Origin of the sequence: Pantoea sp. MBLJ3 (assembly GCF_000816655.1) — a bacterium.
GTDB lineage: Bacteria > Pseudomonadota > Gammaproteobacteria > Enterobacterales > Enterobacteriaceae > Pantoea > Pantoea eucalypti.
Genome location: NZ_JSUT01000030.1, coordinates 57,672 through 115,342, shown reverse-complemented (window position 1 = coordinate 115,342; position 57,671 = coordinate 57,672). Strand labels below are relative to the sequence as shown.

Annotated in this window: 52 protein-coding genes and 1 pseudogene (2 of these 53 cut by a window edge); 24 read left to right on the top strand and 29 right to left on the bottom strand. The window is 52.4% G+C overall.

Annotation, left to right across the window (positions count from 1 at the left end):
- The 5 genes in view from arnT to arnB are tightly spaced (at most 1 nt apart) and all read right to left on the bottom strand, a layout consistent with a single transcriptional unit that may run on beyond the window.
- Positions 1-1,210: the 5' portion of a lipid IV(A) 4-amino-4-deoxy-L-arabinosyltransferase gene (gene arnT / locus NP77_RS22495; RefSeq protein ID WP_003850558.1), read on the bottom strand. The gene continues 458 nt to the left of window position 1, outside the view; only the first 1,210 of its 1,668 coding nucleotides appear in the window; it begins with the start codon at positions 1,208-1,210; its stop codon lies beyond the left edge, outside the window.
- On the bottom strand, positions 1,210-2,112 hold the full coding sequence (arnD, locus tag NP77_RS22490; protein WP_003850559.1) for a 4-deoxy-4-formamido-L-arabinose-phosphoundecaprenol deformylase: 903 nt from the start codon (positions 2,110-2,112) through the stop codon (positions 1,210-1,212). Before arnD ends, arnT begins: the two co-directional genes overlap by 1 nt.
- On the bottom strand, positions 2,112-4,091 hold the full coding sequence (gene arnA, locus NP77_RS22485) for a bifunctional UDP-4-amino-4-deoxy-L-arabinose formyltransferase/UDP-glucuronic acid oxidase ArnA (RefSeq protein WP_003850560.1): 1,980 nt from the start codon (positions 4,089-4,091) through the stop codon (positions 2,112-2,114). The genes arnD and arnA overlap by 1 nt, the downstream gene beginning before the upstream one ends.
- Entirely contained in the window at positions 4,088-5,071 is a 984-nt protein-coding gene (gene arnC, locus NP77_RS22480; protein ID WP_003850561.1) for an undecaprenyl-phosphate 4-deoxy-4-formamido-L-arabinose transferase, read from the bottom strand. Before arnC ends, arnA begins: the two co-directional genes overlap by 4 nt.
- A 1-nt stretch (position 5,072) precedes the next feature.
- On the bottom strand, positions 5,073-6,209 hold the full coding sequence (arnB, locus tag NP77_RS22475) for a UDP-4-amino-4-deoxy-L-arabinose aminotransferase (protein ID WP_003850562.1): 1,137 nt from the start codon (positions 6,207-6,209) through the stop codon (positions 5,073-5,075).
- A gap of 687 nt (positions 6,210-6,896) precedes the next feature.
- Here arnB and NP77_RS22470 point away from each other — a divergent pair.
- Complete coding sequence (locus NP77_RS22470) at positions 6,897-7,466, top strand: YceI family protein (protein WP_003850563.1); 570 nt, start codon at positions 6,897-6,899, stop codon at positions 7,464-7,466.
- 35 nt (positions 7,467-7,501) lie between these two features.
- Here the strand turns inward: NP77_RS22470 and NP77_RS22465 are convergent, their stop codons facing one another.
- The 4 genes from NP77_RS22465 to NP77_RS22450 all read right to left on the bottom strand — a co-directional run bounded on the left by NP77_RS22465 (position 7,502) and on the right by NP77_RS22450 (position 10,508).
- Positions 7,502-8,281, bottom strand: coding sequence for an anti-sigma factor (locus NP77_RS22465; RefSeq protein ID WP_003850564.1), 780 nt, complete (start codon positions 8,279-8,281; stop codon positions 7,502-7,504).
- Positions 8,278-8,727 (bottom strand): sigma-70 family RNA polymerase sigma factor, encoded by a 450-nt coding sequence (locus NP77_RS22460; protein ID WP_003850565.1) that lies wholly within the window; start codon positions 8,725-8,727, stop codon positions 8,278-8,280. The genes NP77_RS22465 and NP77_RS22460 overlap by 4 nt, the downstream gene beginning before the upstream one ends.
- A gap of 87 nt (positions 8,728-8,814) precedes the next feature.
- Positions 8,815-9,351, bottom strand: coding sequence for a tetratricopeptide repeat protein (locus tag NP77_RS22455; RefSeq protein ID WP_003850566.1), 537 nt, complete (start codon positions 9,349-9,351; stop codon positions 8,815-8,817).
- A 143-nt stretch (positions 9,352-9,494) separates the two neighbouring features.
- On the bottom strand, positions 9,495-10,508 hold the full coding sequence (locus NP77_RS22450) for a Gfo/Idh/MocA family oxidoreductase (protein ID WP_008926818.1): 1,014 nt from the start codon (positions 10,506-10,508) through the stop codon (positions 9,495-9,497).
- Positions 10,509-10,612: 104 nt separating this feature from the next.
- Here NP77_RS22450 and NP77_RS24110 point away from each other — a divergent pair, with 104 nt between their 5' ends.
- Positions 10,613-10,738, top strand: a complete 126-nt coding sequence (locus tag NP77_RS24110; RefSeq protein WP_072040397.1) for a LacI family DNA-binding transcriptional regulator — start codon at positions 10,613-10,615, stop codon at positions 10,736-10,738.
- A gap of 248 nt (positions 10,739-10,986) precedes the next feature.
- On the top strand, positions 10,987-11,424 hold the full coding sequence (locus NP77_RS22445) for a PACE efflux transporter (RefSeq protein ID WP_039661998.1): 438 nt from the start codon (positions 10,987-10,989) through the stop codon (positions 11,422-11,424).
- A 386-nt stretch (positions 11,425-11,810) separates the two neighbouring features.
- On the opposite strand, the gene NP77_RS22440 is transcribed toward NP77_RS22445, so the two are convergent.
- The 6 genes from NP77_RS22440 to NP77_RS23925 form a co-directional block, all read right to left on the bottom strand.
- The gene (locus NP77_RS22440; protein ID WP_039661996.1) at positions 11,811-12,059 is read right to left on the bottom strand and encodes a DUF333 domain-containing protein; all 249 of its coding nucleotides are present in this window, start codon (positions 12,057-12,059) and stop codon (positions 11,811-11,813) included.
- Positions 12,060-12,298: 239 nt separating this feature from the next.
- A complete protein-coding gene (locus NP77_RS22435; protein ID WP_039661995.1) occupies positions 12,299-12,934 on the bottom strand; it encodes a LuxR family transcriptional regulator in 636 nt (211 codons plus the stop codon).
- Between the two features lie 32 nt (positions 12,935-12,966).
- Positions 12,967-13,557, bottom strand: a complete 591-nt coding sequence (locus NP77_RS22430; RefSeq protein WP_008926814.1) for a helix-turn-helix domain-containing protein — start codon at positions 13,555-13,557, stop codon at positions 12,967-12,969.
- Positions 13,558-14,270: 713 nt separating this feature from the next.
- Positions 14,271-14,762: a FidL-like protein gene (locus NP77_RS22425; protein ID WP_039661993.1), complete on the bottom strand. Its 492-nt coding sequence runs from the start codon at positions 14,760-14,762 to the stop codon at positions 14,271-14,273.
- Positions 14,759-15,031 (bottom strand): hypothetical protein, encoded by a 273-nt coding sequence (locus NP77_RS23930; protein WP_231572364.1) that lies wholly within the window; start codon positions 15,029-15,031, stop codon positions 14,759-14,761. Before NP77_RS23930 ends, NP77_RS22425 begins: the two co-directional genes overlap by 4 nt.
- Before the next feature lie 143 nt (positions 15,032-15,174).
- Entirely contained in the window at positions 15,175-15,591 is a 417-nt protein-coding gene (locus tag NP77_RS23925) for a winged helix-turn-helix domain-containing protein (RefSeq protein WP_231572363.1), read from the bottom strand.
- Between the two features lie 305 nt (positions 15,592-15,896).
- Between NP77_RS23925 and NP77_RS22410 the strand changes: the two genes are divergently transcribed.
- The 3 genes and pseudogenes from NP77_RS22410 to NP77_RS23230 all read left to right on the top strand — a co-directional run.
- Positions 15,897-16,511 (top strand): TetR/AcrR family transcriptional regulator, encoded by a 615-nt coding sequence (locus tag NP77_RS22410; RefSeq protein WP_039661988.1) that lies wholly within the window; start codon positions 15,897-15,899, stop codon positions 16,509-16,511.
- A gap of 237 nt (positions 16,512-16,748) precedes the next feature.
- Positions 16,749-18,032: a beta-ketoacyl-ACP synthase II gene (gene fabF / locus NP77_RS22405; protein WP_039661986.1), complete on the top strand. Its 1,284-nt coding sequence runs from the start codon at positions 16,749-16,751 to the stop codon at positions 18,030-18,032.
- Between the two features lie 165 nt (positions 18,033-18,197).
- Positions 18,198-18,365, top strand: a pseudogene (locus tag NP77_RS23230) (family 1 glycosylhydrolase); the annotation flags it as partial.
- Between the two features lie 70 nt (positions 18,366-18,435).
- Here NP77_RS23230 and NP77_RS24000 read toward each other — a convergent pair.
- Positions 18,436-18,558, bottom strand: coding sequence for a hypothetical protein (locus NP77_RS24000; RefSeq protein WP_255348852.1), 123 nt, complete (start codon positions 18,556-18,558; stop codon positions 18,436-18,438).
- 8 nt (positions 18,559-18,566) lie between these two features.
- Positions 18,567-19,355, bottom strand: coding sequence for a MipA/OmpV family protein (locus tag NP77_RS22395; RefSeq protein ID WP_003850580.1), 789 nt, complete (start codon positions 19,353-19,355; stop codon positions 18,567-18,569).
- A 128-nt stretch (positions 19,356-19,483) separates the two neighbouring features.
- Here NP77_RS22395 and NP77_RS22390 point away from each other — a divergent pair, with 128 nt between their 5' ends.
- The 4 genes from NP77_RS22390 to NP77_RS22375 all read left to right on the top strand — a co-directional run bounded on the left by NP77_RS22390 (position 19,484) and on the right by NP77_RS22375 (position 25,613).
- Complete coding sequence (locus NP77_RS22390) at positions 19,484-20,179, top strand: response regulator (RefSeq protein WP_008926808.1); 696 nt, start codon at positions 19,484-19,486, stop codon at positions 20,177-20,179.
- Positions 20,176-21,345 carry a cell wall metabolism sensor histidine kinase WalK gene (locus NP77_RS22385; RefSeq protein WP_039661981.1) on the top strand — a complete coding sequence of 390 codons (1,170 nt, stop codon included), beginning with the start codon at positions 20,176-20,178 and terminating at the stop codon, positions 21,343-21,345. Before NP77_RS22390 ends, NP77_RS22385 begins: the two co-directional genes overlap by 4 nt.
- Positions 21,346-21,438: 93 nt before the next feature.
- Positions 21,439-22,572, top strand: a complete 1,134-nt coding sequence (locus NP77_RS22380; RefSeq protein ID WP_039661979.1) for an efflux RND transporter periplasmic adaptor subunit — start codon at positions 21,439-21,441, stop codon at positions 22,570-22,572.
- On the top strand, positions 22,569-25,613 hold the full coding sequence (locus tag NP77_RS22375; protein WP_003850585.1) for an efflux RND transporter permease subunit: 3,045 nt from the start codon (positions 22,569-22,571) through the stop codon (positions 25,611-25,613). Before NP77_RS22380 ends, NP77_RS22375 begins: the two co-directional genes overlap by 4 nt.
- A gap of 59 nt (positions 25,614-25,672) precedes the next feature.
- On the opposite strand, the gene NP77_RS22370 is transcribed toward NP77_RS22375, so the two are convergent.
- Positions 25,673-25,918, bottom strand: a complete 246-nt coding sequence (locus NP77_RS22370) for a hypothetical protein (protein WP_003850587.1) — start codon at positions 25,916-25,918, stop codon at positions 25,673-25,675.
- An 83-nt stretch (positions 25,919-26,001) separates the two neighbouring features.
- Positions 26,002-26,895 (bottom strand): LysR family transcriptional regulator, encoded by an 894-nt coding sequence (locus NP77_RS22365; protein WP_003850589.1) that lies wholly within the window; start codon positions 26,893-26,895, stop codon positions 26,002-26,004.
- A gap of 104 nt (positions 26,896-26,999) precedes the next feature.
- On the opposite strand from NP77_RS22365, the gene budA reads away from it, so the two are divergent.
- From budA to NP77_RS22325, 7 genes are all read left to right on the top strand, one after another.
- Positions 27,000-27,782, top strand: coding sequence for an acetolactate decarboxylase (gene budA / locus NP77_RS22360; protein ID WP_008926804.1), 783 nt, complete (start codon positions 27,000-27,002; stop codon positions 27,780-27,782).
- Between the two features lie 14 nt (positions 27,783-27,796).
- Positions 27,797-29,476: an acetolactate synthase AlsS gene (gene alsS, locus NP77_RS22355; protein WP_039661976.1), complete on the top strand. Its 1,680-nt coding sequence runs from the start codon at positions 27,797-27,799 to the stop codon at positions 29,474-29,476.
- Between the two features lie 23 nt (positions 29,477-29,499).
- A complete protein-coding gene (locus tag NP77_RS22350; RefSeq protein WP_039661974.1) occupies positions 29,500-30,273 on the top strand; it encodes a (S)-acetoin forming diacetyl reductase in 774 nt (257 codons plus the stop codon).
- A gap of 205 nt (positions 30,274-30,478) precedes the next feature.
- Positions 30,479-31,930: a flagellin gene (locus NP77_RS22340; protein WP_072040396.1), complete on the top strand. Its 1,452-nt coding sequence runs from the start codon at positions 30,479-30,481 to the stop codon at positions 31,928-31,930.
- A 339-nt stretch (positions 31,931-32,269) separates the two neighbouring features.
- Positions 32,270-33,583, top strand: coding sequence for a CitMHS family transporter (locus NP77_RS22335; protein ID WP_033762133.1), 1,314 nt, complete (start codon positions 32,270-32,272; stop codon positions 33,581-33,583).
- 103 nt (positions 33,584-33,686) lie between these two features.
- Positions 33,687-33,938: a YoeB-YefM toxin-antitoxin system antitoxin YefM gene (gene yefM, locus NP77_RS22330; protein WP_003850602.1), complete on the top strand. Its 252-nt coding sequence runs from the start codon at positions 33,687-33,689 to the stop codon at positions 33,936-33,938.
- Positions 33,935-34,189, top strand: a complete 255-nt coding sequence (locus NP77_RS22325) for a Txe/YoeB family addiction module toxin (RefSeq protein ID WP_003850603.1) — start codon at positions 33,935-33,937, stop codon at positions 34,187-34,189. Before yefM ends, NP77_RS22325 begins: the two co-directional genes overlap by 4 nt.
- A 117-nt stretch (positions 34,190-34,306) precedes the next feature.
- Here NP77_RS22325 and NP77_RS22320 read toward each other — a convergent pair whose 3' ends face one another.
- Positions 34,307-36,841 (bottom strand): excinuclease ABC subunit UvrA, encoded by a 2,535-nt coding sequence (locus tag NP77_RS22320; RefSeq protein ID WP_039661969.1) that lies wholly within the window; start codon positions 36,839-36,841, stop codon positions 34,307-34,309.
- A gap of 743 nt (positions 36,842-37,584) precedes the next feature.
- On the opposite strand from NP77_RS22320, the gene NP77_RS22315 reads away from it, so the two are divergent.
- Both NP77_RS22315 and NP77_RS22310 read left to right on the top strand, forming a co-directional pair.
- On the top strand, positions 37,585-37,788 hold the full coding sequence (locus NP77_RS22315) for a hypothetical protein (RefSeq protein ID WP_039661967.1): 204 nt from the start codon (positions 37,585-37,587) through the stop codon (positions 37,786-37,788).
- Positions 37,789-38,473: 685 nt separating this feature from the next.
- Positions 38,474-38,920: an SgcJ/EcaC family oxidoreductase gene (locus NP77_RS22310; RefSeq protein ID WP_003850608.1), complete on the top strand. Its 447-nt coding sequence runs from the start codon at positions 38,474-38,476 to the stop codon at positions 38,918-38,920.
- A 221-nt stretch (positions 38,921-39,141) separates the two neighbouring features.
- On the opposite strand, the gene NP77_RS22305 is transcribed toward NP77_RS22310, so the two are convergent.
- From NP77_RS22305 to NP77_RS22295, 3 genes are all read right to left on the bottom strand, one after another.
- Positions 39,142-39,738 (bottom strand): helix-turn-helix domain-containing protein, encoded by a 597-nt coding sequence (locus NP77_RS22305; RefSeq protein ID WP_003850609.1) that lies wholly within the window; start codon positions 39,736-39,738, stop codon positions 39,142-39,144.
- 502 nt (positions 39,739-40,240) lie between these two features.
- Positions 40,241-41,713: a DUF2382 domain-containing protein gene (locus NP77_RS22300; protein ID WP_039661964.1), complete on the bottom strand. Its 1,473-nt coding sequence runs from the start codon at positions 41,711-41,713 to the stop codon at positions 40,241-40,243.
- 291 nt (positions 41,714-42,004) lie between these two features.
- Positions 42,005-42,574 carry a pyridoxamine 5'-phosphate oxidase family protein gene (locus NP77_RS22295; RefSeq protein ID WP_003850614.1) on the bottom strand — a complete coding sequence of 190 codons (570 nt, stop codon included), beginning with the start codon at positions 42,572-42,574 and terminating at the stop codon, positions 42,005-42,007.
- A 264-nt stretch (positions 42,575-42,838) separates the two neighbouring features.
- Here NP77_RS22295 and NP77_RS22290 point away from each other — a divergent pair, with 264 nt between their 5' ends.
- Positions 42,839-43,405, top strand: a complete 567-nt coding sequence (locus NP77_RS22290; RefSeq protein WP_003850617.1) for a GNAT family N-acetyltransferase — start codon at positions 42,839-42,841, stop codon at positions 43,403-43,405.
- A 61-nt stretch (positions 43,406-43,466) separates the two neighbouring features.
- Here NP77_RS22290 and NP77_RS22285 read toward each other — a convergent pair whose 3' ends face one another.
- Both NP77_RS22285 and NP77_RS22275 read right to left on the bottom strand, forming a co-directional pair.
- Positions 43,467-45,596: a bifunctional diguanylate cyclase/phosphodiesterase gene (locus NP77_RS22285; protein WP_039661962.1), complete on the bottom strand. Its 2,130-nt coding sequence runs from the start codon at positions 45,594-45,596 to the stop codon at positions 43,467-43,469.
- A 1,080-nt stretch (positions 45,597-46,676) separates the two neighbouring features.
- Complete coding sequence (locus NP77_RS22275; protein WP_039661960.1) at positions 46,677-48,059, bottom strand: methyl-accepting chemotaxis protein; 1,383 nt, start codon at positions 48,057-48,059, stop codon at positions 46,677-46,679.
- Between the two features lie 346 nt (positions 48,060-48,405).
- Between NP77_RS22275 and NP77_RS22270 the strand changes: the two genes are divergently transcribed.
- Entirely contained in the window at positions 48,406-50,187 is a 1,782-nt protein-coding gene (locus NP77_RS22270) for a GGDEF and EAL domain-containing protein (RefSeq protein ID WP_039661957.1), read from the top strand.
- Between the two features lie 24 nt (positions 50,188-50,211).
- Here the strand turns inward: NP77_RS22270 and NP77_RS22265 are convergent, their stop codons facing one another.
- Both NP77_RS22265 and NP77_RS22260 read right to left on the bottom strand, forming a co-directional pair.
- Entirely contained in the window at positions 50,212-51,795 is a 1,584-nt protein-coding gene (locus tag NP77_RS22265) for a diguanylate cyclase (protein ID WP_039661955.1), read from the bottom strand.
- 396 nt (positions 51,796-52,191) lie between these two features.
- Positions 52,192-52,401: a hypothetical protein gene (locus NP77_RS22260; RefSeq protein WP_003850629.1), complete on the bottom strand. Its 210-nt coding sequence runs from the start codon at positions 52,399-52,401 to the stop codon at positions 52,192-52,194.
- Positions 52,402-52,879: 478 nt separating this feature from the next.
- Here NP77_RS22260 and NP77_RS22255 point away from each other — a divergent pair, with 478 nt between their 5' ends.
- From NP77_RS22255 to NP77_RS22245, 3 genes are all read left to right on the top strand, one after another.
- Positions 52,880-53,791, top strand: a complete 912-nt coding sequence (locus NP77_RS22255) for a hypothetical protein (RefSeq protein WP_039661953.1) — start codon at positions 52,880-52,882, stop codon at positions 53,789-53,791.
- 217 nt (positions 53,792-54,008) lie between these two features.
- Positions 54,009-54,554, top strand: coding sequence for a chorismate mutase (locus tag NP77_RS22250; RefSeq protein WP_008926793.1), 546 nt, complete (start codon positions 54,009-54,011; stop codon positions 54,552-54,554).
- 22 nt (positions 54,555-54,576) lie between these two features.
- Positions 54,577-55,767, top strand: a complete 1,191-nt coding sequence (locus NP77_RS22245; protein ID WP_033762138.1) for a cytochrome P450 — start codon at positions 54,577-54,579, stop codon at positions 55,765-55,767.
- A 33-nt stretch (positions 55,768-55,800) separates the two neighbouring features.
- Here NP77_RS22245 and NP77_RS22240 read toward each other — a convergent pair whose 3' ends face one another.
- On the bottom strand, positions 55,801-56,805 hold the full coding sequence (locus NP77_RS22240) for a substrate-binding domain-containing protein (protein WP_003850633.1): 1,005 nt from the start codon (positions 56,803-56,805) through the stop codon (positions 55,801-55,803).
- A gap of 29 nt (positions 56,806-56,834) precedes the next feature.
- Positions 56,835-57,671 carry the 3' portion of a sucrose-6-phosphate hydrolase gene (locus tag NP77_RS22235; RefSeq protein WP_039661950.1) on the bottom strand. 573 nt of this gene lie beyond the right edge of the window, so 837 of the gene's 1,410 nt are visible here — the last part of the coding sequence; its start codon lies beyond the right edge, outside the window; the stop codon is at positions 56,835-56,837.

Genomic DNA, 57,671 nt, shown 5'->3' with positions numbered 1-57,671 from the left:
AGCTGTATGCGCCCGCCAGTCCCCAGATGAGAAACGCCAGCGCTCCCAGTCCCAGCTTCAGCATCTCATGAGTGGCAAACAGGGGGTGATGCGTTACGCTCCAGGGCGCAAGTACCAATAGCACGGTTGCCAGCGTGAGGATGCCGAAAATCAGGTTGATCCAGCCATTAACGGTTAATGCGCGCCCTGCCCGCTGCGCCGCGTTCAGCCCATAATGGGCCATCAACAGCGACAGCGGCACAAAACAGGGCAGGATATAGGTTGGCAGTTTGCCTTTTGCCAGACTGAAAAACAGCAGCGGCATCACCGTCCAGCTCAGCAGATACAGTGCGCCGGGATTCTGCTGACGCTCGCGCCAGCCGGTCATCAGTGCACCCGGTAACAGCGCCAGCCACGGTAGTGTTCCCAGCAGCAGAACCGGCAGGTAGTACCAGAAAGGGGCTTTGTGCTGTGCATTCTCTTCTGCAAAGCGCTGAATATGCTCAACCCAGAAGAAGTAGTGCCAGAAATCAGGGGCCTGATGATAGATCGCCAGCGCCCAGGGTGCGCTGATTGCTGCGGCAGAGAGAATCGCCAGCGGCCCGAAGCAAAGCAGCTCAGGTATTCTCTTTCGCCAGATCACCCATGGCAGAATCGCCAGCACCGGTAGCGCCAGCGCCAGAAATCCTTTGGTCATGAATCCCATGCCGCAGGCGAGACCCAGCAGCAGATAGCCGCCCGCGCGCCCGGCGCGTCCGCTGGCCTCCGTCGCCAGCCAGAAGCTGCACATTGCGGCCGCCAGCCAGAGCATCAGCATCGGATCGAGCACGGCATAAGTGCCAACACCATAAACCAGCAGTGAACTCAGGAAAATCAGAGAACCCACAGCAGCGGTGCGGACCGAACCAAACATCCGCCTGCCGAGCCAGAAGATCAACGCGGCGGTTATCGCTGTTGAGAATATTGATCCTGCCCGTACACCAAAATTGTTATGGCCGAACAGCCATTGGCCCAGTGAGTTTATCCAGTAACCCGCAATCGGTTTTTCAAAATAGCGAAGACCGAAGAAGTGTGGCGTCACCCAGTTACCGGTTGCCAGCATCTCCCGGCTGATCTCTGCGTAACGTGTCTCATCCGGTTGCCAGAGGTCGCGGAACATCGGCGGCAGAAGGTAATAGAGAATGAAAAAGCTAAAAAAAATGAGCCACTTCGTGTTCTTATGTATCCGCACTAGTTCGCCTCTTTAGTCAGTTTCTGGCAGCCCAGCCACCCTTCCCGTCCGGGAATTTCACCTCTGACGATCCTTCCCACGGGTAAGGTGGTCAGGTCGTCGGGCAATAGCTCGCTTAACGGACAGAACTGAATGCCATTACGGGTTGCTGCATTCAGCAATTTGTCGAAGTCTGGTAAGCCAATAATCCCCTCCACTTCGGCATGCACGGTATAGACAGCGCCATCATCAGAAGCGAGCATTTTCGCCAGAATGTAATCGTTATAGCCTTCTGCGCTGACCTCACGGCCAACCACTTCATCCCATGTGGGTAACGTCACCGGAATCTGTACAGTGCCGATCTGACCATCTGGCAGTATGGGCCTGAATGGCCCGCTGCCGCGGCAGTCACTGTTGTAGTGAAAGCCAAAATCCTGTTTGGCGGCAACGACCCGACCATCAGCACGCCAGCCTGCAACGGCCGAACAGCTGACAGGATGACCAAGGATCTCACTGAGCGTTTCAGTGCCGCGTGCTATCTGCTCAACCAGTTTATCCTGCGGCCAGACCCCCGCCCAGGTCTGCCAGGCAAAGTGGTCCCAGGCATGCAGACCGACTTCATGCTGGCGTGTGGCATCCTGCATAATGTTCCGCAGGCCACGTCCCATCTGCTTTCCCGGCCAGGCCGTTCCGGCGAGCAGAATGTCCCAGCCATAAAGTGATGCGGCGCGGGAGCGCAGCATCTTCATGAGAAACGCCGGTTTCACCAGCCGCCAGAGATGGCGGCCCATGTTGTCCGGTCCCACGCTGAAGAAAAAGCTGGCCCGCACTGCGTGACGCTGGAAGAGCTCAAGCAGCGCCGGCACACCCTGCTTCGTGCCGCGCCAGGTATCTACGTCAATCCGCAGACCGATCTTCTTCATCACTTATCAGCCTGTTGCTCAACGGTACGCAGGAAGAAATCGAGCGTGTTGTCGATAGTGACATCCATCGTGACGGTTGGCGTCCAGCCAAGTAGGCGACGCGCATTGCGGATAGCCGGTTTGCGGTGCTCCACATCCTGATAGCCTTTACCGTAGTAACTGCTGCTTTCCACTTCGCGGAAACCGGCAAACGGCGGGAACTGGCTGCGCAGCGGGTGACGCTCGAAGCTGGCCAGCAACTGCTCCGCGAGTTCTTTGATACTGGCTTCATTGTCCGGATTACCGATGTTGATGATCTGACCATCACAATTCTGCTGCTTGTTTTCGATAATGCGGAACAATGCTTCCACACCATCCTGAATATCGGTAAAACAGCGCTTTTGTTTGCCGCCGTCGATCAACTTAATCGGTGAACCTTCAACCAGATTGAGGATAAGTTGCGTGATCGCGCGAGAACTGCCGATGCGTGCTGCGTTGAGGTTATCCAGACGCGGTCCCATCCAGTTGAACGGACGGAACAGGGTAAAACGCAGCCCCTCTTTTTCGCCATAAGCCCAGATCACACGGTCAAGCAGCTGTTTCGATACCGAATAAATCCAGCGCTGTTTGTTGATCGGCCCGACCACCAGATTCGAGCTATCCTCATCGAAGCTGGCATCAGTACACATGCCGTAGACTTCAGAGGTGGATGGGAAAATAATGCGCTTCTGATACTTCACGCAGTCACGGATGATTTTCAGGTTCTCTTCGAAATCGAGCTCAAAGACGCGCAGCGGATTACGGGTGTATTCAATCGGCGTAGCGATCGCCACCAGCGGCAGGATGACATCACATTTTTTGATGTGATACTCAATCCATTCGGAGTGAATAGCGATATCCCCTTCAACAAAATGGAAGCGCGGATGTTCCAGGAAGCGGCTGATGGCGTCTGAACTTATATCCAGGCCATAGACTTCAAAATGCTCATCCTGCAATAAACGCTCGGTGAGATGATTACCAATAAAGCCGTTAACCCCGAGGATGAGCACGCGTGTACGACGTTGCAGCGCCGACTGCGGTTTTGAATAGAGCAGTGCGCCAGGCACCATGCCCAGGCTCTGCGCCAGCTGGCTGCCATTCATGTAAACGCCATGCTCGGACTGTCCGGTGAGAATTTCCAGTGCACCCTCACCACAGGCGATCAGGAATGGCTGCTTAGAAATCACCGTACCTGGCTTCGCCTGATGCGGGTGCGTATGAACCCGGCTCTTCCAGACGATAAATTTAACCGAACCGGCGAAGGCGAAGGCGCCTGGCCACGGATCGGTAACCGCTCTGACCAGATTGTGAATCTTCTCTGCGGGTTGATTCCAGTCGATGCGGCCATCTTCGGCCGTGCGACGGCCAACACAGGTCGCCTGACTCTCATCCTGTGGCGTCTCACTGACCTCACCCGTGCGCAGGCGAGGTAAGACGTCGTTAAGTAACTGCTCTGCAGCCTGGGTCAGTTTACGATGCAGCGTCAGCGCGTTGTCTGCATCCTCAATGGCCACCTTCTGCTGCGCCAGAATATTACCGGCATCCGCACGCTTCACCATGCGATGTAACGTAACGCCGGTTTCCGTCTCACCGTTGACCAGCGCCCAGTTGAGTGGCGCCCGACCGCGGTATTTTGGCAGCAGTGAACCGTGCAGGTTAAAAGCCCCCTTTTCAGCGCATTGCAGGATCTCATCGCTCAGCAGATGGCGATAGTAGAAGGAGAAGATCATTTCTGGCGCCATGGTGCGGATGCGGTCAAGCCAGATTGGGTGATTCGCCTCGTCCGGTGCATAGACCGGAATGCCGTGCTCTGCCGCCAGACGCGCGACTGAGCCGAAAAAGTGATTTTCGGTAGCCACATCGTTGTGCGTAAAAATGGCGGTGATCTCATAGCCTGCGCTAAGCAGTGCATTGATGCCGACACAGCCCAGATCGTGATAGGCGAAAACAACGGTCTTCATGATTGAGTATCCTGTACTGAAGGCTCTTCAGGAGCCTGAACAATGCGTTGAACGAAATAGCGCGGACGCGCCCGAACGTCGTTATAAATTCGCCCGATATACTCCCCGAGCAGTCCCATACCCACAAACTGGGCACCGATAAACATGAACAGCACGGCGAACAGGACGAAAACACCATCTCCCGCCCATGCCGCACCGAAAAAGAGTCGCAATACGATAAGCACCAGCGAGAAAGCGAAGCCGGAGAGTGCAATCAGGCTGCCTACTACGCTGAGCAATCGCAGCGGCGTGGTGGTCAGGCAGGTCACCAGGTCGTACATCAGGTTGATCAGGCGCATAAAGCTGTATTTCGAATCGCCAAAGGCCCGCTCAGCGTGGAGCACCGGCAGTTCAATGGTGTTTCGGGCAAAGGTGTTGGCCAGAATCGGAATGAACGTACTGCGTTCGTGACAATTGAGCATCGCCTCGACGATATGGCGCCGATAGGCACGCAACATACAGCCGTAATCGCCCATCGCTTTGCCGGTGACCCGCTGAATCAGGTGGTTGAGCGTGCGCGAGGCCTTGCGACGGAACCAGGTATCCTGACGCTGCTGGCGGACTGTACCCACCACGTCATAACCCTGACGCGCAGCTTCAACCAGTCGCGGGATCTCTTCCGGAGGGTTCTGCAGATCGGCATCCAGTGTCACAATCAGATCGCCACGGACCTGGCTGAATCCGGCCATAATGGCGGAGTGCTGACCGTAGTTGCGATTGAGCAGTACGCCCGTTATGCGGCTGCCGGGAATGATGGCAGCCTGTTCAATCAGTTCGGCTGAACGGTCACTGCTGCCGTCATCAACCAGCAGAATTTCATACTCAATTTCAATGGCGTCACATGCCGCGCTGGTCCGCTGCAGCAACTCCGGCAGGCTTTCCTGTTCGTTATAGACCGGGATGACCACGGAGAGCATATTGATCGGTTTGATATCGCGCATTTCAGGCTCCGGCAATGTCATGTAAAGCCTGAATCACACGCTCGATATCCTGATCCGTCATTGACGGAAACAGCGGAATCGAACACATCTGCTGGCTATTCAGTTCACTGGCAGGTAAACGTAAATCGGGATAGTGTTCGCGATAATATTTGTGGGTATGCGCCGCACGGAAATGCAATCCGCTGCCTATATCCCGCGACTTAAGTGCCTGCATAAAGGCATCACGCGTCAGACCGCAGCGCTGCTCATCAATGCGAATAATGAACAGGTGCCACGCGTGCTGATGTGGCCAGGCAGGCAGTGACAATGGCGTAAACGGCAGCGTGTGCAGCGCTTCCAGATAGCGCTCAGCTATCTCACGGCGGCGAGCAATAAAACCGGGTAGCTTCTGTAACTGCACCAGCGCAATGGCTGCGCTGATATCAGGCAGATTATATTTAAAGCCCGGCATCATCACTTCTGCCTGTGGCAGACGCCCCTTGGTCTGGCGATCAAAAGCATCAACCGCCAGGCCATGAAACTTGAGGCTGCGAATACGATCGGCGAGAGCAGCGTCATCGGTCACCACCAGGCCGCCTTCCGCACAGGTGATATTCTTGATGGCGTGGAAAGAGAAAATAGCCGTGCCGCGATGCCCGATTGGCTTCTCGTGATAAGTCGTGCCCACCGCGTGAGCCGCATCTTCAATAATGGCGATGCCATGCTGCTCAGCAAGCTGATAGATTGGCGTGAGATCGGCGGGAGCACCAGCGTAATGCACCGGAATAATCGCGCGGGTACGTGAGGTAATCGCCTGAGCTATGAGTTCCGGCGTCACCATCAGGTTGTCAGGATCGACATCAATCATCACCGGCGTGGCGCCCAGCAGCGTGATCAGGTTCAGAGTGGAGACCCAGGTCATGGACGGCGTAATGACCTCATCGCCAGGCCCGATTCCCATCGCCATCAGCGTTACATGCATCCCCGCTGTGGCAGAACTCACCGCAATGGCGTGCTGGTTGCCAGTCAGTTGTACAAAAGCCTGCTCCAGTTCCGCGCATTTAGCGCCTGTTGTTATCCACCCAGAGTCAAATACCGCTTTAACAGCAGCCAGCTCTTCATCACCAAATGAAGGGCGGGAAAATGGCAAAAAATCCATGCTAAAACTCCTGCAGATCAAACTCATTAGCTGTCGCGCGTTGTTAATCAGACACAACGCCGGCAAAAGAATTGAAATAGCGAATTATCAACATCCGGTTATGGCGTTATCGACACCTTATTTTCCCATTCTGGAATTGAGGTTACCGGACTGCTAATACAAACTAACGTATGAAACTTAACTGAACATTAAATGAATAGTGTTCATTGCAATAAAATGAATGAAGAGTGAGTTAAGGTTTTACGAAAAAGTTCACATTTAAGTTAATAATAATGACTCCGCTCTCAATTTTTGATTTATTGATGTTTTGTTTAAGATCGCAAGGGCTGCCACTTCTCAGATCATAAACCCACCCACCAGAGAAGCAATATCTGAGATTCAATACAACTAAATGATTTTACTGAAAATAAATCCAGACACACCAGGCAACTCCTGATCAAATCAGTATCCTGTTAATTTCACCGAAAACATCCGCCGATAAAAGCGTCTTAATGTATTCTTAATATTGTTCGTTATTAATGTTCAGCCCTAACAATAATTATTACACTTTGGTGAAACTAAGGTGACAGTCAGTTAATATTTGTCAGATTACCTGTGCCTGAAGGGTGAAAACAGTGCTAAAAAAATCGAATAAGATCGTGGTTTGAGGCGTTAACGTCTGGTCTGCCTAAAAAAGAGAAAATTGTGATGATGCGTGTCGCCTGTTTATGCACCCTGTTCGCCCTGCTCAGTCCGGTACTTTACGCCGCGCCAGTAACCTATACCATAACACCTGATAAAACATCGATTGGCCTCTCATGGCGTGCCTTTGGTCACGATTTTTCGCAAGCCAGACTACAGGGTGTGTCTGGCACGGTGACACTTAATCCGGATGAAGACCATGACGATCGTATCGAAGTGAATATTCCAGTGGGCACACTGGTGGCATCGAACAGTCTGTTGACCTGGCAATTGAAAAGCGATCTCTTTTTTGATGCGGAGCGTTACCCGCAGATTCACTTTGTGAGCAGTCGTGTTGCCTCACTGGGTGAGGGTAACTACCGTATTTTTGGCGTGCTAACGGTTAAAAATGTCAGCCGGTCAGTGGTGATGCAGGCCTCACTGGACAGTGGTAAAACAATTGATCCGGCGTCACGCTCTCTGGCGCTGCATGCCTCCACCGCGATATCCCGCTCTGCCTTTGGAATGGATCGATTGGTTGGAGTGGTTGATGATCGGGTAAACATTGCGCTGATTATTGCCGCACAGGCCAGATAATCGCTGTTGAAGCAAGCGCTCAGGGACAGACTTTTTTAACTGAGCGTGGTCACCAATGTTTCAGCGATGGCAGCCAACTGAGCAGAGGGATTACGCCCTATCAACACATACTGATAGCCACCGCGCTTCCACCAGGCCAGCTGCATGCCGTGGCGCTGTTCCTGAGTAATCGGGTTCGAATCCTGTGGTGCAGGCGAGATACAGAGCGCCATCGGACCATAATCAGCATGCAGCCAGGCGATCTGTGCAATCGACGTTCGTTCGTAACGCAGGATCCGCACCATTTTCAGTTCAGCGCCTGGCAGGCGAAGTTGCTGCGGGTGCAGCTCCAGTCCTAAATCCAGCCGTGTACGGTCGAGACCTCTCTGCAGCATTGCGGCGTCATTGGGGGTATCGGCCAGCGTTTCAGCACTGTAAAGCGACATATAGCGCGCCTCCAGATCGCGGATATTCTGACTTTCATCCTTCCCATCATCTGAGGGTCTTGCCAGAAAACCAATGCCGCTGCCCACCAGTAAAAAGCTGACCGATGCGGCAATAAGCGCGCGACGACTATACCCGGTGGCCACCTCGGGTGCCGGAATGGTCGCCAGGCGCTGGGCCATTCTGGCCTGTGGTGCCTGTTCGAGTAGCGGCGAAAAAGCCTGTTCAAAATCGAGACTGGTGTGCTGAAAATGCGCAACCCGCTCGACCAGTTCAGCATCCTCATCCATCGCCTGTTCAAACTGCGCAGCTTCTCGCGGCGTCATCTCACCATCCAGCCAGGCGACAATCGCCTCATCGCGCCACGGCGGCGTAAAAGTTTCCCTGTTCATCTCCGTTTCTCCTTCGGTGAGGGCGTGGTCGCCGGCTGTCTGGCTAGCGTGGCGCGTGCGGCGGCCAGACGGCTCATAATGGTGCCAACCGGGACAGCCAGCGTCTCTGCTGCCTCCTGATAGGTGAGTCCTTCCACGTAAACCAGAAACAGCGCATTTCGCTGTGCCTCGGGTAAGGCGTTAACGTGTTGCATAATGCGCTGGAAATGGCGATTGTCGTCGCTGGTGGCGTGATTATCCGCGGCCAGCAGCGCATCGGGATCCACAAATCCCTGCCCCTGCCGCACTTTTCGTGCGCGTAAATCGCTAACCCAGATGGAATGGAGGATGGAAAACAGCCATCGATCAATACGCGTGCCCGGCATGAACTGCGCGCTGCGTTCCAGCGCGCGCACGCAGGTTGACTGTACCAGCTCTTCTGCCATGTCACGGTTGTGTGACAACACATAGCCATAACGCCAGAGCCGCGTCAGATGTTCCGCAAGGTGCTGACGGATGTCACTGTGAGTGATTTTTCGCTCCTCCCTGCCGCATCAGACCTCAGGATGGCCATTGATCGCGGCTTGCAGATCGCGGTACTCCTCGCAATCTGTACCACAAATCCCGGCAATGGTTTTTAACTGTTCGCGAGCCAAATCGGGACGCCCTTTAATCATCCAGGCTTCGCCCAGATATTCACGCACTTTAGCGTAACGAGGATCAAGCGCAATGGCGCGCTGATAATAGCCAATACCCTCGTCGGTACGCCCCAGCTTGCGGGTGGCATAACCACGGTAGTTCCAGGCTTCGCGCGTATCCTGATTTTTCAGTGTATCCAGCAGGTTCAGCGCCGCCTGATATTCGCCCTTTTTTGCCAGATGATAGGCATAGCGCGTTTTATCATCGTCACTCAACTTGCTGGTTTTTTCGGGCACACAGCTTTTCGTATGACTGTCATAGACCTGACCTTTTGGACAGTCGGGCGTTTTTTTATCACTGTCATTATCACCCATCGCCATACTCAGCGGAGAGTGCAGCATCAGCAATAGAGCCGGAACAGCAAGCAGAGAAATACCAGAACGCGTTGTCATAATTTATCCTTATCGGGTCTGTGAGGCAGGCAATAAAGTCCGCCGGATGCAGTCCGCTATCGCGGCGCTGTACGGTAAACACCTCAGCGCCGGTTTCTATTCGATAAAAATAAAATTATTTTTTATCAGCCTGCCATGCCTGATCAAATCAGCAGTTTTTCCACCTGGCAAAAGCGCCCTTCTGCCAGCGAAATTACGGCGGCTTCCGCAATTGCCTGTGCTTTCAGACCATCCTCAAGGTTCGGCAGATCGTCAATCTGCTCACCATTCAGCGAGCGGATAAACGCATCCAGATGGGCATAGTAAGTGGGCTGCACCCGGCTAAACCAGTCGGGTAGCAGCCCCGGCTGCAGAATCTGCGCACTCTGATAGCAGCTGACTCCCCGCTGTGGCTGAGAAGCCGATTCGAGCATCCCGAGCGGTCCCATCACACTGATACGTTCATCGTAGCCATAACCAGTGCGGCGAGCATTGTCCAGCTGTGCCAGCGCCCCGCCGTGCAGCCGCAATAGCAACGTGCTGGTATCCACATCGTCAAATTCGCTGATCGCGGGTAACGCCAGCGCTGCCCCCATAGCAGCAACCTCCGTGACCTCATCTTCAGTCAGCCAGCGCAGCAGGTCAAAAAAGTGGATAGCCTGATCGCGCATCTGGCCACCGGAAGCTTTCAGATAACTCAGCGGCGGCATGGCCGAAGAGCGGCAGACCATTTGTATCAGTTCTGCCGGCCCAATCCGCCCCAGGCGGAGTTGCTGTTTAAGCTGCTGATGACTGACATCGAAACGGCGATTAAACCCCACAGTGACTGGTACGTTGTAAGGGAGGACATTAGCCACAGCTGAGCGTGCACGCTCAAGAGAGAGATCGATCGGTTTTTCACAGTAGATTGCTTTACCGGCACGGGCGGCGGTTTCCAGCAAATCGGCATGAGTCGGCGTTGCGCTGGCGATTAACACCATATCGATCTCTGCATCATTGATCGCCTCACTCACGGATGCTGCACGGGTCGAAAAGCGCGTCGCGAACGCGTCAGCGCGTGCAGGTTCTGCATCGGCCACCCAAACCAGTTCAACCTCAGGATGCGCCTGAAGATTCGTGGCATGAACTTCGCCAATAAAGCCACATCCCAACAGGGCAACACGTTGCTTTTTATTCATTTTGAACTCCGTCATAGTCCAGCAGAAAGCTGAACCAGCAGGATAACGCGGCGTCTTAAACTCATCGCATGGTGTTTTGAGGTGTTTACCTCAAAGGAGCAGACATGTCGCTGAAAGACGTTGCCCTAAGCGCAGGGGTTGGGCTGGCAACCGTGGTTCGGGTGCTCAATGAATGTTTCAGAAAGATTGGCACCCCTGTTAAACAGACCTCAAAACTGACATTTTTATAAAAATTAAAATATAAATCTATTTAGGATTCATTTGGCATTTTAATAGTTTACCCCGCTCAAGAGTTGTTATCATCACAGCGAATATGGAACGCAGTCATGCCGAAACAAAAGCCGAAGCAACATAGTTGCTCTGAAACCGACAACGGGGCACCCTGCAGAACGTTTTAGCATTCAGATACTGATGGCAGGATAGTCCTGCATTTTTCCTGCACCCATTACGGTGCCTGACTAATCAATGAGAGTTTGCTTTGGAACACTATTTATCCCCGGTGCGCACCACCAAAGAGAGAGTGCTGCACGCGGTTGTTTTCGAAGTTGCTGCCAATGTGCTGGTATTCATTATCCTGATGATTTGGGCCTCAGCTGCCCCCGCACAATCGGCACTGTTGACGATCGTCTCATCAACGCTGGCAATGGGATGGAACTACCTGTTCAATCTGATGTTTGACAGCATCCAGCTCCGAACAGGATTTAAAAAAGACTGGCGAATGAGATGCCTCCATGCCGTTTTGTTTGAGGCTGGACTGTTAGTGGTGCTGATACCTTTTGCAGCATGGTGGCTGAATATTACGCTACTCGCAGCGCTGAAACTGGAATGCGGGCTGGTGCTGTTTTTTCTGGTCTATGCTTACCTGTTTAATCTGATTTGGGATTACGTTAGTGCTGCTCGTAAAAAGAACAGTTAAATTAATTTCAGATAGCACAATGAATAAATCCTTTCATCTGAACAAATTAAACAAACTTTCTTCTTTCGAAATTTTTAGCATCCCGAAACTTAGATATGCAGAAATAAATTATAAACATAGCTTTAATTTTTTAAGATTTTTTAATTGCACACCCGGCAAAACAACTCATAAAAGAAATTATTTTCAGCGACTGCACTTAATAAAAAAATTCAGCCTCATTTCCTGTTACAGGAATGAGGCCAGAAACGTTAATCAGTTCAGTTGAAAAGAAAACTCATTGAATAACGGAACGGTAATTAATAAATATTCATGATAAAACCAGGCAAAACTATTTATAATACAATACAGTTAAGCATCATCATGCTGACTATCGAATAATCCAGGAACTATTTCGATTGATCACGATGAAATAACGCCCACTGCTCAATCTTTTCTCCTGATGGCAAAACGCAATAGAGCGCACTGCCGCTGGATGATGCCGCCTGCACCAGCTTTCCACCGCGCTGAAGACACCACTCGCTGGCGGGATTACGCATTATCAGGCGCTGTGGTTCAGCATTGTGAGACGTGCAGCCACTCATTTGCACGGTAGCCAGCATCAGAGAACAGATTGCTATTTTATTGGCGACTTCCATTTAACTCTCTCAACATTAGTTTCAGGAAAAATCTTAATTAACAGGCTAATTCTCACATACTTTTGATTATTCGAAAAATGAAGTTGTTTAGGTATTTTCAGCATTCTGAAACGTGTATGAATGTTTATAACGATAGCATCTTCTCATTAAACTCTTTCATAACGATGTCATAAGTTTGTCACTCCTCTCACCCGACAAAAAAAGAACAACCGAACCACATCAAAAAGAGACATTGTCGATTAAGGCTCTGGGTTATCAATAATTCCTTTATAAAGCTCAAACAGAGAAAGATCATTGATAAATGCGTTAAATTGCCTGTCACCGTTGAGTGAAAACTTTTTCATTACATTATACTTATGTGTGTAAACAGTTTTAACTGAAAGATTAAGATGCTTAGCTATTTGCCCGACATTATACCCTTTTTTTAAAAAACTCAGCACCTGCAACTGGACTATCGTCACACGTGCAAAAACACAGCCTGCGCAATCTGACGGTAGAAAACCTTGTCTGTTTCCCTGATGACCGACCCAGAAGCGAATGATTTTGTCGTGAATATCCCGAATGGAATCATTGCGCGAAATAATAATAATAGAGCGATAGCATACAGGAAGTTGCTCAAGTGTGATGTCTTCAACATCGTCAGTGAACACTATTATAATACTACCGGGCTTCCGAGCACGGTAGGCCGGCTGACACATATAAAGACGCCACTGAGCAGCATTAATGAGTATAAAATCGGCCCGGCCCAGACTTTGTGAACTGTCAGTTCGTAAAAACTCCACAGATGAATCAGATAGTAATGCCTCCTCAATTATTTTTGAGATGCCCAACCGAAAGAAGTAGTTTTCATTTGTACAAACAACTTTAAAATCCATTTTTTCCTTAAGCATCTCAAAAGTTAAAATAATCAGGTAAACTTGCCATTAACCAGGGTGAGCTCACCTTTCTCTTTCAATTCTTTCAGCACTCTGCAAATTGAGCTTTTTGAAAGATGTGAACTACTTTGAATCAGACAAAGTGCTGAAAATCGTTTTTTAAGATGCGGTGGTAGCTTTTCCCAATGCCGGATTAAGGAAACCACTTCATCATAGGAATTATTTTTAGATAACTGTATATAGTTCATCAGGTCAGAATATTGGCCAGATAAAATAGACATAGCGTCATTGAAAAGGTCTTTCTCGAAGATCAGTTGCCAGAATAGATCGTAATCAATAAAACTGACTTTTCCATAATCAATCCTTTCCAGATAAACGGGAGGTTCATCGAGTGCTGGCGTAACTCCGACAACAAAGGGAGCCGATAAGACATTCAACACCTTATGATCGCCCTTTAACTTGAGTAAGAAATCACCATCAAGAATGAACATAATTCGGCGTAGATTATCTTTAGTAAGATGATAGCGACGCTTCCCACGCGAAATCTCATCTGGATTTGCAGCCTGGGTATATCCGGCTAATGCATCAATGACCCGCTCATGATTTTCGGTTACTCTAAACATAATAATTAACTCAATCTGACTAACACAAGGTTAGTGATTAGTAGAAAAATCAGTAAATATCATTACACCACTTAAATGCTTGTAAATTAGCAGACAAAAGCACACGTCAGAATTTTAACGAAGTAAATGATAGCGTTGTCGTTTTCTCAGGAAATCATAATCACCTGAGCATACAGGTTATCGATTCGTCATATCAGGCATACAAAAAAGCCTTACAGTGTTGAGATATAGCCAAAGTTGAGAATAAAAATATTCAGCCATCATTGTGAAGTCCTGTATTGATAAAATAACAAAACATCCGTCAGGCTTAATTAGGACACACCGCTCCCAAAATGGACATTTAAATCCACAACAATCTAATAATTAGGTTTTTATTCTATTTTAATGCCTCAATATAGGTTAAAGCTCCAAAAGGAGATTTTGCACCCAGCACCCTATCTTACCTGCAGGTGTACATAGTGTAAGTTCTGCACTCTCTATTTTGGTAAGATCCGCTTTTGTCCTCGCATTGAAATCTTGATGGCAGAATGCATACCATCCGTATTATCAATACTCTGGCAAACGGGATTTTAAAAACCAAAAAAAACGCTCATCTGAACGCCTATATTTATTACCAATCGGGGATTTACGTTGCGCCTGAAAAATGGCATCAGAAAAATACCCGTAAGAGCATTCTATCTTACGGGTATAATTCCCACTAAAAACTGACGGGTTTAATACCGCTGGCAGGTAAATAAACTTGAAAGGGGACCACTTATAAGATAAGTATTCCCATTTAGCCGGGTGAAGTCCAGCTGTAAATAATTGGGGTCGAGTGTAATCTCAGCCAGCAAAATATTAAAGACATCGTCTGGTGTTGAATCATTCGTAGAAGTGATCATCTTTGTGATTTTATAACGGTATGTATCACTGTCTATTTTCCGGCCCTGACTTAACGCAATACGCCGATTAAGTCCTGTAATCTTATCATCAACTGTAACCTGACCATTTAATAACAGATATCCTGTATCAGAATCGATAAAACGCAGATCCTGTGTTACAGCAAACTCAATTCTACTAGCATCATGACGGCTTAGCTCGTAGCGACTGAATGCTGAGCAGCGGAAAGGCAGATCGTTAGCCCGGGATTTGAAAAAGTTAAATCCTGTAAAAATCACCAGTAAAAGTGCAGCCAGGGATATTGTCAGCGTGGCATTTCGTTTCAAGACGTTCTCCAGTCCAGATAATAGAAGTTGTCACAGGAAACGATATGACCACGACTGTTAAGATTGCATGCAGAGAGCATCGTTCTGCCATAATTAGTCGTCGTTAATGAGGTTTTTTTATCAAAATAGATACGGCGTCCTGGTATACAGGATTGATTATTTTCTTTCAGGATTTCTGTAATTTCTTTATTGAGTGATTTTTTTTCAAAAACATTGAGCCCTTGCAATATCACCGCTTCGCAGCCGCCTTCCAGTTTGATGGTACTCATAGAGTAACTCTTTTCATCAAAGCCAGGCCCCGCGTAATACCAGAGAGAACTGCCCAGTAACACCAATATAATAATGAAAAAAATCATCTTACTGAAGTTGAGGAGCGGTTTTTTGACATTGACATCCTGATTAACAGACTCAGTTAATAGAGTGTGGCTTTTCTCCACTGAACCAGAATCTTCGCGTTCACCTCATCCGTTTGGGCATCTGTCACATCCGTAGCCTGTGGGCTTTCACGTTCAATGCTGATGTCAGTGTTGAGTCTGATGCCAATTTTCGGAATGGTGATAATTAAATTTTCACAGCCATAAGCGGCGAGCGCTCTGCGCAGCATACTTAGATACTGATTCAGATTACTGTTTGAGCCGCGCAGGCCATATTTATCCCAGACTTCAGTCAGCAGGATTTCGCGTGCCAGGACTTCTCCCTGAGAATTCAGTAGCTGCTCAAAAAGACGACCAGAAGAAATACTCAGACCCAGCGTTTCCTGGGTAGGCATGTGCGTGAGGGTACAGTCGTCAGAATTGTAGGTGATCTGGCCATCAATAATGTAAATCATTAAAAAACCACTGAATTTTCCTTCATTCCCGACAGTATAATTCAGCTCAATTAAAGAAGCACTCAAGAAACCTGAATCTGACATTTCACTAAGATGATGTTTAGCTGGCACTACTATGGCGTATCCAGAGGAGATTCGATTGTTTGATCCTTCTCACCGATAAGGTACTGAGTCACATAAACAGTGCCCGACTCTCTCCATCTTATCCGGACTGTAGATTTTCACCGCAGCTCAGCCTAACATGTGACCATTAATAACAGTGGTCACTGAGTTTTCATCCACCTTTACTCTGTCAGGTTTTAACAATGATCCAGTCTGTAACAGAAAATGCGACACGTGGTCCGGCCGGGCACAACGTTCGTGACCAGATTGTTGATGCTGCCATGCAACACTTTGCACATTATGGCTATGAAAAAACGACGGTTTCTGATCTCGCAAGAGCTATTGGTTTTTCGAAAGCGTATATCTATAAATTTTTTGAATCTAAACAGGCGATTGGAGAAGTAATATGTGCCAATCGGCTGGCGATGATTATGCAGCGTGTCGAAGAAGCGATGGTTGATGCACCAGGGGCATCAGAACAACTGCGACGGCTGTTTCGCACGCTTTCTGCCACCGGCACTGAATTGTTTTTTCATGAACGCAAACTCTACGATATTGCCGCTGTGGCATCTCGCGATCGCTGGCCATCAGCCTCAGCTCATGAAGAGCGACTGCTTAACCTGATTCTGCAAATACTGCGCCTGGGGCGCGAAACGGGTGAGTTTGAGCGTAAAACACCGGCTGATGAAGCAGCAGAAGCGATCTATCGGGTTCTTAAACCTTATGCCAGTCCGGTATTGCTCCAGTACAGTCTTGACGACGCCGAGGAAGCCTCTGCGCAGCTGGCAGCGCTGGTATTACGCAGCCTGGCGCCCTGAGCATTGCGCACAGTGTGACTATTGACTTAATTGGTCACAAGATCAAATATAGCGACTTGTTTTGTCATCGCTCTGGATTCTGATGCTACTCCGCTTATCTCAGCCTGTGATGTTCCATCTCTGCGCGCGTCCATCGCACTATCCTGTGCTGGGCCTCGCTATTTGCGCTTCAGGCGCGTTTCACCTCTCCGCGTCAGCATGTCAATCGCTGCCCGGACAGCTTACGGGAGCAACCTCATGAGTCACTCATCCTCATCACAACGCATCGTCATTACCGGCGCGGGCGTCGTTTCGCCATTAGGTTGTGGCGTTAACAACGTCTGGCAGCGATTAACGGCGGGTGAGTCCGGTATCCGCACGCTGCACGACACACTCACTGCCGGCACCGGGATTTCAGTAGGTGGCCTTGTGCCAGGCATTGATGAAGATCCGCTGGCGGGATATGACCCGGAGTCATTCATTGCGCCGAAAGAGCGTAAGAAAATGTCGCGATTTATTGAATTTGCGCTGCTTGCGGCAGAAGAAGCGCTGGCTCAGGCGGGCTGGCATCCTGAAGATGAGGCCGCGCGTGAACGCACCGCGACCATTATTGCCTCCGGCGTCGGCGGTTTTGGCGCAATTGCTGACGCCGTGCGCACCACGGATGGGCGCGGTCCGCGCAGACTTTCGCCCTTCACTGCCCCCTCGTTTCTGGCCAATATGGCCGCGGGTCATGTCTCTATTAAATACGGTTTTACCGGCCCGCTGGGCGCACCGGTTACAGCCTGTGCCGCAGGCGTGCAGGCTATTGGTGATGCAGCAAGATTAATCAGAAGCGGCGAAGCGGACATTGCGATTTGTGGCGGGACCGAAGCGGCGCTGGATCGCGTAACGCTGGGCTGTTTCGCGGCAGCGCGTGCCCTATGCACGGGCTATGAGGAGCATCCGCATCACGCATCACGTCCGTTTGATCGCGACAGAAACGGCTTTGTGATGGCCGAAGGTGCTGGTTTGCTGGTGATCGAGTCGCTTGCCCATGCCCAGGCTCGGGGTGCGACGCCACTGGCGGAAATTATCGGTTATGGCACCAGCGCCGATGCTTACCATCTTACCGCAGGTCCGGAAGATGGCAGTGGCGCTGCGCGGGCAATGAGAACCGCTCTGCGCCAGGCGTGTATCAGCGCGGATGACGTTCATCACATCAATGCTCATGCAACCTCAACACAGGTAGGCGATCACGGCGAGCTGGCCGCTATTCGAGCTGTATTTGGCGATAATTCACAGGTCGCGATCTCTTCAACCAAATCTGCCACCGGCCATCTGCTGGGTGCAGCGGGCGGCGTTGAGGCGATATTCACCCTGATGGCGCTGCGTCAGCAGCTTATCCCGCCGACACTGAACCTTCATCATCCCGATGACGCAGCAGGCAATCTTGACCTGGTGGCGCTCACTGCACGCCCGGCGGAGTTGACTTATGCCATGTCGAACGGTTTCGGCTTTGGCGGCGTCAACGCCAGCCTCCTGCTTCGTAAGTGGCATTGACGTCATCGTGAAGACTCAACCTGCGCCACCAGACATCCTGGTTGCGCAGGGTTTAAATCTCCAGAAGATCACGCTTTGCTGGATAATTCCAGAGGCTCCCCGTCAGCAATAGCGTCATAAACCTGTATCCTTCCTGACTTCCCGACCCTCTCCTTTTCTTTCAACAATGGCACCGGCGACGTCAATCAGGAGGCCGTTGTCTTCTGTAACCAGCGCATTGATGAACTGCTGGCACAGGGTATGACTCCCTTTATTACGCTGTTTCACTTCAATATGCCGATGGCGATGCCGGAACAGGAAGGCAGGAAAAATCATCAGGTCGTTGCAGCATTTTCACCCACCTGCGGCTGAATGATGATAATCCTCGCTGCGCTTCACACCAACTCATAGCCGCTGCAGTGCCCTATCCCTGTACCGGCGCATCGAACAGACTCAACGCCACAACAATCACTGCATAAACCAGCAGATACAACAGAATCAGCGCAGCAAGCAAACGACGGTGGCTGCGCATCCCGTTTTTCTTCATGGTGCCATTCAGAAGGTATAACTCAATGCCAGGGTTGCCGATGCGCCATTGTGCCGCGCGACAATCGGGCTATCTGAGGCATGTTTATCCAGCCATGTGTAATCACCGATGACACTGGCAGCCCAGGCGGGCGTAAATTGATGGCTCCAGGTCAGGCTGGCGTCGGTGCCATAAAATCCACCCGCCGCGTCATAACGTTCATAACCGCTACGCGCGCTTTGCTCGCGGTTAACACCGTACCAGGTGTTCATGTAACGTCCGTCGCCAAACAGACCTGCCACCTGCAGTGCCACCGTATCATCGCTGGTCTGCCAGGGAATCAACGTTACGGATGTCCGATACTGCACGCCCTGACTGTCACTTAGTGGCAGCGTCGCTTTGCCCTCCAGCACAAACCATGGTGTGACTGACCATCCCACCGCAAGCGCGGTGTTCACCGTGGCATCGATCTTTCCCATGCCCCTGAGCCGGTCATCACCGTCACGCCATGAGGAATTGCGGTCAGATCGGCCTAACCCATAGCCCAGGGTATGTTCCAGATACAACCCATTATCTGCCTGTAGATCGTAGCCAATCCCTTTTTGCGAATCGAGAAAGAAAGCCCCGTCGCGCGCCTGAATAATCGGCGTCAGCTGCCAGTGCTGCTTATCTGCGCCGCTGTAACGCGGTGCATTGATGCCTGCAATGCCCACCGTCACACTGGACGAAGGTGTGGCACTGTCATCCGCTCTTGCGGCAGCCGCGCTTAATGCCAGTGAAAAACAGACCATGTGAAGCGTTATTTTTCCGGTTATCATCTCGTTTCCTCATTATCACATCAGGTGCGGAGCTGAGGGATTCAGGGCCGCGTCACTGGCCGGAGTATGCGGGGCGAGTGTCAATGAACGACCAGGGATTTATGAAGAAACAGTCAAGGTGATCTGAAATGCAGCTAAAACGTATCCTGATTATTGAAGATGATGCTGACGCGGCCGGCGTCCTTGAGGCCTATCTGAAACGTGAAAATTATGAGGTTATGATTGTCGGTGACGGACCTGGCGGGCTGGATGCCGCCAGACGCTGGCAGCCCGATCTGATCCTGCTGGATATCATGTTGCCTGGCATGAACGGCACCGAAGTGCTGGCCGCACTGCGACGTCGCGACGATACGCCGGTGATCATGGTGACGGCGATGAGCGATGCGCCGGACCGCATCGGTGCACTCCGCTATGGCGCTGATGACTATGTGGTCAAGCCCTATCATCCAGGCGAAGTCGTGGCGCGCGTGCAGGCGGTGTTGCGCCGCAGTCAGAATAGCGCGCCGGTCACCGAAATCCTGCGCTGGGCCGGTCTGGTCGTTGATCCGATCGCCCTCACAGCCGTAATTGAATGCGACAGTGGCACATCGCGCCGTCTCGATCTGACACCCACTGAATTTTCCCTGCTGGTCACCCTGATGCGCGCACCAACGCGTCCGTTTACCCGTCTGTTTCTGCTGGAGCACTGTCTGCCGGAAAGCGATGCGCTGGAGCGGGTGGTGGATACACACGTCTACAACCTGCGCCGTAAACTGGAAGCTGCAGGCATCTCTGACGTGTTACCTGCGGTGCGTAGCGTGGGTTACCGGTTCAGACAGCCATGAATAAAAACATCTACAACTCTCTGTGGCGCTGGATCTGCGTCAGGGTCATGTTTCTGGCGATTGGCAGTGTCATTCTGATCGCCTTCTGTATGTGGTTGCGCTTCGCGGTGCAGGCGTACTGGGTCTATTACCGTATGCCACCCGCACTGCTGGAGGAGTTTTCACAGCTACGGCGCCATCCTGCCAGCGACCCGGCACGCTTTCACCAGATCGTGGATCAATGGTGGGGGCTCACTTTTTCTGATCCGTCGCTGGCCTCGTCGGACTGGTTTACTGTGATTGCGCTGGTGGTCGTCACCATCCCGTTTATGGTGTTTATGGCACTGCGTTTCGCGCGCCCACTCTCCACGCAGTTCAGTCAGCTGGCGACCGCGGCGCGCGCGGTATCAAAAGGGGAATTTGGCCGAACAGCCGCAGTGGTAAAAGAAGCTCCGCAGGAGCTGGTGCGCTTTACCGAAGATTTTAATCAGATGACGCAGCAACTGGCGCGTTACGAGCGCGAGCTGCGCACCTCGCATGTGGCGATGGCACATGAACTTCGCTCACCCCTGACGGCGGCGATGGGCCGGTTGCAGGGTATTCTGGATGGCGTCTTTCCAGCGGAGCCGCAGCAACTGGCAATGATCATGAAGCAACTGACGCAGCTCAGCCGACTGATCGATGAACTGCATTTGTTGTCACTGGCGGATGCCGGTCAGCTGGTCCTGAACCGGGAACGGTTTAATCTCAGTGAGTTACTGCGCGAGCGTACGGGCTGGCTGCTGCCGCAGGCAGAACAGGCAGGTGTGACCATCAGCGTCATCGCACCAGAGGCTCTGATGCTCGATGCCGATGCATTCCGCCTGGGCCAGGTGATGACGATCCTTTGTGAGAATGCGCTGCGCTACGCGGCGGACGGGGGTGCGTTGCTGATCTCCGCCAGCCAGAACGATCGGGCGGTTACCCTGACTTTTCGCGATTATGGTCAGGGTGTAGAGCCGGACTTTCTGCCGCAGCTGTTTGATCGCTTTACCCGGGCTGACTCCTCTCGTGCTCGCCACTCTGGCGGCAGCGGGCTGGGATTGTCGATCGCCAAAGCTATCATCGAGGCGCACGGCGGATCACTTCGCGCCACGTTACCCGCTGACGGCGGCCTGTTAATCGGGATAACGCTGCCGGGGAGATAAATTGTTCTGGCTTGACCATTTCTTGATGGTTCATGCAACGTTTCTGGACACAAGCCGGGTTCAATGAGCACAACTCATTAAAGGAACCCGGCTATGACTGATTTAATCCCGGATGCTGCCCGCCAGGTGTGGCGTCACCTTTTTAGTGTTCAGATCTTTGCACCAGCCATGTTTGTGCTGCTTGGCGTGCTCATCATGACTGGCTGCCGGGACAATAATTCTGCCCCGCCCGCTGCCCCGCCGCGACCAGTTAAAACGGTGATTGTTCCGCCGCTCGGAAGTGATGCTTCACTGGTGCTGACCGGAGAAATCCGCGCCCATGAAGAGGTCGCGCTTGCTTTCAGGCTGGATGGCCGGGTCGTGAGTCGTGCGGCTGAACTGGGCGATCGCGTCAGCGCCGGACAACCGCTTGCAGCGCTGGAAAATGATCAGTCACGTAATCAGCTCAGTAGCGCACAGGCCGATCTCGACAGCGCTCGCGCCGCCGAACGGGTCGCCGCACTTAATCTTCATCGAATGCGGCTGTTGATGCCCGGTGGCGCCATCGCCCGCAGCCAGCTTGACAGCGCCCAGGCAGACTGGCAAAGCGCGCAGTCACGCCGTCTCAGCAGCGAAGCAGCGCTAAAAAATGCCCAGGACACTCTCAGCTGGACTCAACTCACTGCACCCACCGCAGGCCGGATCACCGCCATCACGGTTCAGCCTGGCCAGGTGGTCAGCGCTGGACAAAATGTGATGACGCTGGCAGCGGGAGATGCACGCGATGCGGTGTTTGACCTGACCACACCAGCGCTTTTGCGTCCTGACGACCAAATACCACTAAAGGTGACGCTGCTCGCCGATCCCACCGTGCAGGCCAGCGGCACGGTGCGTGACATCAGCCCACAAGCCGATCCGCAGACCCGCACGTGGCGACTGCGCATCTCGTTGATAAATCCACCTGAGGCGATGGCACCCGGTGCCACGGTCACCGTCAGCCTGCCCGATGCACAACCGCCAGTGATCGCCCTGCCCGCCAGCGCTCTGACCCGTTTCTCAGACAAACCCGCGCTGCTGGTTGTTGATGCAGCGTCACGCTTGCAGCTTCGTCCGGTAGTCCTGGCCCGCTTTAACGCGCAGCAAATCTTTGTAACTGCCGGGATCCAGCCGGGCGAGCGCGTTGTGACGGCCGGCGTTAATACCCTGCAGCCCGGCGAAAAGGTCTCGCTGATGCAGGAGGCGCCATGAAAAAACCGGCTGGCTTTAACCTCTCTGGCTGGGCGCTGGCGCATCAGCAACTGGTCATCTTTTTCATGCTGCTGGTGATGGCGGCAGGTGTACTGAGCTATGAACGTCTCTCCCGCAATGAAGATCCGGCGTTTACCATCAAAACTGCCGTCATCTCGGCCCAATGGCCGGGCGCGGACGTGGACAATATGGTGCAACTGGTCACTGACGTACTGGAACAGAAGGTACAGGAGATCCCGTCGCTGGACGCCGTTGAGAGCGAAACCCGCGCCGGGCAAACGGTGATATATGTCAACCTGCGTGATGACACACCACCCTCTCAGGTGGCTGGCACCTGGTATCAGTTACGTAAAAAGATGAAAGACGTTGCCGCTTCACTGCCTCAGGGCGTGCAGGGTCCGGCAGTGAACGATGAGTTTGATGACACCTTCGGCACAATTTATGGGTTTACGGCTGATGGTTTTACCGCCAGAGAGTTGCGCGATCGGGTCGATAACCTGCGGCGAAGTCTGACGAGTCTGCCCGACATCGGAAAAACCACCCTGCTGGGTGTGCAGGAGCAGCAGGTGGTTATCGCCTTTTCCCCGCGCAAGCTAAACGGCATGGGACTCGATTTACAGCAGGTCAGCGACGCCATCAAAGCGCAGAACGACGTGGTACCCGCGGGCAGCCTGCGAACCGACCGCGAGAACATTGCGCTGCGGGTCAGTGGCACCCTGACCTCGGTCGAAAATCTGCGGGCAATTACCCTGCATATCGGAGAGCGTTTCATCCCGCTGACTGAACTGGCTACCATCACTCTTCAACCTGCCGATCCCCCGGCACCCACGTTTCGGGTTAACGGCGTTCCGGCTATCGGGCTGGCGATTTCCATGGCCCCAGGCGGCAACATGCTCGATTTCGGCAAGCAGCTTAACCAGCGCATGCAGACACTGGCCAGTCAGTTACCGCACGGCATCACCCTGACCCGCGTGGCTGACCAGTCATCCGTGGTGAAAAATGCGGTCAGCGGCTTTGTCCGGATACTGGGCGAAGCGGTCGTCATCGTGTTAGCCGTCTCTTTCGTCTCGCTGGGACTACGTGCTGGTCTGGTGGTGGCAGCGGCCATTCCGCTGGTGCTGGCCATGACCTTTACCGGCATGTTGCTGGCGGGCATCGGCCTGCAACGAATTTCACTGGGTGCGCTGATCATTGCGCTGGGGCTGCTGGTGGATGACGCGATGATCACTGTCGAAGCGATGGTGGCGCGGCTGGAAGCAGGCGACAGTAAGTGGCAGGCCGCGACGTATGCGTTCAAAACCACCGCATTCCCAATGCTGACCGGCACGCTGGTGATGATTGCGGGTTTTATTCCGGTCGGGTTCGCTGCCTCCAGTGCCGGAGAGTACTGCTATTCGCTGTTTGTGGTGATTGCGCTTGCATTGCTTTGCTCGTGGGTGGTCGCAGTAATCTTTTCTCCACTCACCGGCTGCTGGCTGCTGTCTGCAAAGCACATAACAGCCCACCCGTCGCCGGGCGTGCTTGCACGCACTTATCACCGACTTCTGGACGTGATTCTGCGTAACCGACTGGTGACAATGGGCGTGGCAATGGCAGTGCTGTTAGTCAGCCTTTATGCCACCACCTTTATGCAGGGTGAGTTTTTCCCGGCGTCAGACCGCCCCGAATTGCTGGTCAGCCTGACGCTGCCCGCCAATGCCGCGCAGGCCGAAACCCTGCGTCGTACCGTACAACTTGAAAAAATGCTCCAGAATGACCGGGATGTGGCGAACTTCACCAGCTACGTTGGCTCAGGTGCAATCCGCTTCTATCTACCGATGGATGTGCTGCTGGATAATGAAAACATCGCGCAGCTGGTGGTGGTGGCAAAAGATCTCACCGTGCGCGATCGGCTGCGCAGCCGGCTGGAACGAAAACTGGCAGCAGATTTTAACGATATCAGTACTCGCGTCTCACCGCTTGAGCTGGGGCCGCCGGTTGGCTGGCCACTGAAATATCGCATCACCGGTCCGGACAATGCACAGGTTCGGCAGGTCGCCGATCGGCTGGCGGCACAGCTTGCTCGCTCACCGCTGACCCGGGGTGTCAATCTCACCGCCGGAGAGCCAGAACGCGTTATCAGGCTGGCAGTAAACCAGACAGCGGCCCGCGCGGCTGGACTCTCATCAGACACGATAGCCACCGCGCTGAACACGCTGATGTCCGGCAGCGTGGTGACCACGCTGCGCGATCGCAACCGCCTGATCGATGTGGTGCTGCGCGGCGATGACAAGGCGCGCCAGGACACTGACTTGCTGGCAGGATTGATGATTACCAATGCCAGCGGACAAAAAATTCCGCTGCGGCAGGTCGCGACGCTGAACTGGGGGGTGGACGACCCGGTGATCTGGCGCCGTCAGCGGCTGGCTTACATCACCGTACAGACCGATATCGCACCCGGTCAGCGGGCTGAACAGGTTTCGCAACAGCTCGCGCCAGGTGTTGCCGCTCTGCGTGCTTCACTGCCTGCCGGATATGGTATTGAAGAAGGTGGCGTGGCGGCAGAATCAGACAAAGGCAACGGTTCTGTGTTTGCTCTGTTGCCGGTGACGATCTGCGCCATGCTGATCCTGCTGATGATTCAGCTGCAACGTTTCTCAGGCATGCTGCTGGCGCTAAGCATGGCACCGTTTGGTTTGCCAGGCATCATATCCGCAATGCTGCCGGCGGGTACTCCGCTGGGGTTTGTGGCGCTGCTGGGGATTATTGCACTGGCGGGAATCATCATCCGCAACGCCGTGATTATGATCAGTGAAGTGGATACGAACAGCCGCGCCGGACTTGCCGCTGGTGAAGCTATCCGGCAGGCCGCCCATCACCGGGCGCGTCCAATCGTGCTGACCGCGTGTGCCGCAATCCTGGGCATGATCCCTATTTCTCATCAGGTTTTCTGGGGGCCGATGGCACTGGCGATTATTGGTGGTCTGGTGAGCGGTACGCTGGTGACACTTACGGTATTGCCCGCTGCGTTAAGTCTGATGATGGAACGCCGTTCACGTTAAATCCGTTCAAAAAAAGTCCGGCGATTCTGTACCAGGAACAGCAGAATCGCCGGACGTCCTCAGTTCATCACCTCGACCAGAATCAGTGGGCACTTTCTGACTTTGCAGGCCTGACTGTAGGCCAGCGAGCAGACCGAACAAAGGTCACGCACGTCAGACTGGTACTCATACTCCATGAAATAGCGGAACTGGCCGCCTGCCGAATCTGTTCTCCAGAATCGCTGCGGCTCCAGAATTTCATCCAGTTGCCTGAATGTCAGGGCTGACGGGTTATGAAACCCGACTCTTACGCGATATATAGTCATGCACCGATTATTGGCATCCCGGCTTCGTGCCGCCAGTTGGTTATTGTTTTCATTACAATAGCTGGCGCTTATCAACCCATCTCTTAGTGTGGAGCAGGCAGTTCTGCCAGCATTGCCAGCAGATGCAGCACCGCTTTTGACGGATGAAGCCGACGCCAGGCAAAGGCCACGTCGGTAAACAGCGTGTTGTTTTCGATATCGCAGAAACTCACGTCGGGGTTATCGACGCAGCGCATCGACTCCGGCACCAGCGCAATCCCGCAGCCGGCCGCAACCATACCCAACGACGTGGTGATTTGCGGCGCCTGCTGGAAGGTGTGGCGCGAAAAGCCCGCCCGCAGACAGGCAGTGACAATCAGCTCATACAGGCTCGGCGAGACGTCACGCGGGAAAATGATCAGGGTTTCATCCGCCAGCGCGGAGAGCGGCACAGTGGGTGTACCGCTTAAGGGATGAGAACGCGGCAGCGCAATCAGCATTTTTTCGGTGGAAATGACACGCAGATTAAACGCTTTGCTGCTTTCGCACGGCAGCCGGATAAAGGCCGCATCCAGTAATCCCTCCTGTAAATCCTGCATCAGCAACGCCATATTCTCTTCACGCGTCAGCAACGTCATCGCGGGATAACGTTCCTTAAACTTATGGATTAGCGTGAAGATGCGCGAATTAAACGCCACCGAACTGGCAAATCCCAGCGACAACTGACCGCTGATCCCGCGCGCAATGCCACGCGCGTTTTCCAGCGCCTGATCGGCCAGCTGCACAATCTGTCGGGCATCCGCCAGAAACGCTTCTCCCGCTTCAGTGAGTTCAACCCCGCGCGTCAGCCGCTTCAACAATGGCGTGCCGATCTCCTGCTCCAGCCGCAATATCTGCTGACTCAGTGGCGGCTGCGATATCCCCAGCAATTCAGCGGCTCGGGTAAAGTGAAGCGTCTCGGCTACGGCAACAAAATAACGCAGATGGCGAAGTTCCATATCAAAAACGTCTCAAAGTTAACAGGTTTCGCTATTGGACCCACCGACTGAATCGGTTCACCATTAGGTTAACACGGCTTAACGGTTAATCGACGAGGCATCAAATGAGCAATTGTGTAACTGATTGTTCCTGCGAGGATCAACTAAAACATACTGTCTTAACGCTTTCCCAGGATGCGCCAGAAAGTGTAATCTATCAGACCTCTTTAATGAGTGCGCTGCTGAGCGGCGTCTATGACGGTAATGTCCGCATTGCCGACCTGCTGCGCAAAGGGGATTTCGGCCTGGGCACCTTCAACCGGCTGGATGGCGAGATGATCGCGTTTGACAGCAAAGTCTATCAGTTGCACGCCGACGGCAGCGCGCATCCAGCCGATCCGGCGCAGAAAACTCCGTTTGCGGTCATGACCTTTTTCAAGCCGCAGCACCTGTTTGAGTTTGACCGGCCGATGTCACGCGAGGACATCCATCGGGTGATCGACAGCGAAATCACCTCCGATAACCAGTTCTGTGCGCTACGCATCAGCGGTCGTTTCAGCCGCGTCGATACCCGCACCGTGCCGTGCCAGTGCCGCCCGTATCGATCCATGCCGGAAGTGCTGGACGATCAGCCTACCTTTTCCTTTAGCCAGCGTGCGGGGGAACTGATTGGATTCCGCACGCCGCAATATATGCAGGGCATTAACGTTGCGGGCTATCACGAACATTTTATTACCGACGACCGCGAAGGCGGCGGCCACATTCTCGATTACGCGCTGGAACAGGGCACCCTGACCTTTGGTGCCATCAGCAAGCTGGTCGTGGATCTGCCGCAGGACAGTGACTTTCTCAATGCCGACCTGAACCCCGCCAATCTTGACGCCGCGATCCGAGCGGTAGAAAGCTAATCAGAGGAATGACGATGAAAACTTCAACCGATACCACGCTCTGGACCTGTGGCGCTGACCTGGTGGTCGCGCAACTTGAGGCACAGGGTGTCCAGCATGTCTTTGGCATCCCTGGCGCAAAGATCGATAAGGTTTTTGACTCGCTGCTGGACTCATCCATTCAGACCATACCGGTTCGCCACGAAGCTAACGCCGCGTTTATGGCCGCCGCAGTTGGCCGTCTCACCGGCAACGCGGGTGTGGCGCTGGTTACCTCAGGGCCGGGCTGCTCTAACCTGATCACCGGTATGGCTACCGCCACCAGCGAAGGTGATCCGGTGGTCGCTATCGGCGGCCAGGTGAAACGTTCCGACAGTGCAAAGCAGGTTCATCAGAGCATGGACACCGTTTCGATGTTTCGCCCGATCACCAAATATGCGGTTGAAGTGACCGATCCCTCTGCGCTTTCTGAATGCCTGTCAAATGCGTTTCGCCATGCGGAACATGGCCGCGGCGGCGGTGCCTTTATCAGCCTGCCACAGGATATTGTCGATCAGCCGGTGACCGGCAAAGCGCTGAGCAGTAAAGGCCGTCCGGTGTTAGGTGCCGCGCCAGACGCGATGATTGAGGCAGTCAGCAGGGCGATTGCCGGGGCTAAAAATCCGGTTATCCTGCTGGGATTGATGGCGAGCCAGACGGAGAACAGCGAAGCCATCGACGAGCTACTGACCCGTAGTCATATTCCGGTCACCAGCACCTATCAGGCAGCCGGGGCCGTCAGACAGGATCACTTCTCACGTTTTGCCGGGCGTGTCGGGCTGTTTAATAACCAGGCAGGCGACCGGCTGCTGCAACAGGCTGACCTGATCATTACCATCGGCTACAGCCCGGTAGAATATGAACCTGCGATGTGGAACAGCGGCAATGCCACGTTGATTCATATCGACGTGATACCCGCAGAGACCGACAACCGCTATCTGCCCGATGCGGAGCTGGTGGGGGATATCGCGGCCACGGTGCGTAAACTGGCTGCGCGTATTACTGCGCCACGGCAACTGACTGCAGAAACTGCCTCTATTCTTGACGATCGCCAGCAGCAACGAAAATTACTGGCAATGCAGGGTGCCAGCCTCAATCAGTTTGCCCTGCATCCGCTGCGCATCGTGCGCGCCATGCAGGACATTATTAACAGCGATGTCAGCCTCACCGTTGATATGGGTAGCTTCCACATCTGGATCGCCCGCTATCTCTACAGCTTCCGCGCCCGCCAGATCATGATCTCCAATGGTCAGCAGACCATGGGCGTGGCCCTGCCGTGGGCGATTGGCGCCTGGCTGGTCGATCCGCAACGCAAAGTGGTGTCGGTTTCAGGTGATGGCGGCTTCCTGCAGTCCAGCATGGAGCTGGAAACCGCCGTCCGGTTAAAAGCAAATATTCTGCACATCGTCTGGGTTGATAACGCCTACAACATGGTGGCGATGCAGGAAGAGAAGAAATATCACCGCGTCTCTGGTGTTCATTTTGGCCCGATTGATTTTAAAGCCTACGCAGAAGCATTTGGGGCTGCGGGCTTTGCGGTGACCAGTGCAGCAGAACTGGAGCCTACGCTGCGAAAAGCGATGGATGTTCAGGGACCTGCAGTTGTGGCTGTGCCTGTTGATTACGCTGACAACCCGTTACTGATGGGCCAGCTGCATCTGAGTCAGCTTCTTTAAGTTCATGTAAAAAGGAAATCATGATGAAAAACAGAGTGGCATTTGTGACTGGCGCAGGCCAGGGCATTGGTGAAGCGATCGCCCTGCGTCTGGCGAAAGATGGACTGGCGGTCGCGGTGGCCGATTTCAATCAGGAGACCGCCCGCCAGGTCGCAGACAAGATCAACCAGTTGGGCGGAAAAGCGATAGCCCTGAAGGTCGATGTCTCGCAGCGCGATCAGGTGTTGACCGCAGTCGAAGAGGCTCGTCTCGCACTGGGTGGTTTTGACGTCATCGTTAACAACGCAGGTATTGCGCCCTCCACGCCAATTGCGGAGATTACCGAAGCGGTGGTCGACAAGGTCTACAACGTCAATGTCAAAGGGGTGATCTGGGGTATGCAGGCCGCGATTAAAGCGTTTGCTGCAGAAGGTCACGGTGGCAAAATCATCAACGCCTGCTCCCAGGCGGGTCACGTTGGTAATCCGGAGCTGGCGGTTTACAGCTCAAGCAAGTTCGCCGTGCGCGGCCTGACACAGACCGCCGCGCGTGATCTGGCGCCTGCCGGGATCACGGTAAATGCCTTTTGCCCGGGTATTGTCAGAACGCCAATGTGGCAAGAGATCGACAGACAGATTTCCGAAGCAGCTGGAAAGCCCGCCGGTTACGGCACGGAGGAATTTGCGAAACGTATTACGCTGGGACGTCTTTCTGAACCGGAAGATGTTGCCGCCTGCGTCGCCTACCTCGCCAGTCCCGACTCCGATTACATGACTGGCCAGTCACTTTTGATTGATGGCGGCATGGTGTTTAACTGATCTGCCCTCGCCTGCTTCGTTCCGGCGCAGCAGGCTCTGCTTCTGCACCCATTAAAACATTAGTTTCTTTTATCTCAAAAACGGTTAGCCATCAGCCTGTTGACCGTTTAATCGCGCCAGACCTGCGTTTTTGTCGCCTGAGAGATTAAAGCTGCTTATTATCCTGCCGATAAAACAGAGACTCCTCTCCCTGTTCAAAGCGACCATGTTAACGATCAACCATAACGAGCCCGCCGTCATCACGAACAAAATGCGGTACAGCACTGACTCTGTTCTGGGACGAACGGTTGAAAGGTTATCATCAGGGATGCGGATTAACAGTGCGAAAGACGATGCGGCAGGTCAGGCGATTGCCAACCGCATGACGGCCAATATCAACGCCGATGCGGTGGTAGCGCGCGGCCTCAATGACGCTATCAGCTATTCCCAGACCGCCAGCGGCGGCCTGGGTAGCATTGTCGATCTGCTGATCCAGGCCCGCACGCTTTCGGTTCAGGCAGCCAACGGCACGCTATCGGATGCGGACAGGCAGAGCGTCAACGGTGCATATCAGCAGATTCTGGCAGGCATCAATGACATCGCGGATCACACCGAGATTTTCGGGCGTTATCCGCTGGCGACCAATAATCCCGATCTGCCTCCTGCGAAACTGGGTAACGTTGACCCTATCAACACGAAGTTCCCGGTTCCAGGCAAGAATTACTCTTTTACCTCCGGCGTGATCCCGCTGGCCTATATTCCGGCAGGCTCGACAGCGATAAGCATCACCATCGACTCGCTGGGTATGGATGACGATCTCCAGCTCTTTACCCGCGACGGTAAGCATCTGGTCGGTACACCGCTGGATGGCAGTGCGCCCGATTACACCTGGGCCAGCAAAGGCATCACCAATGCGGCTACCGCAGATACCCGCCTGCTGACCAGCAAAAACGGTTTTGGCAGCGGTGCGGCATATGACAGTTCGCAACTGCTCGAGGGCGGTACAAGCTGGGCGCTGGCGGGCAGCAACAGCAGCACTTATAACGGCATGAACATCACGTATAGCGGTGATGGCGATCGTTATGAAGATGTCGCCAGCGGCGATTTCAATAACGGGACCATCACCAGTAACCGGCTTGAGCGCATCACGCTGGATACTGTAAACGAAGATTTGATTGTGGTGGTGGTGGGCAATGGCTCTTTCACGGGTAATCTGACCTGGGGAAAACTGCCCGAACCTAAAGGCGTGCCTGAAACGCCGCCACATGAGAGTCGTCCTCTGGAAGTGGTCACCAGCGCAGATTATGGTCAGCCAGTGCAATCGGATACCATCCCGGCTACACCGTCAGATACCAAAACCCTGGGGCTGAACAACACAACACTGCTGAACAGTCAGGACATCTCCAGCACCATGAAAGCGCTGGAGCGCGCGCTGGCGAAGATCAGCGGCTATCAGTCGACTTATGGCGCGAAGATTAACCGTTACGAATCAAACCGTAATGTGCTGGCGCAGCAGGGCGTGGATACCTCAGCAGCTCGCAGCCGCATACAGGATGCGGACTATGCAGAAGAAGCCAGTCAGCTGGCTCGTAACCAGATTATTCAGCAGGGCCAGACTGCCGTCAGTAAAATGGCGAACAAAACACCTGAAATGATTATTCAGCTGTTAGGCAGCTAATACTTTTAACCGGCAGGGCGTCCTGCCTCAGCCGTTTTCCCTGTTTCTTCTCCATTAACATCGCCTGATTCGGCCCTCTGCTGGCCCGAAATCCCCGGTTACCCCTCGTCACGCTTTGATCCCAGTCACACAAACTCGTTTAAGATTCGTTTAAGAATGGTCGTCATCACCTTTTTTTGTTAAATAAATGCTAAATGCTGATAACAATTTAATATCACCATCCTGCGCAGGATTAACTAAAACAACAGGTTAATCGTTACCAGACTAAGTAATTACCTGAATTTTCCTGCGGTCATAAGCACTTTTCATTACTTTTACGCCATTGCGAGGGCTGTTATTTTGCTGACAATACTGGGTTTTACCATGGTTGTTTGCTTCATGTATCTGATCATGACCAAACGCATGTCAGCCTTGATTGCGCTGATTCTGATACCAACCGTATTTGCGCTGATTGGCGGTTTTTACGCGGGCCTGGGTGACATGATGCTGGACGGCGTCAAGAAGCTGGCTCCTACCGGCGTCATGCTGACTTTCTCCATTCTCTATTTTGGTCTGATGATTGATGCCGGACTGTTTGATCCGCTGGTGCGCTTTATTCTCCGGATGGTGCGCGGCGATCCCCTGAAAGTGCTGGTCGGCACGGCGGTGCTGACCCTGCTGGTTTCACTGGATGGTGACAGCTCCACGACGTATATGATCGCTATCGCCGCGTTCCTGCCGCTCTATCACCGGCTGGGTATGAATGTGCTGATGATGACCTGTCTGGTCAACCTCGCCAGCGGTATCATGAACCTCTCGCCATGGGGTGGCCCGACAGCCCGTGCCGCAGCGGCACTGCGCATTGATGCCCTCGACATCTTTATTCCGATGCTTCCGGCCATGTTGCTGGCCTGCGTTAGCCTTGTGGCCATGGCAGTGCTGTTTGGTCTTCGTGAACGTAAGCGTTTAGGCGTGATGACCATGAAAGATCACCATCTCGACAATATTGAACTGGGTCTGGGGGATGCCGAAGAGTGCGCCGCCAATCGCCGGCCAAAAATGTTCTGGCCTAACTTCATCCTGACCACTGTGCTACTGGTGCTGCTGGTGGTTGGGTTAATGCCGATTCAGATCCTGTTTATGCTGGCATTTGCGATAGCGGTGATGCTCAACTATCCCACGCTGGAAGAGCAGAAAGCGCGCATCAGCTCCCATGCCGGTAACGTTCTGGCGGTAACCGCGCTGATTTTTGCCGCCGGTATTTTCACCGGTATCCTTTCCGGCACCGGTATGGTTGATGCAATGGCGAAAAGTTTGCTGGCGGTCATCCCGCACAGCTTTGGCCCTTACCTGGCAGTATTTACCGCGCTTGTCAGCCTGCCGTTCACCTTCTTTATGTCGAATGATGCGTTTTACTTTGGCATTCTGCCCGTTATTGCTCAGACAGCGGCCAGCTATGGCATTACCGCTGAAGAGATTGCTCGCGCTTCCATTGTCGGCCAGCCATTCCACCTGCTGAGCCCGCTGGTACCGTCAGTCTACCTGCTGGTGGGTCTGGCGAAGGTCGACATCGGTGACCATCAGCGCTTTGCAATCAAGTGGGGAATTCTGGTGAGTCTGGTATTGATGGCTGGCGGTCTGCTGACCGGTGCTTTCCCGTTGTTCCACCGTTAATCCTCTGCTTTCGGGTGGATAGCCGGCAATGTTCCCGGTTATTCGCTTCCCGAACTACAACAGTCATTGTACAATGACTTGTATTGTTCATTACGGAGGTTTTATGAGAGCAATCAGTTACAGCGAAGCCAGACAGAATCTTTCTGCCACGATGGTTCAGACAGTTGAAGATAAGGCACCGGTGTTAATCACTCGCCAGAACGGCGAATCCTGCGTGCTGATGTCGCTTGATGAATATAACTCACTGGAAGAGACGGCCTATCTGCTGCGTTCGCCTAAGAATGCTCGCAGATTGATGGATGCTATCGAAAGCCTGCAAAGCGGTAAAGGGACTGACAGGGATATTATTGAGTGAAACTGACCTGGTCCGCAGAAGCCTGGGAAGATTATCTGTACTGGCAGGATACTGATAAAAAAACCGTCAAAAAGATTAACGAACTCCTTAAAGATGCCAGCAGGACGCCTTTTGAAGGCAAGGGAAAACCCGAGCCCCTGAAGCATAATCTTGCGGGATTCTGGTCCCGCAGGATTACGGCGGAACATCGACTGGTCTACGCCGTCACTGAGGAGGCATTATTAATCGCCTCATGCCGTTATCACTACTGACCAGAAGTCGCCTTCCTGACATTGACGATCAACCGAGTGATTCGGTACAGGAAGCATCACACGGTTCCTGCACCCAGACACGGCCCCCATCCCGCAACAGATCGCTATGCCACCCGATTAATCCGGATCGCCTGCCCTCTTTTTCAGCTGCGCCGAAAGCCAGGGAGCTGTCAGACTTTCTGCAGAGAGACTCACCTCTTCCGGTAAGCCGGATGAAACAATCTTTCCTCCCCTGAGCCCCGAGCCGGGCCCCAGATCAATCACCCAGTCCGCTTCAGCCACAATGCGCATAGTATGTTCCGCCATAATCACCGTGTGGCCGCGCTTAACCAGTTCATCGAGCACAATCAGCAGCTTATCCATATCAGACGGGTGCAAACCAGTTGAGGGTTCATCAAGCAGATAGAGTGTAGGCGTACGCTGTAAACGCTGCAGTTCCCAGGCGAGTTTGATGCGCTGGCACTCGCCGCCAGACAACTCAGTGGCGGGTTGACCCAGCGTCAGATATCCCAGTCCCAGTGACGTCAAAGCTTTTAACGAACGCTGAATACCGTCATACGCGTGAAAGAGCGCAGTGGCGTCGTCCACGGTCAGAGCAAGCACATCCGCAATCGTCAGGTTGTTCCACTTCACTTCCAGCGTGTCGGGATTATAACGGCCTCCCGCACAGACTGAGCAGGTTGCGGTGGCGCTGGGCATAAACAGCAGCTCAATTGAAATCTGCCCCTGCCCTTCACATGCAGGACAGCGTCCGGCGGGTAAATTGAATGAGAAACGGCTGGCGCTGAAGCCTTTGGCTTTCGCTGCAGGGGTTTCTGCAAACAACCTGCGGATAATGTCGAAAAATCCGGTGTAAGTGGCCAGATTTGATCGAGGCGTTCTGCCAATAGGACGCTGATCGATTCTCACCAGTCGGCCGATGGCGTCACTTCCGCTCACCACCTGTCCTCTGACGTCTGCCACCAGATCCTCTTCCTCGCCCTCGTCGCTGTCAGCGATTTTATCAAAACGTCCGAGCATTTCCGGGAGCACGCGATTCAACAGTGTTGATTTACCGGAACCAGAAACCCCGGTGACAGCTGTCATTCTTGCCAGCGGAATAGCGATATCCATTGCGGAAATATTGTTGCAATGGACCTGCTCAAACCTGAGCCAGCTCTCTGCAGGCCGGCGCTGGCGCAGTCCGGTATAGCTCCGCGAGAAGAGATAGTCAGACGTGGGTGAAGCGATGTTTTTAAGTCCTGCGGGTTCGCCGTTATAAACGATCTCACCGCCATGCGTTCCCGGACCCGGGCCAACCTCAATGAGCCAGTCAGCCTCGGCGATGAGGTCCATATTATGTTCGACAACCACCAGCGAATTACCGGCGCGCACCAGGTTTTTCAGGGAAGTGAGCAGCGCTTTAACATCATCGGGATGCAGGCCGGCAGAAGGCTCATCCAGTACGTAAAGCACGCCAAACAATCGTGATATCAACTGGGTTGCCAGACGCACGCGCTGCAACTCGCCGGATGAGAGCTGGGTGGTCCGGCGGCCCGGTGCCAGATGGCCCAGCCCCAGCGTGTCCAGTTGCTGAAGCCGCATACTGATATCAGACGTCATCCGGATAACCGCCTCCCGCAGGGCAGCCTCTACAGGCAGGTTGGATGAGGTGCCATCAGCATAAGGCTTCAGCAGTTCTGCGAGCGCCGAGACAGAAAGCTCACTCAGGCTGGCAATGTCATAACCCGCAAAGGTGACGGATAAGGCATCCCGATTCAGTCTTTTACCGTGGCACGCTGAACAGGGCGTGACCGTGACATAACGGGCAAGCCGTTTCTTCGTCGTCTCACTGCCACCGGAATAACTCTGTAGTACGATTTTTGCGGCACTAGTGTAGGTCCCGGTATAAGCGGGCTCTTCACCCGCAGCCAACGCTTCTTCACGTTGTTCAGCATTCAGACCGATAAAAATCGGCACCGAAGGCTGTTCGTCCGTCAGCAATATCCACTGCTGGTCACGGGATGAAAGCGTATGCCAGGGCGCATCGACATCGTAACCGAGTGTCTCAAGGATGCTTCGCAGATTTTTGTTATGCCAGCCTCGGGGCCATGACGCGATGGCGCCCTGGCGGATACTCAGTGAGTCATCCGGCACCATTGAGTCGGTTTTGACGGTGTGTACGCTTCCCAGTCCCTGGCAATGCGGACAGGCTCCTTCTGGATTGTTAGGCGAGAAATAATCGGCGGTCATAAAAGGTACACCGTCGGGTCGTGCACCTGCCCGGGAAAACAGCAGACGCAGCGTAACGGAAATTCGGGTGAGGCTGCCCACCGTTGAGCGCTCCTGAGCACCCGCCCGGCTCTGTTGCAGAGCCACCGCAGGCGGAAGTCCATCAATATTATCTACATCCGGTGCCGCGGCCTGATCGATCAGTCTGCGGGCATGGGGCGAAACCGACTCAATAAACCGGCGCTGGGCTTCTGCGTAAAGCGTATCAAAGGCAAGTGACGATTTACCGGAACCTGACACGCCGGTAAACACCACCATGGCGTTGCGGGGAAACCGAAACGAGACATCTTTAAGATTATGCGTTCTTGCACCCTGTACCGAAACATAAGGGTCGATATGCTCATCAGCGCGGTTACATTCAGCGTTGCGTTGGTCTGTCATGATTTCCCTGTTTAAAAATGCATGGCAGCCTGACATTCGCCTGCCATTAATGATTGAAACATTTCAGATGCTCATCGGGTCTTCAGGCTATCCGGCCCGTTTGAGAATTGAAGCAACAGCAAGGGTAGTCACGGATTTCTATCTTCACAACGCAACAGGTCGTTGAATGACTCCTGATAAATTCTGCTCCGCACTCCTGAATCAGTACATCCCGACCATTTACTACCTGAACCTAATAGTCTGAACCAGAGGCGAAATAGTGCATGACTTTGGTAAATAGAAGTAAAGAGAAGTAAACATAATTTTGCTGATCAGGTGCTGATGCAGGTCTTTAATGAAACCGTGATTTAAAAAACAATCGTTATTTAAATATGAACCCCATACATCTTGTTAGCATTTCCCTCGATAATTTAACGGCAGACTTTAGCTGAGCACCACTGGTTTATTTTACCTATTCAGAACTCATTATTTCCCGCAAACCAAAATAATCATTCAATCAAATGCCAAAAATTAAAGAGATCAATATATTCAATTAGTTAAAAGGTAATCATCTGATTTTCCATTGGTGATAACTATGGATGATTTGATTTAAAATCACTTTACCTATCAATCGCGTTAGCCGACCTCCGTTGACTATCACTCCCCGAAATATAAAGATGTTTCACATCGGGCAAGACGGATATCAATATTAAATTAAGAAAAGTTTATCTCGTCAGTATTATTCAGCATTAAGGATTCATTTAATGCGGACAGACCTTATCATTTCTGATAATGTCTGCGATGAATATCCTGATGAAATCGATCTTATCTGGATGTATGGGAAAGTTAATCAGCGCATCGGATCAAATGATAATGGAAATGAAAATGGTTACTTTTACGGATCTGAGCGCCTGATGACCGATGTTGAAGGTGCATTCCTTGATGATACAGGAATATTAAACTATTAATCAGCAGATGTTATATTATGAATATTCAATTACATAACAGCGCTTAATTATCGCTGAAAAATTCACCGACAGCGGTGGCGCTTACTATATTACTGGCTCCTTCAGTAACGCTTATTGCCAATGACCAAATTTAAATTCTGCAAAAAATTTGAGCACCAGTTCATGCTGATTAAAATTATCGCTTACACCTATGAGCCTCAGCAGCAAAATAGCCAGAAATTGAATAAAAACGCACTTATCAAAATCAGAATGAAATTTTAATTATATATACCAGGTAATAGATAGCGTCATTGTCAGATTTTTTAATTTTCATTAAACAGAGACTATATCTCTGAGCTTATCTAAACTCAAAAAGTGAGGTGTTCACTATGCGTAAAAACATTCTTTTATTATCAACGTTTTTAGTTTTATTTAACGTATCAGCCGGTGCGATGGCTTCATGAATGCTCAGCCACCGGACTGAGCATTCATGAAGCGGAAAAATCCCTCGCGAAAAAAGCGGAAGCAAAAGGGGTTAACTATAAAATAATCGGCGCACACTATGGTAATTATGTGTATCTGATTGCCAAAACGGAGCCGTAATTTTCAGTAATGGTTAATAGCTAAAACGACTTACCGGCTGTGAAGTATATAAAAGTGATATTTCAGTGCCTGTTTCTTAACACACTTCATAAAAGGATAGATTATGAAAAAAAGTATGTTGCTTTTACTGACTGCTTTCTCAGTCAATGCTTTTGCACAGACTACGCAGGATTGTGTAAAAACGGATCAACAAGAGATTGCAGGATTATTTGACCGCTGGAACAACTCTCTGCAGACCGGCGATGCCCACAAAGTCGCTGAAAACTATCTGAGCGATGCGGTTCTTCTGCCCACCCTCTCAAACAAAGTAAGAAAGAGTGATGCGGAGCGTGTGGATTATTTTGAGCATTTTCTGGAGAAAAAACCTGTCGGTAAAATTGAGAGCCGGACCATTCGCACCGGTTGCAACAAGGCAACCGACAGCGGGGTCTATACCTTTACCTTTGCAGATAAGTCTTCAGTAAAAGCGCGCTACACCTTTACCTATGTCTGGGATGGGAAAGCGTGGAAAATCTCGTCGCATCACTCCTCCGCAATGCCGGAAGGCTGAATCTTTGCTGATGCTCAGGCCGGCCTGAGAGATAACTAAAGCGGTAATGGCTTCTTATTACAGCCAGTCAGGCTGGATGTTCAGTGACCCTGCCCGGTGCCCTTTCTCATTCAGGTAAAGGCACCGGGCAAGTGACGCAGGGAATGTCTTAGTGACTGACGAGGATAAAAGGTGATGCTCAGCGCACTGGTCAGCCTTTTGCGAAACGAAAGTGCGCTTTACTAATCAATCAGTTTGCCTTTGTCCAGTTGAACCGCGCCCGTTTCCCGGAGCTTCTTCAATACCCGTGATGCCGTGCTTTTGGATAAAAAAGTGCTATTGGTCAGAAAGTAAAGCACTGAAAATCGCTTTTTTATATGACACGGAAACGCACTCCACCGGCTGATTGCATTAGTGACCTGCACTTCCGAATTGGCATAATGTGACTGAAGGCAGTTCAGCAGATCGGTGTGATAACCTGACATGATTTTCATAACGTCCGGAAACAGCCCTTTATGGTTTACGAGGCTCCAGAACTGGTTATATTCAATGCTGTAAATTTTTCCGTAGTCGACTTTCTCAATGAATATCGGCGGTGCTTCCAGTGCCGGCATGGCGCCGATGACAAACGGCCCCGTAATGATATTGATGATTTTATTTCCATTTTTTGAACGGATAATAAAATCCCCTTCCTTAATCAGGTATACCTTTCTCTCCTGACCAGTGAAAAAATCGAAGAACTGCTTCCCCCGTGAAAGTCGATCGAATCTTGCCGGTTTAATGTAAGGCTCCATATTATGGATGATATTAAGATGACTTTCCGCAACATGCCTGGACATAAAAAACTTCCTTTTGATTGCTCCTTAACGAATGAAGATAGTATTTAAAAATAATTCAGCTTATGTATAAGCTGGAAATAAAAATAGTCTCAAATGCATACGCTTGTATATATGACTGATTTGTTTTTAGTCACGCCCTGATTTCGTAAACTTCACAAGATTTTAACTTGCTGGCTCGTATGCTACTTATGTGAATAACAATACAGCACTAATCTATTTTTCATATCCACAACCTTTAAAAGAAAAAATTGTGTCGTGATTATCATGTAGAAAAAAACCTTTAATCCAGGCTTAGGGGATGGCAGTTAATAACAAGATCAAACTGCAATATGAATCACTGTATTCGTGTCTTGAGAGGGTGCGTCTTTTAAAGAGGAATTCTTAAAACCATGACATCACCTATCTTTTACGCTTCAGCTGCGGCAAACCGGGCTGGCAATGCCCGACCCGATAAACCGCTGTAATCGTATTTACTCAAAATGTTGCATCCACCGTCATGGCATTACGGTTTTTTGAATTTGTCTTCAACCTTCTCTTTCGCTTCCGCGATTTTATCCCCAGTTTTTTCTGTAAAGCTGTCTTTATGAGCTGGCCCACTTCCTGGTGTTACCAGACGGGTGTTGTAGCCATGGTCAGCGCGAGCCTGACCCGTGCTCTCAACCAGCGGATCGGTCGCAGTGTGATTGCCGGTCACCGGGTCTGCACTTAACGGATCTCTGCTGGCATGGTCAATATCTACTTCCTGACGGCGTACAGAATCATTAATGGTTTCGACACGATCGCTGGCCTCTTTACGCAGCACCACTTCTTCAATAATTTCCGCAGTCTTATTAATGACAGGCTGCTCATGCGACTCTTCCACTTCAACCGTTTTTTCAGACCAATCGACATTGCCCGGTGAGCCTGTTCCGCTGACCGGACGACGGAAGATTTCGGCATGTTGCTCACGCAGCGAAATATTTTCTGATACGGGTTCCGTGACAGTGTAGCGACGAACGCGGGTTGAGCCTTCACTGACCAGACGTTTGCCTACTTCCAGACGTTCTTCTGCCAGCCGCAGCACGTCTTCGTTACTTTCATCACCGGTTAATGGAGTACGACCCGCGACACGATGAGCCGGTTCAGTATGAAGTGGTTCGACTGCTGCGCTATCCTGAAACGTTCCGCTAGCGGGTGCAGTCAGGCCATCATTTGTTACGTCGTCGTCAGGTAACGCAGCACGACGTTCTGTCAGTTCTTCATGCGCATCAAGGATACCTAACGCTCGAGGTAGCTCATCTTCATCCGCCCGAAGCGACAGCACTACACCGCCAGTACGCATCGCGTCTTCATAGACTTCGGCCTGATCTTCTTCCAGCGTATTGCCAAACAGGCGCTGCCAGAAACCAGGGTGACGGGCTTCGTGTCCTTCAGTACGCAAGCGATCGCCGGAAATGATGTCAATGTCATCATCCAGGAAACCGGCCTTAATCAGGTTACGCTTTGCACCCTCAGCCAGTGAGAGACTGCTGAACATTGTGACGATTGTTTCACGTGCCATGTTGTGTTCCTCGATGATGGATTTGGACGGCTCTGAGTGGAATGTTCGGGTCAGATAAGCGTGCTGTTTACGCAGGGTGACGATCTCTTCTGTCTCTTCCATGCTGACAACCTTGCGGATATGCCACTCCTCTTTCAGCACCAGATGACGAACAATCTCGATTTCCTCTTCGACGATTGGAATGATCAGCACACCATTCTCTTCACGGATCTCCGGCATCGCCGTCAGCCGCTCCGACTTGGGAATGCGGTCAATCTCCGCTGTCTGATGCCGGAGCATCAGCGCAATTTTTTGCTGATGCTCGGTGACCTGTCGGGTAACTCTGACATGGCCATCAGTGACCCGCTGTCTGGAAATCTCAATGACTTCTTCCGCCAGTCTTATTACCTGGTCGTTACCCTCTGACCCTGGTTCTTCAGGAGGTTGATTGTTCATGGTTAACCTGCCTGTGATACAGAGCGATCATTTGTACTTTTCCTGACCTTGAGCATAAGTGACTGCTTTCCGGCTGATTAAAGCCTGGCACAAAGAACTACAAAAGATAGAAAAATACAGAAAAATGCAGTCAATTTAAGTAAAAGTGTCGCTAAAAGACGCTAAGCGATGCGGCAGATCAAATCACTAATCGCAGCGGGAAACAGTCAAATCTGTTTTGCTGCTTCCCGGGGAGAATAAAGAGATAGGATCAGGGATTAACCGGGTATGACGTAAATCAGCTACCTCACATCACGGGTTGAGCCATTCACTTTCCTGCAAGCTTCCATGAGGAGAGTAATGAAACAGGGCACGCTGATTATCATTTCGCTGAAGCTGATAAGCGTCCAGTACGCTGACCCGCACGATCACCACGCCAAAGCGAGACGCTCCCGACTCCACGGCTGTCGCTTCGCGTCTCTCATCAGCGGCTACCCGTACTTCACCCGGTGGTCCACCGGTGTAAGTCTGCTGCGTATGCTGCGGTAACTCACGCCACGCTGACCGGGCAACATCACTCCCTGCCGCATAGCACTCAACCCGACCCACCATCCGCAACTGCAGGCGCCGCTGATGACAATATCCCAGCACGCTAACCTGCGGGTTAGCCGCCATCTCCTGCCACTTCGGGCTGCGGACATCGGTATGAAATGTCAGCATCCGGTGGCTGTCATCACACTGGCGCAGCACCACGATGCGCGCCTGTGGTTGCTGCGCACTATCTACGGTACAGAGCGTCAGATAACGAAACCCGCTCTGTGGATCGGCTGCGCCAGCCACCAGTTCCGCCCAGGCGGTTGCTTCAAACGTTTTCAGATCCATTGGATATTATTCTCATCAGTGTCGGCTTTCAGCCATCTGGCTAAAAGCGTAGCAACGAAGTGGGCAGATGAACGTTCATCGCAGCGATATCGGCAAATGCGCCCAGCGAAGACAGGCGGTCAACACTCAGGATTGTGCAGAGAATGAACTAAATTCAGAATGACGAGAACGCGTGAAGAGCAGCAAAAAGTGAATGCCATCGGTCAGCGATGCTGTGCTATTTTGCACCATTGATTGCAGATTCGACATGCAGGGAGTTGTATCATGTCTGGTGAATTCACGTCAGAAATGCCACCGCAAATCACGTCGCCACGCCTGACCTATCGCCCGCTGCGCGAGGAAGACTGGCCATTCTATCTGGCGGTCAGTCAGGATCGAACGGTAATGAAGTACATTAGCGATCCGCGCAGCGCAGACGCGATCAGAAGTCTCTCTTTTGATGTCCGCCTGCCCGCCTGGTATCCGGGCTGTAATCACTGGCTGTGTCTGGTAATTGAGGAAAAAACAACCGGTTCAATGGCTGGCTTCTGCGGGTTCATCGATCGCGGAGAAGGCATTGCCGAGTTTGGATTTATTCTTGCGGCCAACGCGCAGGGCAAAGGCTATGGCAGCGAGTCACTGCATGCCACTATCGCCTTTTGCTTTGAGCAACTGGACTATCGCAAGCTGACCGCCACGGTGACCGCAGGCAATGAGGCCTCATGCCGGACTTTGCTTTCTGCGGGCTTTGTTCAGGAAGGGACAATACGGCAGAATTTCTTTCTCGACGGCAAGTGGCAGGATGACTGGCTATTTGGCCTGCTGAAACAGGAATACCGGCCAGCAGGCTGACCTGACACGGTAACGGACTGGCGTCGCTCATCCTGCACTTTGCCTGTCACGGGCGCATCAACTAATGGGGCATGACGTCGTGTCCGCTGGCGACAGCTGGCGGATAGTGTTCTTCACCGCACAGCATCGTCTCAAAGTCCGCTGGCGTCATTGGCCGGCAAAGGCCATTGCCCTGCATAATGTCGCATCCGGCAGTAGTCACAAAAGCGACCTGCTCTTTGTCTTCCACGCCTTCTGCCGCCACACGAATCCCCAGGCTTTTGCCGAGCGCGGTAATTGATCGGAACATCATCCGCACCCGCATGCTTGAACTCAGCTCGTGCGTCAGCGACTTATCAATTTTAAAGCCTGCTACAAAGCTATAACGAAGCAGGTTAATCGCCCCTAGCGTACGTCCGTAATGATCGATAATGAATGAAGCGCCTGTCCGGCGTACCGCCTCAACCTGAACAGGCAAATCCTGCACCAGTACAGCAAGCAATGGCTCATCCACCTCCAGCTCAACAAAACCGGCATCACCGCCCGCACTCTCGCGTATCACCGCCTCCAGGCTATTACCGGCTAACTGACGCGGAAAAAGGTTGATACTGACACGAAGCTGAGGCGCGCGAACCTGCCACTGCCGGACCTGTGCCAGCGCACTGCGAATGATCCACTCTCCCAGTGTCACGGAAAGCGGACTCTTTACCAGCATGCCGATAAATTCGGCGGGCAACAGCAGCCCGCGAGTCGGATGCTGCCAGCGTACCAGTGTCTCGCAGCCAACAAGCTTTCCGCTTTCAACGTCGTAGCGGGGCTGGTAATAAAGCGTAAACTGCTGCTGCCGCACCGCCGTTTCCAGCTCGCGCTCAAAGCGGCGGCGTTGCTGTTCCGCTTCGCGAAACGCGGGCATAAATAGCATACTGCAGCCTTTCCCAGATGCTTTGGCGCGATAAAGTGCAAGGTCAGCCGCGGACATGACAGATGAGGGATCACGCCCATGCTCCGGATAAGAGGCGATGCCGGTGCTGGCACCCACGACTACCGGCGAGTCGTGATAGCGGAACGGCGTCTGTACGGCTGCAATCAGCCTTTCCGCCGTGATTGCCGCTTCTGCGCTGCCGCCAGCTAGCAGGATCACAAATTCGTCACCGCCCAGCCGGGCAGCCGTCACCGCACTGGCGCAGACCGCACGAATCTGTTCCGCCACATGGCACAGCAACGCATCCCCGGCAGCATGCCCCAGCGTATCGTTAACTTCTTTGAAACCATCAAGATCGGTCATCAGTAATGTATAAGGCACGGCTGCTTTAGTCAGTTGCCCGACCTGGTCCATAAACGCGCTACGGCTGGCGAGACGCGTTAGCATATCTATTGAGGCCAGCTCACAAAGCCGCGCTTCACTCTCATAGCGAGCCGTCACATCACGGATAATCATGCCTACCAGCCGATCGCCTTCTTCACGCCAGCCAGAAAAAGAGACCTCTGCCGGGAATTCACGACCGTCGCGCGTCACACCCCATATCTGCAACGAACGAGGATGCGAAATAGCGGCTTCGTCAGAGGTAATCCTGGCCAGTTCGTTTCGGTAGTCAGTCTGGCAGCGGGCCGGAATCAACTCGCTGACGTACTGACCACGCATCTCCTCTGCGCTGTAACCGAACAGCGCGGTAGCAGCCGGATTCCAGAAGGTAATGCCGCGACGCAGGTCTGTACAGACAATGGCGTCGGGAGAGGTGGAAGAGATCGCCTGAAGCCGCTGCTGACTGGTATAGCGCAATAATTCCAGACGATGCATTTCCATGCGATCCATGACCAGCGCGGCAATGTCAGCCAGATGCTTTCGATCCTCTGCAGTCAGCGGCTCACGAGGATGAGTGTCGGTCAGGCAGACCGTACCAATGTGGTGACCATCCGGAGTCGAGAGCGGAATCCCCGCATAAAAGCGGATAAAGGGGTAACCGTGAACCAGCGGACTGTCGCGAAAGCGCGGATCTTTCAACGTATCGGGCACGCAGAGAATCTCGCCCTGCGCCAGGGTATGATGGCAGAAAGCAACGTTTCGCGATGTACCTGAGATATTTAAACCGTAGCGGGAGGCAAAAAACTGCCGCTTTTCATCGATAAGCGACACAAAAGCGACCGGCACCCGGAACAGCCTGGCAGCAAGCGTGGTCAGACGATCCAGCGCATCGGTCGGCGGTGAATCCATCAGGTTGTACTGCTTAAGTGCGTTGAGGCGAGCCGCCTCGGCATCATGATAAACTGGACGTTTCAGCGTAACTCTCCTCTGATGTTATCTGCTGCAGTCGGCACGACACAGCGTAAAGAGGACTCGTTCAATCAGACAGGACACGCAGAATTTGCTATCGACCCGTTGCCAGAAGAAAGGCCCACCAGTGAACTCTGCAACAAAAGATCGCCGCGATGAGCCCGATGAAGCTGGCACCGCAGATAAAGGGACGCCAGTTAATACGTTATGCCTGGCAGAGGAATTGCAGCGGATCAGCAGCTTATGGCGGATCACGCCAGGAAACTCTGGCCAGGGCTTATCAGACGAGCGCAAAAAGCGCTTCGCTTGACTCACTATATCGGCCTGGAATAGCTTTACTTAAGTGTTAATACAGGCTGAAAACCTGACTTTGCCAGCTTTGACAGGTGCTCATAATGCAGATGTCCTTCAGCCAGCAACATCAGCACTTCATACTTTTCCTGGCAAACCTGCGCCGGCTTGGTGATGCTTTCATGCCCTGCCAGATGCGCTGACTAACGTCAAAATTGTTCTGTTACCCTTTCCTGAGAAAAAATCAGCAGCCTCGCGCAGTTCATACCCATTACGCTGTACGGAAACAGGCGGTCTTAAACGCTGATTTCCCGGATGAGTGACTCCCTGTTCAGTGCCCCGGTGACGAAACCACTGGGGATGAAAGGGTGGCAGCGGAAATATGAATTTGAGTTAAGTTTAGAGTGCCAGGCAATCCGCAGCTGTCAGAAAGCGTCAGACATGCATAAAACTGAATAAATTAACTGAAGTTTTATCTTATTTTCCTGCCGCATAAAGATTACGCGACTGAGAATAACAATCGCCATTACTAAGGGTGATGTTGACCAGGTGATGATTAACGTCGATCACGCGCTCCGTAAAGTGAGGCATTCATTCAATTATTAAATAAAAATCATCGTGAATTTTTATTTCGACACCTAAAGCCATTGTTTACCGGTCTGATTGTTATCTGGCCGGGCGATACCTGATCGGCACTCGCCCAGCCAGCTTTTCAACGGCCGTAACATACTAATTAACCGTGGCAACAGCTTGATTCGGCAAAGTGAAACGCGTAATCACACTGCCCAGCGTCTGGGTCTGTCCACTGAGACTGCCTGCCGTCACGGAAACCTGCTGAACCAGTGTCGCATTCTGCTGAGTAACGCGGTCAAGTTCAGCAACGGCCACGGTGACCTGGGCAATACCTTTGCTCTGCTCATCCGATGCCAGCGCAATCTGTCCAATCAGTTCATTGACCCCATCGACGCCACGCAGCACGGCTCCCATGGTGGTTCCCGCACTCTCGGCTGCCCGGCGGCCATCCTCAACGCGCGTCACGGTATCGGCAATCAGTTCTTCAATCTCTTTTGAGGCAGCTGCGCTTCGCTGTGCCAGTGAACGAACTTCACTAGCGACCACCGCAAAACCCCGGCCCTGCTCGCCCGCACGGGCGGCCTCTACGGCGGCATTGAGCGCCAGAATGTTGGTCTGAAACGCAATGCCATTAATGGTTGTAGTGAACTGCCGGATTTTTTCAGACCCCTGCGCGATGCTGGTGATGGCTGCCGATACTAACTGAACCAGTTCCACGCCCTGATGAGTGGTATTCGTGGTCGTGGCAGCCAGTTCACGTGCTTCACGCGCATTTTGTGCATTATGACGCACGGTGACCGTGATCTCCTCCATGCTGGCTGCGGTCTGCTCCAGTGCAGCGGCCTGTGTCGATGTCCGATCGGAAAGGTCGGCGTTACCCGCGGCAATGTCACCCGCTTCACGATGAAGAATGGCGGCGTTGTCGCGGATAGCACTGACCGTCTGCAACAGACTGTATTGCATCTCTTTGATCAGCGGCACCAGTTGCCCGACACAGTTACGCCCCAGATCGTCCGGCTCACGCGTAAGATCACCGCCAGCAATGATGTTTAAATGAGCGCGAATTTTACCGACAGGACGTACCAGATGAACAACCAGATAACGGTCACAAAACAACAGCAAGGCCAGAACAGCCACCAGCGCTGCCAGTAATACGCTCTCCAGCCGATGTCGATCAGTTTTCAGTGGGGCCTGATTCCGGGCTAACTGTTGCGTGATTTTATCCAGCTGGGCGCGGGCAACAGATGCGAATTCAGAAGGTGTGGCTGTGAGTGCATTACGGAAGTTATCCCAGCCAGCATCGGCTGGGGTTAAAGCGACGAGAGCACTCTTCTCGGCTGCCGTACCGCTTTGCATAATAATAGCGCTGTTCGTCAGAAAACGTAGTTGTTGCGTCAGCGCCTCAGAACGATCAGTTTGTCGATAGATGTCGCGCACGAAATGGCTGCTGAAGCCGCCAGCTAATGCCACCACGCCCAGTGAGACGATCATCATCCACAGTACCACGCGGCGAATAGTGAAATGCCTGAGTGAATTCATGAGTTTTCCCCGATGTTGTCATTGGTGTAGGTAAAGAAAGTAAAAGTAAATTATGCCATTTGATTTATCGCGTTATTATATAGCGCGCTATGTTTATAGTAGGTATACTGGCAGGATATTTAAGAAATTAATAGTTTTTGACGACGAAATAATAGAATCAGCAATACGAAAATATTTCGTTAAAGAAAAAATATTTGCTTACCTGGCCAGTGATGGCGTGCGGTGCGATAAAAAATAAATCATTAAACTTCTTCTTTTTTTACAGAAATAGCCTATATTCATGTCGTCAAACCCTTTAGTTTTTCTGTTTAATTCCACTCCGTAACCAGCCGATGCAGAGGAATCCATGCTTATGAGCCTAAGCGGCGGCGATGAATGCCGTACGCAGACCCTGCACGCGTTGCGCAGTAACGATGAAAGCCGTGACGATGTGCTGCGACAATTCGTTCGGCTGTCGAGCCAGGCACTCGGTATTCCCGGCAGCTTTATCTCGGTGCTGGATGATGAGATGCAGTATGTTAAAGCAGCGCATAATTTCACCCTTACACAATCCTCCAGACAGGACTCACTCTGCAGACACGTAGTGGATAATGACAGTATTGTCGTGGTGCCCGATACGCTGCTTGATGTCCGCTTTGCTGAACATCCACTGATTACCGGTGCGCCTTTTATTCGTTTCTATGCAGGTGTGCCACTGAAAAGCAGCACCGGTCTGATACTGGGCACGATGTGTGTGACCGATACCGCACCTCACCCCTTTAGTCGCGATCAGGCGGCGATGCTTAAAATGCTGGCAGCACTGGTGATCTCTTTTCTTGATGCCTGGTACTCGGCTGGCTTTTCCGACCCCGTCACAGGATTGCCCAACCGTCAGCGTTTGATTCGTGATCTGCAATTCCTGGCTGCTTCTGGAGACACCACCCCACGGCGGCTGGTACTGATTGACTGTATCGATATGCCACGCGCTTATGAACTTGCGCGTTCAATGGGAATGGGACCAGTTGAAAGCCTGCTGAAGGATGTGGCCACGCTATTGCCGCTGCGCCTGCGTCCTGCACCTTGTGAAATGCTCTATACCATAGCAACCGGGCGCTTTGCCCTGCTGACTCGTCAGGAGAGCAGGCTCACAGCTAACTGGGTGGCAACGAAGCTGGCTGGGATCAGTGCCGATATCGGTGATGGGCTATCGGTTGCATTAATGACCCACACCGGGGAAGCGAGTTTCAAAACCGGAGAGTTGCCCGCTAAGGAGATCCTGCGGCGCGCACTCAGTGCGCTGCACGAAGCCATTACCCGAGACATTGCTTCGATGCCTTTTAGTGAGGCCACCGATACGCGCCACACGCAGGATTTCACCCTGATGCATGATCTGGCTACGGCAATACGCCAGGACAAAGGATTATGGCTCGCTTATCAGCCTAAAATCTGTCTGCACAGCGGCAAACCGATTGGACTGGAAGCCCTGATCCGCTGGCAGCATCCGCAGCGCGGCGAACTGTCGCCTGCACAGTTTTTACCTTTTGCCGGGCAAACCGAGCTGCTCAGCGAGTTAACGACGTGGGTCACAGAGCACGTGATCGCCCGGCTATCCCGGCTTCGTAACAGCTATATACAGTTGCCGATCACAATTAATGTCAGCAGTAGCGATTTTTCCCGTGAAGGATTTGCAGACGAGCTGGAAGAACGGATGATCAGCGCAAAGCTGCCGGTTTCGCTGCTGGGCGTTGAGTGTCTGGAAACAGAACGGATTCTGGAAAGCCCGGCCGCAATACAGGGTCTGGAGATGCTTAAACTTCGTGGATTTGATATTTCACTGGATGACTTTGGCACCGGCTACAGCAACATCAGCTATCTCCGACGCATGCCTCTGGACGTAATCAAACTTGACCGTTCACTGATCAGCGAAATTGCGTCTGATACCGCATCGCGTGTCATCGCTCGCAGTATTATTGCCATGCTTAAGGATCTCGATTACAGGGTGCTGGCTGAAGGTGTGGAGAATGCGGAAACTGTTACGGCGCTGACCGAATTTGGTTGTGATCAGGCTCAGGGATTTTTCTACTCCAGACCACTGCCGGAAGCGGCACTGGATGAGTGGCTGGGCTGGCGATTACGCAGTCAGTGCTAAGCCTGACTCACCCGCCCCACCCTCTTATTTTTCCGACCCAAATGCGCTGAAGCCGCCTGGCCCGGCAATCCTGACAGTGTTACGCCCGGCGGCTTTTGCCTCGTAGAGCGCTTCATCAGCACGCCGTAGCACAGCCTCGCGATTGCCAGCCAGTTCAGCGCCTGAAGCCACGCCTGCTGATATTGTCACTGTTCCGGCAAACGGGAAGGTGGTGATGCTGACGACCTCACGAATTCGTTCTGCGGTGCGGGCCGCATCCTCCAGCGTAGTGTGGGGCAGCAGCAGGATAAACTCCTCTCCGCCAAACCGGCTAACGATATCGCCGATCCGACTGAGCTGACGCAGCAACGCCGCCAGATTCACCAGCACCGCATCACCTGCGTCATGCCCATACCAGTCGTTTATCTTCTTAAAATGGTCGATATCAATGGCGATGACACTCTGTTCATGCTCACTGTCTGACCGCGCTGCCAGTACAGAGAATCCACGCCGGTTACAAAGACTGGTCAGGGGATCGGTCATCACTTCATCGTTCAGCGCGGCCAGATGACCCGCCACGGCGTGACGATGAGCCTGTACCGCTTCTTTAAGTCGATCAGCCTCGTAATACCAGGTTTTAACCGTGGCGAGTGATTCGGCCTGCGCTTCGCTGCCGCCATCACGCACTCTGTCCGCCAGTTTTTCCAGTGGAGAAGCAATGCGACCTGCCATAAACGCAATAACGCCCGCGGTCACGATGATAATGCCCAGAACAAACCAGACTGCGCTCTCCGCCGTGCGCATCAGAATATGCCTGACCGTTTCAGACGTGCCGGTAATAAATACATTCCAGCCGGTTTTGTGCAGCGTGCCGTAACCGGTGAGGTAGTTCTGTCCATCACTCTCCAGCGTGAAGTGCCCACTTTCTGAGGTGGCAAGTTGCTTCTGCAATGCCAGGCTAAGCAGCATCTTTGTTCCGACACGCGCCGGATCGTGACTGAAAATAATCAGCCCTTCATTGCTGACCACGCTGACCATCGACCCTTTGGTGTAAAAATGCTGGCTCAGGATTTCGCTCAGCATGCTCTGTTTTTTGAGATAGATGGTGCCACCTATGTATCCCAGATAATGGCCCTCCTCGCTGAACAGAGGCTGTGATAAAAAAACCACATAGTTACCCGCAGCAGAGGTAAAGGGAGGGGAAATAAAAGGCTTCTGTGTCGAAATAGCCTTCAGGCTGGCCGCAGAGTGCAGCTTAACGCCAATCAGATTCAGACTATCCGGTGAGGTGGCCGCAATGATGGCGTCATGATTAACGACCACGACTGAATTGAAAAAGCCCGACTGCATTCTTAAGCGCTCGGTCTCTTCTTCCAGTTGTTGAACATCACCGAGCGTCTTGATCTGTGTTGCACTCCAGGCCAGTTCACGCTGCGCTATCGCCAGGTAACGATCGGTGGTATCGGCCAGTTTACGCGCATAAGCAATGTTCCCTTCCAGCAGGCTGTTTTCGATATTGGCTTTCTGAAACAGCAGTAACGCGCTCAGCAGAAGACCGGAAGTCAGAATGACGCCCCCAATGGAAAGCAAAGTCAGTAGCGAACGCAGGCGCATTTTTTTACGGCGCATTACAGTCAGGATCCAGGATAAACGTCATCTGAGTGTAACAGTTGTCACTACAGGTCAAGGGAAGAACAGAAGAAGATTAAGACGGGATCACGACCTATTGCGGGGTTGAGCACGAAATGGCTCTGTATTACTCACGCATTGTTTAGCGTGTAGAGGGTTATGATAAGCAACAGCAGCGAATGATTAAGCCGTAATAATGATATCTGTTAAGCCTGGCACGATGCACCTGATGTTTAAAATTATCGCTGATCACGATGATAAAGCCCTTCAATAGCATTGAATAACGGGGCAGAGGTTGCCCCGGTTATGATCATGAATAAAATAAGCTGAAAACAGTTAAATCAGACCAGTATCAAAAACAGACAGATTTGCACGAATTTAATCATTTAATAGAATTTAACGCCAGAACGCTTTAATATAAGAACGGCTGCTGAGTCTTTTAATAAAATGATGCGGACAGTTAAAGCGAACCCCATCCCACTCAAGATTAAACCATTGAAATTCATCATTTTTAATTTTTTCTAACAAGGTCATTGCCTGCATAGGCGTCTGAAACGCATAAGCTTTCATCACGCCATCTTTGGTACATAAATCAATATGAACCATATAACCCCCGGGTGTTTAAAAAATCGGAACTTTATAATTATTGAACTGCCTGTTTAGCATAATCCATTTATTAGCTGCCGATTATCTGATTTCGTCATATTTACGTAAAAATTTCGTTTATAATTTTTCATTATTTTTTTGGGCAACTCAGCCATATTCAGTCAATTAATTTGACCATGTCAGCATAGGTGAGTCAGACCTGATTAGATTTATATCTAAGGCTTTCCTTCCATTCAGACAACGGCGAAATAGCTGTTCGCAGAACAGGACGTTTATCGCGTCGCTTTTCAGCACTCCGCCGTCCGCCAGTGCAGGGCAGCCATACTGCAGAAAAGGAATGCTTCGTGCTGACAGGTTGAGATGGTCATAAACAGAGCACATCGTTTACACTCTCAGCAGTCTCATTTTAACCCGGCAACGGTTTAGACAGATCGCTGAAGAGGCAGGAGATCACTCACGGCGGGCAATAAGGAATCTTATGCTGGATTATATGATGTCGCTCTACCGTGCTGTTCCTGTTTCATCGGACTGTCTCAGCGACTGGCTTGCCCGCTGGCTGGCACAACAGCAGACCCGATGCCACGACCATCATTTTTCCGCCGCCTTTCCCTGGCGAGAAACCGGGTTGCCCCAGCACACTTTTTTGCAGCGTGAACTGAGGATTAATGGCCAGCGTTATCTCACCGGGCCGCGCTATCTGGGTGGTGATCCTGCTCAGCCTTTTATTGAAATTGTGGCCCGTGACAGCGTCATTGATTACGCGGTGGCTGACGCTATCATAAAGGCGTGGCAGCCGCTGAAACCGCTAAAGTTGCGTGTCCTGTTGCCTGCGACCCATCCCGACATTGGGTTTACCGATCAACTGATATTCCTCAGCGATCCGGCTGCCGTTACGAAGCCTCCCGATAAAAACATTTCACTGGTGAAGGCTGCCCGGAGAGATTATCCCGCCTGTCTTCAGATGATTAACAACGCCTATCGTGCCAGCTGGCACACGCTGCCGCATCTGCGTGATCAGCTGATGGCTTCGAGCAAACAGGAATTACGTGAGGATATTGCCGCGGGTCATGTACTTATGATTGTCTGGCAGGGCATGCTGGCAGGGCTGATGATTTGCGAACGCCGGCGACTGGCCTTTATTGAGGGCGTTCAGATTATGGATGAAGTGATTATACCCGCTTATCAAGGACGCGGACTCGCCGCATGTGCACAGCAGCGTTTACTGCAACAACTTTGTCATCACCCTGGTGTGCAGGAGCTGCTGACTGGCACCATCCTTCCAGGCAATTTTCCTTCTGTTCGAAGCGCACAAAGTGCCGGACGACGCTGCGTGCTGAAATATCAGTTTTTTGCCCCTGCCGATTTAGGTCCCGACCGGGTCATTATTTGATCTCACCCTCAACACCCGCTCAATCGAACAACCTGTCAGCGTGCCAAATGAATGTGAAGCTTTCATGACTAAAAATTTAAAAAAATACATTAAAATTAATAACCTGCTTGTATTTAGCTGACATTTCACACCATTCACATTTTGACAATAAAATAATCACACGGAGTTATCTTTTCGTGCCTAAATTAGTGCCAGCTTTTATCAACGGAGCAGGCAAATGACTCACTTTGTGGCTATTTTTTTCTCTTCCCTCTTTATGTGCAGTAACGTTTTTGCAGGTTCGGTTTCCTCTGTTTCTATGAGCGCTCTTTCTGGCGCATTGAATGAACGTATGCAGGTAATGAAAGTGGTGGCAGGTTATAAAGCACAGCATCATTTACCTATTGAGGATCTGCCACGTGAGCAGGTGGTGCTGGATCACATGCTGCAGAACGCTGAGCAGGCCGGGCTTGAACCCCACTCCGTGGAGCCGTTTGTTCACGCGCTAATGAATGCCAGCAAAGCAGTTCAGTATCGCTATCGCGCAGACTGGCTCTCAGTCCCGGACAGTGATCGCCCCATTCCGGATCTGGCCGAGACCAGGCAGCAAATAGAGAAGCTGGATACTCAGCTCCTTACCGCAATCAGCCAGCGTCTGATGACCGGTATCTTCTCACAAGAAGATAAAGCGTTCCTGATGTCACAACTGACGGCACCCCACCTCAGTCAGCAGGATAAAAACAGCCTTTTCGCTTCCCTCGGCCGCATTAAGCGTTTGCGTTAATCCTCAGGCAGCGGAGTGAGCTATGCAACTACAGGAACTCATGAATCCCGACTACTCAGACAATCCTTTTCCGCTTTACCGCAAACTGCATCAGCAGGGACCGCTCATTCCTGCCGGAGATAAGATCATCATCAGCGGCAGTCATGCAGTCGTAGAAGCGCTGCTGAACGATCGTCGGGTTGGTAAAAATTATATGGAAAGTGTCAGGCTGAGATTTGGTGATGATGCCGCCGACATGCCGCTGTTTCAGGGGATCAGCAGAATGTTTCTGGTGCTTAATCCACCAGAGCATTCCCGGCTGAAAGGACTGGTGATGAAGTCGTTTAGCGCCCGGGAGATCAAACCTCTCAGGGAGATGGCACTGACTGTAGCGAATGAATTGGTTGATGCGCTGGCAGACCGTCGCGCCTGCGATCTGGCTCAGGCATTCGCTTTTCCACTGCCGGTGCGCATCATCTGCAGGATGCTGGATATCTCAGAGTCCGACGCGCCGGAACTTGGGCGCCTTACCTCTGTGCTGGTGAAAGTTTTCGATCCTCAAATCAGTCAGGCAGACCTGCTCGAAGCCGCTGACGCTTTTGCTGTGCTGGAAAGATACTTCAGCGCATTGATCGTCTCCCGCCGTGACAGCACGGCGAATGATCTGGTGTCGCTGTTTCTGCGCAGTGGCAGTGAAGACGACCGACTAAGTCACGATGAGATCATCGCCAATGTAGTACTTCTGTTTCTTGCCGGCCATGAGACCACATCAAATATGATCTGCAACACCATTCTGGCCCTGCATGACCATCCACAGGAACTGGCATGCCTGAAACGGAACCCTGCGCTGATACCCAATGCCATAGAGGAGTGTCTGCGTTACGATAGTTCGGTTCAGATGCTCTACCGGACGACTCTGGAAGAGATAGAGCTGGCAGGTCAGTTGATCCCGACCGGAACCCGCTTCTTTTTGAGTCTGGGCGCAGCTAATCACGATCCGCGGGTATTTACCTCGCCAGAACGAGTGAATATCCGACGGCATGAAGGACGCTGTCTGGCATTTGGTGGCGGAATTCATCACTGCATGGGCTACCGGCTGGCCCTTGCAGAAATGGAAGTAGCCCTTCATGTATTACTGACCCGGTTACCAGAGTTGCGCCCCATAACCGCTGGCGTTCGCCGCAATCACAGGGCCAATTTACGCGGCGTCAACGCTCTGCCGGTCGAATGGTGAGGTATTGTATTGTCGGGCCAGAAGAACCGACGATCAGACACGCAGCCGCAGAGTAGCTGGCAGGATAAGCTGGCTGTTAACGGGATCCTCTCCGGCAATCATGGTCGTCAGCATAGTGAAGCAGGCCTGCGCGAGTGCCGGAACGTTCTGCTCTACCGTATCGATCGGAATGGAAAGTGAATCATAGAGATAGTGATCATCGAAACTGGCGATACGGATGTCGCTGGTCAGCAGACTATGCTCGCTCATGTAACGCAGAACCCCCTCCAGCAGACCGCAGGCGGCGGTAAACATCGCTTTGGGCGGTCGGCCCAGCCGGTTACAGAGCGCTGCAAACATTTCATAGCCACTGCCAGGGTGGTAGTTACCCTGAATAATCCACTCAGGCTGCAGCGTTACACCCGCCCGAGCCAGCCCCTCCCTGAATCCCGCCAGACGATTCTGGGTCGGGGAGAGATCAGACTGTCCACCCATAAAGTAGATCTCCTCCGGGCAGGCGCGTGCCAGCTTTTCAACCAGTTCAGCTGTAGGCGTTATCGAGTCGGTGATGACCCAGGGCAGCTTAGTATTGTTCATGGTCCTGTCAAACAGCAGTACCGGCAACTGTTCGCTGAGACTGACATAGTCACTGTCGGTCAGCATACTGGAGGCAACAATGAGTCCGTCGACCTGCCGCGCGACCAGGTTGTTGACCACCACCATCTCCTGACCGGCATTTTCGTCGGTGCAGGAAATCAGCAGCTGCAGCCCGGACGCGCGGCAAAGATTCTCCAGTGCATGAGAAAAGGCAGCGAAGCCGTGGTTAGTGATTTCTGGCACCACCAGCCCCAGTGTATGACTGCGGGCATCATGCAGCATCCGGGCGTGGATGCTGGGCTGATAATGGTGTTCGCGGGCAAGCGTAAGAACCCGCTCACGCGTCTCCTTCGCGACCCGTAACTCTTCGCCACGGCCGTTAAGCACCAGGCTGGCCGTGGCTTTTGAAACCCCGGCAAGCCCGGCAATGTCACTGATAGTAACGCGTTTTGTTTTTCTCACGGCAAGGCATCGTTTAGTGAAACAAGTACTTATTCTACCATGCAGCGGCGTAACGACCAGTAGCGGACCTGCAGTTCTGCGTGCCCGTGCAGGGTTAGCAACGCAGGATGGTCTGGAAAATAGCGGCTACTCATCACCCCTTCCCCATCGTTAATGAAAATCTCAACACTGGAGTGATCACACAGGATCTGTAACCGACTAGCGACTCCGGTCCAGTAGCGATATGTCCACTCACCCGTTACCAGGCTGCGACGGGCAAGCCGCAGTTCATTCTGTTGCCATGTCAGGATCAGCGTATTCGCAAAATTGAGTTCAACGTCGCCCCGACTCTCCAGCTCAAGCTCCAGCCGCTCTGCGTCCATAGGTGGCGCATCATCTGCACGCCCCTTATAGTGCTGCTCTTTCTCCCGCAACGCCTGCAGTTCCACCACCGGCTGCTGACAGAGCCGCCCATTGCGTGAGCTCAGTTCGCGCACACAGGTCATCTGGTGGATCCAGCCCTGTGCCACGGTTGGCTGAGCCATCTCTTCACCGTCCGGCGTCCCCATCCAGCCCACCAGCAGACGTCTCCCGTCAGCGGTCAACGTAGTTTGCGGGGCATAAAATTCAAACCCTGCATCCATTTCGTTAAGCGGACCGTGTTGATATAGAGGTTGCTGATAATCAAGCGAACCACTCAGCCAGGCGCAGGCGTGACTGTTCAGATAGCGCTTCTCTTCGGGTACTACGCCCTGAGGACAGCAAATCAGATAGGTGCTGTCGCCGAGCGTGAACATATCCGGGCACTCCCACATATAGCCTGCCGCGTCCAGACCCCCCCGTTCGCTTCCCGCAATCTCGCCGAGATTCTGCCACTCCCGCAGATT

Bases quoted from the DNA above. Each gene is read 5' to 3' on its own strand.
- NP77_RS22385 (WP_039661981.1), top strand. From the start codon at position 20,176: ATGAATAAAAACATCTACAACTCTCTGTGGCGCTGGATCTGCGTCAGG.
- NP77_RS22390 (WP_008926808.1), top strand. From the start codon at position 19,484: ATGCAGCTAAAACGTATCCTGATTATTGAAGATGATGCTGACGCGGCC.
- arnA (WP_003850560.1), bottom strand. From the start codon at position 4,091: ATGAAGACCGTTGTTTTCGCCTATCACGATCTGGGCTGTGTCGGCATC.
- NP77_RS22370 (WP_003850587.1), bottom strand. From the start codon at position 25,918: ATGACTATATATCGCGTAAGAGTCGGGTTTCATAACCCGTCAGCCCTG.
- NP77_RS22470 (WP_003850563.1), top strand. From the start codon at position 6,897: ATGATGCGTGTCGCCTGTTTATGCACCCTGTTCGCCCTGCTCAGTCCG.
- NP77_RS22350 (WP_039661974.1), top strand. From the start codon at position 29,500: ATGAAAAACAGAGTGGCATTTGTGACTGGCGCAGGCCAGGGCATTGGT.
- NP77_RS22365 (WP_003850589.1), bottom strand. From the start codon at position 26,895: ATGGAACTTCGCCATCTGCGTTATTTTGTTGCCGTAGCCGAGACGCTT.
- NP77_RS22285 (WP_039661962.1), bottom strand. From the start codon at position 45,596: ATGGATTCACCGCCGACCGATGCGCTGGATCGTCTGACCACGCTTGCT.
- NP77_RS22250 (WP_008926793.1), top strand. From the start codon at position 54,009: ATGACTCACTTTGTGGCTATTTTTTTCTCTTCCCTCTTTATGTGCAGT.
- NP77_RS22320 (WP_039661969.1), bottom strand. From the start codon at position 36,841: ATGACAGACCAACGCAACGCTGAATGTAACCGCGCTGATGAGCATATC.
- NP77_RS22440 (WP_039661996.1), bottom strand. From the start codon at position 12,059: ATGGAAGTCGCCAATAAAATAGCAATCTGTTCTCTGATGCTGGCTACC.
- NP77_RS22375 (WP_003850585.1), top strand. From the start codon at position 22,569: ATGAAAAAACCGGCTGGCTTTAACCTCTCTGGCTGGGCGCTGGCGCAT.
- NP77_RS24110 (WP_072040397.1), top strand. From the start codon at position 10,613: ATGTCGCTGAAAGACGTTGCCCTAAGCGCAGGGGTTGGGCTGGCAACC.
- NP77_RS23925 (WP_231572363.1), bottom strand. From the start codon at position 15,591: ATGATTTACATTATTGATGGCCAGATCACCTACAATTCTGACGACTGT.
- NP77_RS22245 (WP_033762138.1), top strand. From the start codon at position 54,577: ATGCAACTACAGGAACTCATGAATCCCGACTACTCAGACAATCCTTTT.
- NP77_RS22275 (WP_039661960.1), bottom strand. From the start codon at position 48,059: ATGAATTCACTCAGGCATTTCACTATTCGCCGCGTGGTACTGTGGATG.
- arnB (WP_003850562.1), bottom strand. From the start codon at position 6,209: ATGGATTTTTTGCCATTTTCCCGCCCTTCATTTGGTGATGAAGAGCTG.
- NP77_RS22455 (WP_003850566.1), bottom strand. From the start codon at position 9,351: ATGACAACGCGTTCTGGTATTTCTCTGCTTGCTGTTCCGGCTCTATTG.
- alsS (WP_039661976.1), top strand. From the start codon at position 27,797: ATGAAAACTTCAACCGATACCACGCTCTGGACCTGTGGCGCTGACCTG.
- NP77_RS22270 (WP_039661957.1), top strand. From the start codon at position 48,406: ATGCTTATGAGCCTAAGCGGCGGCGATGAATGCCGTACGCAGACCCTG.
- NP77_RS22315 (WP_039661967.1), top strand. From the start codon at position 37,585: ATGCGGACAGACCTTATCATTTCTGATAATGTCTGCGATGAATATCCT.
- budA (WP_008926804.1), top strand. From the start codon at position 27,000: ATGAGCAATTGTGTAACTGATTGTTCCTGCGAGGATCAACTAAAACAT.
- NP77_RS22410 (WP_039661988.1), top strand. From the start codon at position 15,897: ATGATCCAGTCTGTAACAGAAAATGCGACACGTGGTCCGGCCGGGCAC.
- NP77_RS22295 (WP_003850614.1), bottom strand. From the start codon at position 42,574: ATGGATCTGAAAACGTTTGAAGCAACCGCCTGGGCGGAACTGGTGGCT.
- NP77_RS22450 (WP_008926818.1), bottom strand. From the start codon at position 10,508: ATGAATAAAAAGCAACGTGTTGCCCTGTTGGGATGTGGCTTTATTGGC.
- yefM (WP_003850602.1), top strand. From the start codon at position 33,687: ATGAGAGCAATCAGTTACAGCGAAGCCAGACAGAATCTTTCTGCCACG.
- NP77_RS22290 (WP_003850617.1), top strand. From the start codon at position 42,839: ATGTCTGGTGAATTCACGTCAGAAATGCCACCGCAAATCACGTCGCCA.
- NP77_RS22395 (WP_003850580.1), bottom strand. From the start codon at position 19,355: ATGATAACCGGAAAAATAACGCTTCACATGGTCTGTTTTTCACTGGCA.
- NP77_RS22435 (WP_039661995.1), bottom strand. From the start codon at position 12,934: ATGGATTTTAAAGTTGTTTGTACAAATGAAAACTACTTCTTTCGGTTG.
- NP77_RS22310 (WP_003850608.1), top strand. From the start codon at position 38,474: ATGAAAAAAAGTATGTTGCTTTTACTGACTGCTTTCTCAGTCAATGCT.
- NP77_RS22430 (WP_008926814.1), bottom strand. From the start codon at position 13,557: ATGTTTAGAGTAACCGAAAATCATGAGCGGGTCATTGATGCATTAGCC.
- arnC (WP_003850561.1), bottom strand. From the start codon at position 5,071: ATGCGCGATATCAAACCGATCAATATGCTCTCCGTGGTCATCCCGGTC.
- NP77_RS22300 (WP_039661964.1), bottom strand. From the start codon at position 41,713: ATGAACAATCAACCTCCTGAAGAACCAGGGTCAGAGGGTAACGACCAG.
- arnD (WP_003850559.1), bottom strand. From the start codon at position 2,112: ATGAAGAAGATCGGTCTGCGGATTGACGTAGATACCTGGCGCGGCACG.
- fabF (WP_039661986.1), top strand. From the start codon at position 16,749: ATGAGTCACTCATCCTCATCACAACGCATCGTCATTACCGGCGCGGGC.
- NP77_RS22265 (WP_039661955.1), bottom strand. From the start codon at position 51,795: ATGCGCCGTAAAAAAATGCGCCTGCGTTCGCTACTGACTTTGCTTTCC.
- NP77_RS22255 (WP_039661953.1), top strand. From the start codon at position 52,880: ATGCTGGATTATATGATGTCGCTCTACCGTGCTGTTCCTGTTTCATCG.
- NP77_RS22340 (WP_072040396.1), top strand. From the start codon at position 30,479: ATGTTAACGATCAACCATAACGAGCCCGCCGTCATCACGAACAAAATG.
- NP77_RS24000 (WP_255348852.1), bottom strand. From the start codon at position 18,558: ATGAAGAAAAACGGGATGCGCAGCCACCGTCGTTTGCTTGCTGCGCTG.
- NP77_RS23930 (WP_231572364.1), bottom strand. From the start codon at position 15,031: ATGAGTACCATCAAACTGGAAGGCGGCTGCGAAGCGGTGATATTGCAA.
- NP77_RS22260 (WP_003850629.1), bottom strand. From the start codon at position 52,401: ATGGTTCATATTGATTTATGTACCAAAGATGGCGTGATGAAAGCTTAT.
- NP77_RS22380 (WP_039661979.1), top strand. From the start codon at position 21,439: ATGACTGATTTAATCCCGGATGCTGCCCGCCAGGTGTGGCGTCACCTT.
- NP77_RS22465 (WP_003850564.1), bottom strand. From the start codon at position 8,281: ATGAACAGGGAAACTTTTACGCCGCCGTGGCGCGATGAGGCGATTGTC.
- NP77_RS22305 (WP_003850609.1), bottom strand. From the start codon at position 39,738: ATGTCCAGGCATGTTGCGGAAAGTCATCTTAATATCATCCATAATATG.